The sequence below is a fragment of the Janthinobacterium sp. BCJ23 genome, assembly GCF_059617945.1.
In genome coordinates this window covers 343,569-400,164 of the sequence record NZ_JCAQAW010000001.1, presented here as the reverse complement: position 1 = coordinate 400,164, position 56,596 = coordinate 343,569, and the positions used below count along the sequence as shown (strand labels likewise).

Annotated in this window: 50 protein-coding genes (1 of these 50 running past the window's edge); 30 read left to right on the top strand and 20 right to left on the bottom strand. The window is 63.0% G+C overall.

Going from position 1 to position 56,596, the window contains the following annotated elements:
- Window positions 1-86: 86 nt before the first annotated feature.
- From AC54AG_RS01765 to AC54AG_RS01750, 4 genes are all read right to left on the bottom strand, one after another.
- Window positions 87-743, bottom strand: a complete 657-nt coding sequence (locus AC54AG_RS01765; protein WP_034754161.1) for an energy transducer TonB — start codon at window positions 741-743, stop codon at window positions 87-89.
- 539 nt (window positions 744-1,282) lie between these two features.
- Window positions 1,283-2,884, bottom strand: coding sequence for a SpoVR family protein (locus tag AC54AG_RS01760; protein WP_046686270.1), 1,602 nt, complete (start codon window positions 2,882-2,884; stop codon window positions 1,283-1,285).
- Window positions 2,884-4,152: a YeaH/YhbH family protein gene (locus AC54AG_RS01755; RefSeq protein WP_070289103.1), complete on the bottom strand. Its 1,269-nt coding sequence runs from the start codon at window positions 4,150-4,152 to the stop codon at window positions 2,884-2,886. Before AC54AG_RS01755 ends, AC54AG_RS01760 begins: the two co-directional genes overlap by 1 nt.
- 72 nt (window positions 4,153-4,224) lie before the next feature.
- Complete coding sequence (locus AC54AG_RS01750; RefSeq protein ID WP_034754154.1) at window positions 4,225-6,147, bottom strand: PrkA family serine protein kinase; 1,923 nt, start codon at window positions 6,145-6,147, stop codon at window positions 4,225-4,227.
- Between the two features lie 579 nt (window positions 6,148-6,726).
- Between AC54AG_RS01750 and AC54AG_RS01745 the strand changes: the two genes are divergently transcribed.
- Both AC54AG_RS01745 and AC54AG_RS01740 read left to right on the top strand, forming a co-directional pair.
- On the top strand, window positions 6,727-7,758 hold the full coding sequence (locus AC54AG_RS01745) for an adenosine deaminase (RefSeq protein ID WP_034754153.1): 1,032 nt from the start codon (window positions 6,727-6,729) through the stop codon (window positions 7,756-7,758).
- A gap of 36 nt (window positions 7,759-7,794) precedes the next feature.
- Window positions 7,795-10,326 carry an ABC transporter permease gene (locus AC54AG_RS01740; RefSeq protein ID WP_496629352.1) on the top strand — a complete coding sequence of 844 codons (2,532 nt, stop codon included), beginning with the start codon at window positions 7,795-7,797 and terminating at the stop codon, window positions 10,324-10,326.
- 2 nt (window positions 10,327-10,328) lie between these two features.
- Here the strand turns inward: AC54AG_RS01740 and AC54AG_RS01735 are convergent, their stop codons facing one another.
- Together AC54AG_RS01735 and AC54AG_RS01730 are read right to left on the bottom strand one after the other, a co-directional pair.
- Window positions 10,329-11,336 carry a response regulator gene (locus AC54AG_RS01735; RefSeq protein WP_496629351.1) on the bottom strand — a complete coding sequence of 336 codons (1,008 nt, stop codon included), beginning with the start codon at window positions 11,334-11,336 and terminating at the stop codon, window positions 10,329-10,331.
- Between the two features lie 3 nt (window positions 11,337-11,339).
- Entirely contained in the window at window positions 11,340-12,659 is a 1,320-nt protein-coding gene (locus tag AC54AG_RS01730; protein ID WP_496629350.1) for a sensor histidine kinase, read from the bottom strand.
- A 163-nt stretch (window positions 12,660-12,822) separates the two neighbouring features.
- On the opposite strand from AC54AG_RS01730, the gene cqsA reads away from it, so the two are divergent.
- Window positions 12,823-14,067 carry an alpha-hydroxyketone-type quorum-sensing autoinducer synthase gene (gene cqsA / locus AC54AG_RS01725; protein WP_496629349.1) on the top strand — a complete coding sequence of 415 codons (1,245 nt, stop codon included), beginning with the start codon at window positions 12,823-12,825 and terminating at the stop codon, window positions 14,065-14,067.
- Window positions 14,068-14,070: 3 nt separating this feature from the next.
- On the opposite strand, the gene AC54AG_RS01720 is transcribed toward cqsA, so the two are convergent.
- From AC54AG_RS01720 to AC54AG_RS01710, 3 genes are read right to left on the bottom strand one after another with little or no spacing between them, the layout of a single operon-like run.
- A complete protein-coding gene (locus AC54AG_RS01720) occupies window positions 14,071-14,538 on the bottom strand; it encodes a MarR family winged helix-turn-helix transcriptional regulator (RefSeq protein WP_070303599.1) in 468 nt (155 codons plus the stop codon).
- A 57-nt stretch (window positions 14,539-14,595) separates the two neighbouring features.
- Window positions 14,596-14,943, bottom strand: a complete 348-nt coding sequence (locus AC54AG_RS01715) for a GIY-YIG nuclease family protein (protein ID WP_496629348.1) — start codon at window positions 14,941-14,943, stop codon at window positions 14,596-14,598.
- 12 nt (window positions 14,944-14,955) lie between these two features.
- Entirely contained in the window at window positions 14,956-16,224 is a 1,269-nt protein-coding gene (locus AC54AG_RS01710; RefSeq protein ID WP_496629347.1) for an MFS transporter, read from the bottom strand.
- A 131-nt stretch (window positions 16,225-16,355) separates the two neighbouring features.
- Between AC54AG_RS01710 and AC54AG_RS01705 the strand changes: the two genes are divergently transcribed.
- Together AC54AG_RS01705 and AC54AG_RS01700 are read left to right on the top strand one after the other, a co-directional pair.
- The gene (locus AC54AG_RS01705) at window positions 16,356-16,751 is read left to right on the top strand and encodes a group II truncated hemoglobin (RefSeq protein WP_034754244.1); all 396 of its coding nucleotides are present in this window, start codon (window positions 16,356-16,358) and stop codon (window positions 16,749-16,751) included.
- 4 nt (window positions 16,752-16,755) lie between these two features.
- Window positions 16,756-18,117, top strand: coding sequence for a DNA recombination protein RmuC (locus AC54AG_RS01700; RefSeq protein ID WP_496629346.1), 1,362 nt, complete (start codon window positions 16,756-16,758; stop codon window positions 18,115-18,117).
- Between the two features lie 27 nt (window positions 18,118-18,144).
- On the opposite strand, the gene AC54AG_RS01695 is transcribed toward AC54AG_RS01700, so the two are convergent.
- The 6 genes from AC54AG_RS01695 to AC54AG_RS01670 form a co-directional block, all read right to left on the bottom strand.
- Entirely contained in the window at window positions 18,145-18,936 is a 792-nt protein-coding gene (locus tag AC54AG_RS01695) for a hypothetical protein (protein ID WP_496629345.1), read from the bottom strand.
- Between the two features lie 57 nt (window positions 18,937-18,993).
- Window positions 18,994-19,914 (bottom strand): MHFG family PEP-CTERM protein, encoded by a 921-nt coding sequence (locus tag AC54AG_RS01690; RefSeq protein WP_496629344.1) that lies wholly within the window; start codon window positions 19,912-19,914, stop codon window positions 18,994-18,996.
- Between the two features lie 260 nt (window positions 19,915-20,174).
- On the bottom strand, window positions 20,175-22,022 hold the full coding sequence (gene moeA / locus AC54AG_RS01685; RefSeq protein WP_496629343.1) for a molybdopterin molybdotransferase MoeA: 1,848 nt from the start codon (window positions 22,020-22,022) through the stop codon (window positions 20,175-20,177).
- 62 nt (window positions 22,023-22,084) lie between these two features.
- Window positions 22,085-23,206: a GTP 3',8-cyclase MoaA gene (gene moaA / locus AC54AG_RS01680; protein ID WP_496629342.1), complete on the bottom strand. Its 1,122-nt coding sequence runs from the start codon at window positions 23,204-23,206 to the stop codon at window positions 22,085-22,087.
- Between the two features lie 29 nt (window positions 23,207-23,235).
- Window positions 23,236-24,573, bottom strand: a complete 1,338-nt coding sequence (gene chrA, locus AC54AG_RS01675; RefSeq protein WP_496629341.1) for a chromate efflux transporter — start codon at window positions 24,571-24,573, stop codon at window positions 23,236-23,238.
- Between the two features lie 91 nt (window positions 24,574-24,664).
- Window positions 24,665-27,805 carry an Rne/Rng family ribonuclease gene (locus AC54AG_RS01670; protein WP_496629340.1) on the bottom strand — a complete coding sequence of 1,047 codons (3,141 nt, stop codon included), beginning with the start codon at window positions 27,803-27,805 and terminating at the stop codon, window positions 24,665-24,667.
- A gap of 696 nt (window positions 27,806-28,501) precedes the next feature.
- Here AC54AG_RS01670 and AC54AG_RS01665 point away from each other — a divergent pair.
- The 4 genes from AC54AG_RS01665 to AC54AG_RS01650 all read left to right on the top strand — a co-directional run bounded on the left by AC54AG_RS01665 (window position 28,502) and on the right by AC54AG_RS01650 (window position 31,663).
- Window positions 28,502-29,497, top strand: a complete 996-nt coding sequence (locus tag AC54AG_RS01665) for an RluA family pseudouridine synthase (RefSeq protein WP_496629339.1) — start codon at window positions 28,502-28,504, stop codon at window positions 29,495-29,497.
- A 90-nt stretch (window positions 29,498-29,587) separates the two neighbouring features.
- Complete coding sequence (locus AC54AG_RS01660; protein ID WP_034754241.1) at window positions 29,588-30,247, top strand: HAD-IIIA family hydrolase; 660 nt, start codon at window positions 29,588-29,590, stop codon at window positions 30,245-30,247.
- Window positions 30,244-30,621, top strand: coding sequence for a Rieske (2Fe-2S) protein (locus tag AC54AG_RS01655; protein ID WP_175560532.1), 378 nt, complete (start codon window positions 30,244-30,246; stop codon window positions 30,619-30,621). Before AC54AG_RS01660 ends, AC54AG_RS01655 begins: the two co-directional genes overlap by 4 nt.
- 40 nt (window positions 30,622-30,661) lie before the next feature.
- Window positions 30,662-31,663, top strand: a complete 1,002-nt coding sequence (locus tag AC54AG_RS01650) for a S49 family peptidase (protein WP_496629338.1) — start codon at window positions 30,662-30,664, stop codon at window positions 31,661-31,663.
- A gap of 380 nt (window positions 31,664-32,043) precedes the next feature.
- On the opposite strand, the gene AC54AG_RS01645 is transcribed toward AC54AG_RS01650, so the two are convergent.
- Window positions 32,044-32,427, bottom strand: coding sequence for a hypothetical protein (locus AC54AG_RS01645; protein ID WP_051991492.1), 384 nt, complete (start codon window positions 32,425-32,427; stop codon window positions 32,044-32,046).
- A gap of 256 nt (window positions 32,428-32,683) precedes the next feature.
- Between AC54AG_RS01645 and AC54AG_RS01640 the strand changes: the two genes are divergently transcribed.
- The 11 genes from AC54AG_RS01640 (at window position 32,684) to AC54AG_RS01590 (ending at window position 44,199) form a co-directional block, all read left to right on the top strand.
- Window positions 32,684-33,394, top strand: coding sequence for a pseudouridine synthase (locus tag AC54AG_RS01640; RefSeq protein WP_034754110.1), 711 nt, complete (start codon window positions 32,684-32,686; stop codon window positions 33,392-33,394).
- Window positions 33,395-33,482: 88 nt separating this feature from the next.
- Window positions 33,483-34,481, top strand: a complete 999-nt coding sequence (locus tag AC54AG_RS01635; protein ID WP_496629337.1) for a fumarylacetoacetate hydrolase family protein — start codon at window positions 33,483-33,485, stop codon at window positions 34,479-34,481.
- 259 nt (window positions 34,482-34,740) lie between these two features.
- Entirely contained in the window at window positions 34,741-35,934 is a 1,194-nt protein-coding gene (flhB, locus tag AC54AG_RS01630) for a flagellar biosynthesis protein FlhB (RefSeq protein WP_034754106.1), read from the top strand.
- Window positions 35,931-38,027, top strand: a complete 2,097-nt coding sequence (gene flhA, locus AC54AG_RS01625; RefSeq protein ID WP_070303618.1) for a flagellar biosynthesis protein FlhA — start codon at window positions 35,931-35,933, stop codon at window positions 38,025-38,027. The genes flhB and flhA overlap by 4 nt, the downstream gene beginning before the upstream one ends.
- 305 nt (window positions 38,028-38,332) lie before the next feature.
- A complete protein-coding gene (flhF, locus tag AC54AG_RS01620; protein ID WP_034754102.1) occupies window positions 38,333-39,661 on the top strand; it encodes a flagellar biosynthesis GTPase FlhF in 1,329 nt (442 codons plus the stop codon).
- Window positions 39,654-40,517, top strand: a complete 864-nt coding sequence (locus tag AC54AG_RS01615; protein ID WP_034754231.1) for a MinD/ParA family ATP-binding protein — start codon at window positions 39,654-39,656, stop codon at window positions 40,515-40,517. Before flhF ends, AC54AG_RS01615 begins: the two co-directional genes overlap by 8 nt.
- Before the next feature lie 45 nt (window positions 40,518-40,562).
- Complete coding sequence (locus AC54AG_RS01610) at window positions 40,563-41,294, top strand: RNA polymerase sigma factor FliA (RefSeq protein ID WP_010400804.1); 732 nt, start codon at window positions 40,563-40,565, stop codon at window positions 41,292-41,294.
- Window positions 41,276-42,022, top strand: coding sequence for a flagellar motor protein (locus AC54AG_RS01605; protein ID WP_034754098.1), 747 nt, complete (start codon window positions 41,276-41,278; stop codon window positions 42,020-42,022). Before AC54AG_RS01610 ends, AC54AG_RS01605 begins: the two co-directional genes overlap by 19 nt.
- A 5-nt stretch (window positions 42,023-42,027) precedes the next feature.
- Complete coding sequence (gene motD, locus AC54AG_RS01600) at window positions 42,028-42,822, top strand: flagellar motor protein MotD (protein ID WP_072455728.1); 795 nt, start codon at window positions 42,028-42,030, stop codon at window positions 42,820-42,822.
- 64 nt (window positions 42,823-42,886) lie between these two features.
- Window positions 42,887-43,249, top strand: a complete 363-nt coding sequence (locus tag AC54AG_RS01595) for a translation initiation factor Sui1 (RefSeq protein WP_034754096.1) — start codon at window positions 42,887-42,889, stop codon at window positions 43,247-43,249.
- Between the two features lie 83 nt (window positions 43,250-43,332).
- Complete coding sequence (locus tag AC54AG_RS01590) at window positions 43,333-44,199, top strand: hypothetical protein (protein ID WP_496629336.1); 867 nt, start codon at window positions 43,333-43,335, stop codon at window positions 44,197-44,199.
- Between the two features lie 118 nt (window positions 44,200-44,317).
- On the opposite strand, the gene AC54AG_RS01585 is transcribed toward AC54AG_RS01590, so the two are convergent.
- From AC54AG_RS01585 to flgA, 4 genes are all read right to left on the bottom strand, one after another.
- A complete protein-coding gene (locus AC54AG_RS01585) occupies window positions 44,318-44,881 on the bottom strand; it encodes an FxDxF family PEP-CTERM protein (protein ID WP_072455392.1) in 564 nt (187 codons plus the stop codon).
- A 400-nt stretch (window positions 44,882-45,281) separates the two neighbouring features.
- Complete coding sequence (locus AC54AG_RS01580) at window positions 45,282-45,749, bottom strand: flagella synthesis protein FlgN (RefSeq protein WP_070303619.1); 468 nt, start codon at window positions 45,747-45,749, stop codon at window positions 45,282-45,284.
- A gap of 8 nt (window positions 45,750-45,757) precedes the next feature.
- Window positions 45,758-46,066, bottom strand: coding sequence for a flagellar biosynthesis anti-sigma factor FlgM (gene flgM, locus AC54AG_RS01575; RefSeq protein ID WP_034787161.1), 309 nt, complete (start codon window positions 46,064-46,066; stop codon window positions 45,758-45,760).
- Between the two features lie 111 nt (window positions 46,067-46,177).
- Window positions 46,178-46,873, bottom strand: a complete 696-nt coding sequence (gene flgA / locus AC54AG_RS01570; protein ID WP_496629335.1) for a flagellar basal body P-ring formation chaperone FlgA — start codon at window positions 46,871-46,873, stop codon at window positions 46,178-46,180.
- A gap of 191 nt (window positions 46,874-47,064) precedes the next feature.
- On the opposite strand from flgA, the gene flgB reads away from it, so the two are divergent.
- The 10 genes from flgB to flgK form a co-directional block, all read left to right on the top strand.
- The gene (gene flgB / locus AC54AG_RS01565; protein WP_034754084.1) at window positions 47,065-47,517 is read left to right on the top strand and encodes a flagellar basal body rod protein FlgB; all 453 of its coding nucleotides are present in this window, start codon (window positions 47,065-47,067) and stop codon (window positions 47,515-47,517) included.
- 2 nt (window positions 47,518-47,519) lie between these two features.
- Window positions 47,520-47,921, top strand: coding sequence for a flagellar basal body rod protein FlgC (flgC, locus tag AC54AG_RS01560; RefSeq protein ID WP_034754081.1), 402 nt, complete (start codon window positions 47,520-47,522; stop codon window positions 47,919-47,921).
- A 15-nt stretch (window positions 47,922-47,936) separates the two neighbouring features.
- Window positions 47,937-48,635: a flagellar hook assembly protein FlgD gene (locus tag AC54AG_RS01555; protein WP_331778435.1), complete on the top strand. Its 699-nt coding sequence runs from the start codon at window positions 47,937-47,939 to the stop codon at window positions 48,633-48,635.
- 54 nt (window positions 48,636-48,689) lie between these two features.
- Window positions 48,690-50,237 (top strand): flagellar hook protein FlgE, encoded by a 1,548-nt coding sequence (locus AC54AG_RS01550; protein ID WP_034754076.1) that lies wholly within the window; start codon window positions 48,690-48,692, stop codon window positions 50,235-50,237.
- 58 nt (window positions 50,238-50,295) lie between these two features.
- Complete coding sequence (locus AC54AG_RS01545) at window positions 50,296-51,039, top strand: flagellar basal body rod protein FlgF (RefSeq protein ID WP_034787153.1); 744 nt, start codon at window positions 50,296-50,298, stop codon at window positions 51,037-51,039.
- 72 nt (window positions 51,040-51,111) lie between these two features.
- The gene (gene flgG / locus AC54AG_RS01540) at window positions 51,112-51,894 is read left to right on the top strand and encodes a flagellar basal-body rod protein FlgG (RefSeq protein ID WP_034754070.1); all 783 of its coding nucleotides are present in this window, start codon (window positions 51,112-51,114) and stop codon (window positions 51,892-51,894) included.
- Window positions 51,895-51,944: 50 nt separating this feature from the next.
- Entirely contained in the window at window positions 51,945-52,595 is a 651-nt protein-coding gene (locus tag AC54AG_RS01535) for a flagellar basal body L-ring protein FlgH (RefSeq protein WP_070303622.1), read from the top strand.
- A 2-nt stretch (window positions 52,596-52,597) separates the two neighbouring features.
- Entirely contained in the window at window positions 52,598-53,713 is a 1,116-nt protein-coding gene (locus AC54AG_RS01530; RefSeq protein WP_034754065.1) for a flagellar basal body P-ring protein FlgI, read from the top strand.
- 10 nt (window positions 53,714-53,723) lie between these two features.
- Window positions 53,724-54,650: a flagellar assembly peptidoglycan hydrolase FlgJ gene (flgJ, locus tag AC54AG_RS01525; RefSeq protein WP_496629334.1), complete on the top strand. Its 927-nt coding sequence runs from the start codon at window positions 53,724-53,726 to the stop codon at window positions 54,648-54,650.
- Window positions 54,651-54,738: 88 nt separating this feature from the next.
- On the top strand, window positions 54,739-56,596 hold the 5' portion of the coding sequence (gene flgK, locus AC54AG_RS01520) for a flagellar hook-associated protein FlgK (RefSeq protein ID WP_051991489.1). The gene runs 110 nt beyond the window's last position; only the first 1,858 of its 1,968 coding nucleotides appear in the window; the start codon lies at window positions 54,739-54,741; its stop codon lies beyond the right edge, outside the window.

The following is a 56,596-nucleotide window of genomic DNA, read 5'->3' as shown; positions in this document are numbered from 1 at the left end:
GCTTCCTCCAAAATTAAAAATAACAGATCGCTGAACGTAATGACAACGAAATCATAGTGTGAGACAGGGGATAACTGTCTCGGGTTTTAATCCAGCGACCAAACGTATTGCATTTGCTGCCAGCCTTGTTCCGGCTTGCCGTCAACTGTTGCCGGCTTAAATGTACAGCGGCTGATACCTTGCACCGCGGCTTTGTCCAGGTCTCTGAAGCCGCTGGACTTCACGATCTTCGAATCAGCGACCTTGCCGTCTACACCGATCAGGAACGACAGTGTCACCACACCGGTTTCCTCATTGCGCTGCGACGACTTTGGATAAGCCGGCTTTTCGCAGACACTGAAGTCAACCACGGCCGGTGTACGCACCGATTTGGCTGGTCCAGGAGTTGGCGCAGGCTGTGCAGGCGGTGCTGGCGGTGCCAATACATTCGTGGCTGGCTTCACAGCAGTCGTATTTGCAATCACGTTTTGCTGTGGTGGCGGCTGCTGCACGTTCACCTCGACTGGCGGAATGAATGGCGGCGGTGGCGCTTTCATTTCTGGCGGCGGTGGTGGCGGTGGAAGATCCTTCGGTGGAGGCGGTTTGACTTCCTCGATAATCTTGGTTTCAACCGGTTCCATCATTTTGGTGACCAACCGCTTGCCCAAGCCCGTCACGATCCCGTAAGCCGCGAGAACGTGCAGCAGGACAACGATAGTGATGCCTGTGTAGTTCTTGGGACTTTTCTCGTTCGAAAAATTCATGCCTGCTTTCTCCAAATACCATCTCTTGTCTTGCAACTGAACCCCAAAATGACGACACAAAGCTCCAGCCGTATCCGGGACGTCGCCGAATTATACATACGAATTCTTTATTTTACACAGATTTTTAACGCCTAAAACCGGTTAAATTTTCGGCGCTTTTGCGCCCTGAAAACGTACTTGCTTATGTCATCTTTGCACGCTTTCGGACAGAAAAAAAGGCGGTCTTATCGGTTTTTTACAGCCGTTTTGGGCTACCACTGCTAAGTTCTCCGATGTGCCCATATGGCGGAATTATATTTCGTGATATTCAATATGGAAACTGCTAAATTTGGAGGAAAATCTTTCCTTTTGGAAATGTTTTACCTCGGAACCAGACCACTTAGCGGCACGCGCGCACCAAACGGGTGCGGAAGCCACTTCACCCAGGTCAAAAAAGGCGGTCCTGGCGGCCCATTTGAGGCCGCCAGGCCATACTGAATTCCTATGTAGGCATAGGAAACGCTTATATTCTTGCCATTGATTATTATCAACAAATCATTTCATGGCCGGACAACGGGGTCGTCGCGCCGGTTGCGTTTTTCCCGTCGGCAATTCAGGGTGCCCAGGACGACGCCCTGCGGGTCGACCGTATCGAGGTGCACATCGAAGCCCCACAGCCGCGCAACGTGCTTGAGCACCTCGGCCGCCTGCTGGTTCAGCGGGCGGCGCTGGAATTGCGTGTGGCGCAGGGTCAATGCACGGTCGTCGCGCGTATTGACGGACCAGACCTGGATGTTCGGCTCGCGGTTGCCCAGGTTGTACTGCTCGGCCAGCTGCTGGCGCACGTAGCGGTAGCCGGCATCGTCGTGGATGGCGGAAATGGCCAGCTTTTCATTCTTGTCGTCGTCGAGCACGGCAAAGAAATGGAATTCGCGGATCAGCCGCGGCGACAGATACTGGGCGATGAAGCTTTCATCCTTGAAATTGCGCATGGCAAAGTCCAGGCTCTTGCGCCAGTCGCTGCCGGCCATGTCGGGAAACCAGGCGCGGTCTTCGTCCGTCGGGTGCTCGCAGATGCGGCGGATGTCGCTCATCATGGCAAAACCCAGCGCATACGGGTTGATGCCGCTGTAATAGGGGCTGTCGATGGGCGGCTGGTAGACCACGTTGGTATGGCTTTTGAGGAATTCCATCATGAAGCCGTCGCCCACCACGCCTTCGTCGTAGAGCTGGTTCAATATCGTGTAATGCCAGAAGGTGGCCCAGCCTTCGTTCATGACCTGGGTTTGGCGCTGCGGATAGAAATACTGGGAAATCTTGCGCACGATGCGCACCATCTCGCGCTGCCACGGTTCCAGCAGCGGCGCATACTTCTCGATGAAGTACAGCAGGTTTTCCTCGGGTTCGGGCGGAAAGCGGGGGGCGGCCTTGCGCTGGTCGTCCTCGTCCTCGTCTTCGTCGCGCCGGGGCAGGGTGCGCCACAGCTGGTTGATCTGCGACTGCACATAGGCTTCGCGCTCTTTCTGGCGCGCATATTCCTTCGCCATCGACAGTTTCGCCGGGCGCTTGTAGCGGTCCACGCCATAGTTCTGGATGGCGTGGCACGAATCGAGCAGCAGTTCCACGGCATCGACGCCATGGCGCTGTTCGCATTCGGCGATGTAATTCTTGGCAAACACCATATAGTCGATGATGGCGTCCGCATCCGTCCAGGCGCGGAACAGGTAATTGCCCTTGAAGAAGGAGTTATGCCCGTAGGCCGCATGCGCGATCACCAGCGACTGCATGGTCAGGCTGTTTTCCTCCATTAAATAGGCGATGCACGGATTCGAGTTGATGACGATCTCGTAGGCCAGGCCCATCTGGCCCCGCTTGTAGCTTTTCTCGGTGGACAGAAAATGCTTGCCGAACGACCAATGGTTGTACGAGACGGGCATGCCCACCGACGTGTAGGCATCCATCATCTGTTCGGCCGTGATGATTTCCAGCTGGTTCGGATAGGTGTCGAGGCCAAATTGTTTCGCCACCCGGCGGATTTCCTCGTGGATTTGCTCGATCAGCTCGAACGTCCATTCCGACTGCTCGGGCAGGGCGTTCGGGTGGCGCAGGCGCACGAACGGTTCGCCCGGAGTATTGCTGGCGCGGTCAAAGGCTGCACTCATCATTTCACCTGTTTCTTGAACAGTTCGCGGAAGACCGGATAGATATCGGCCGGCGTGACGATCTTTTGCATGGCGAAATGGGCGTGGTGGTCGAGCACGCCCGCATATTGCTCCCACAGGTTTTGCTGCGGGCCGTCGGTGATCTCGACATAGGTGTAGTACTGCACCTTGGGCATGATGGTATTGATCAGCAACTGGCGGCACAGCATGGAATCGTTGTCCCAGTTGTCGCCGTCCGATGCCTGCGCTACATAGCTGTTCCATTGCCCGGCGCCATAGCGTTCGTCGATGATGGTGTTGAGCAAGTGCAGCGCGGACGACACGACGGTGCCGCCCGACTCGCGCGAATTGAAGAATTCATGCTCGTCCACTTCGGCCGCCGCCGTATGGTGGCGGATGAAGACCACCTCGATCTTGTCGTAGACGCGCTTGAGGAAAAGATATAACAGGATGAAGAAGCGCTTGGCCGTGTCCTTGCGCGACTCGTCCATGGAGCCGGAGACGTCCATGATGCAGAACATGACGGCTTGCGTCATCGGCTTGGGCACCTTGATGCGGTTGCTGTAGCGCAAGTCGAACGGGTCGATGAAGGGAATGGCCAGCAATCGCGTGTGCAGGTGGTGGATCAGGCGGCGCAGTTCCGTGACGAGCGGGTCGCTGTCGGGCGCCCCTTCGTGCAGCAGGGCCGCCAGGTCTTCCTCGGCCTGCGCCAGCTGCTTGCGGGCGCCGCCGCCGACGGCGATGCGCCGGCCCAGCGCGCCGCGCAAGGAGCGCAGCACGTGGATGTTCGATGGCGTGCCCGACATATTGTAGCCGGCGCGCTGGTTCTTGAATTCCGTGGTGGCCGTCAGCTGGGTTTTCACCATGTGCGGCAATTCCAGGTCCTCGAAGAAATAATTCATGAATTCTTCGCGCGACAATTCGAAGATGAAATCGTCTTCCGTCGTCTCGTCGCTATTGCCCGCCTTGCCCCGCCCGCCGCCACCGCCGCCTTTCGGCCGGGCGATCTGGTCGCCTTTCAGGTATTCCTTGTTGCCGGGATTGACCACTTCCCATACGCCGCCATGCGCGTGGCCAAACGACGGTTCGCCCACGTCCTTGACGGGGATGCTGACCTTCTCGCCATTCTCGACGTCCGTGATCGAGCGCCCCTTGATGGCGCGCCCCACGGCATCCTTGATCTGGCCCTTGTAACGCCGCAGGAAACGCTCGCGGTTGACGGCGGATTTATTCTTGCTTTGCAAGCGCCTGTCGATGAGATATGTCAAAGGGTGCCTCCTTGCCTCTCGTCTTGCGCGCCCCGCCGGTCGTCAGGCGGGAGCGCGCCTCCGCTGTCCGCGCTATGACGACTTGCGTACGCGCAAGTACCATTCGCATAACAGGCGTACCTGCTTGGCCGTATAGCCTTTTTCCACCATGCGGGCCACGAAGTCGGCGTGCTTGTTGGCATCGTCGGCGCTGGCCTTGGCATTGAAGGAAATCACGGGCAGCAATTCCTCCGTATTCGAAAACATTTTCTTTTCTATCACGGTGCGGAACTTTTCATAACTGGTCCAGGCGGGATTCTTGCCGCCGTTCGAAGCCCGCGCGCGCAAGCCGAAGTTGACGATTTCGTTGCGGAAATCCTTCGGATTGGAAATGCCCGCCGGCTTCTCGATCTTTTCCAGTTCATTGTTCAGCGACTCGCGGTCAAAACTTTCGCCCGTGTCCGGATCGCGGTATTCCTGGTCCTGTATCCAGAAATCGGCGAACGTCACGTAGCGGTCGAAAATATTTTGTCCGTATTCCGAATAGCTTTCCAGGTAGGCCGTCTGGATCTCCTTGCCGATGAATTCCACATAGCGCTGCGCCAGGTGCTCTTTAATATACGAGAAGTAGCGCTGCTCGAGTTCCGGCGCGAACTGCTCGCGCTCGACCTGCTGTTCCAGTACATATAATAGATGCACGGGATTGGCGGCCACTTCGGAATTGTCAAAGTTGAACACCTTAGACAGGATCTTGAAGGCAAAGCGCGTCGACAGGCCGTTCATGCCCTCGTCCACGCCCGCGTAATCGACGTATTCGTGCATGGACTTGGCTTTCGGGTCCGTATCCTTGAGGTTTTCGCCATCGTAGACGAGCATCTTCGAAAAGATGCTCGAGTTTTCCGGATCCTTCAGGCGCGACAGGATGGCGAACTGCGCCATCATGCGCAGGGTGCCGGGCGCACACGGCGCCTTGACCAGCGAGGAATTGGCCACCAGCTTGTCGTAGATCTTGATTTCATCGGATACGCGCAGGCAATACGGCACCTTGACTATATAGATACGGTCAAGAAACGCCTCGTTGTTGCGGTTGTTCTTGAACGTCTTCCATTCCGACTCGTTCGAGTGGGCGAGGATGATGCCGTCAAACGGAATCGCGCCGAAGCCTTCCGTGCCCTTGTAGTTGCCTTCCTGCGTGGCCGTCAGCAAGGGGTGCAAGACCTTGATCGGCGCCTTGAACATTTCCACGAATTCCATCAAGCCCTGGTTGGCCAGGCACAGGCCGCCCGAATAGCTGTAGGCGTCCGGGTCGTCCTGTGCATAGTCTTCCAGCTTGCGGATGTCGACCTTGCCCACCAGCGAGGAAATATCCTGATTGTTCTCGTCGCCCGGCTCCGTTTTCGAGATGGCGATCTGTTTCAGCACGGAAGGATAGCGCTTGACGACGCGGAACTGGTTGATATCGCCATTGTATTCATGCAGGCGTTTCACGGCCCACGGGCTGGGGATGTTGCGCAGGTAGCGGCGTGGGATGCCGTAATCCTCTTCCAGGATGGTGCCGTCCTCTTCCTCGTTGAACAGGCCCAGCGGCGATTCGTTGACGGGCGAGCCTTTCAGGCAATAGAAGGGCACGTGTTCCATCAGCGACTTGAGTTTTTCCGCGATGGACGACTTGCCGCCGCCGACAGGCCCCAGCAAGTACAGGATCTGCTTGCGTTCTTCCAGGCCTTGCGCCGCGTGGCGGAAATACGAGACGACTTGCTCGATCACTTCCTCGGTGCCGTAGAACTCGCGGAAGGCGGGATAGATCTTGATCACCTTGTTGGCGAAGATGCGCGACAAGCGCGTGTCGTTGCGCGTGTCGACCAGCTGCGGCTCGCCGATGGCGGCCAGCATGCGTTCGGGCGCGCTGGCATACGTCAGCTTGTCCTTCTTGCACAGGGCCAGGTATTCGGTGAGCGACATTTCCTCTTCGCGGGTGCGCTCGTAGCGTGCTGCATAGTTATCAAAAATGGTCATGTCAATGTCCTTTAATGTAAACCTGAACTGCCAGTCACCATGGCCGCCCGCCTGGCACTCGCCTGGGCTTGCCGTCTGAATTTTTTCTGTACCCCGTACCGATTTTTATTGTTGTTTCAAGCCCGGCTGTCTTTGCGAGTCCGGATTGCCCGGACCAAAAAACTGGCGCTTGATGCCGTGTGCTGACGTGGCCAGCTGGCTTATTTTTTCACTGTTGATAGCGCTTGTTGCACTTACCTTTACCCCATGAAATTAATTATTGCTCTAAAGGATCAGGAAGTCAAAAGATATGTCAGCATATCCTTAATACTTGTTTGTAAATTGTTGATTTAATTGGATAAATCATCAAATTTTTCCTCAATTTCAATGAACCTTTGTAGGCCTTTTAAACCATCATACGACAATTCGCCAGCGCGTGCCGATGCCGGCCGTGGCGCTGCCGCAGCCGGCGCCATGGCGGCCGGTCGCCGGTGAGGCTGGCCATCTTGCGCTAAGATGCCTGCATGTCTGATGGCCCTGCGCGCCGCGCGTGCGCGTGCGCGAGCCAGCATTTTTATCGTCACCCTATAAGGAACACCCATGATGAACCCCCAATTGCGCGCGATCGTCCGCGGCATGCCGAAGGCCGAACTGCATATCCATATCGAAGGCTCGCTGGAGCCGGAACTGATTTTCGCACTGGCAGCGCGTAATGGCGTGCCGCTTGGCTATGAATCCGTGGAACACTTGCGCAGCGCCTATGCTTTTACGGATTTGCAGTCTTTTCTCGACATTTATTACGCTGGCGCAAGCGTGCTCTTGAAAGAGCAGGATTTCTACGACATGACGCAAGCCTACCTGCAGCGCGCCGAGGCCGATAACGTCTTGCACACGGAAATCTTTTTCGATCCGCAAACCCACACGGCGCGCGGCGTGGCCATGGCCGACGTGATCAACGGCATCCACCGCGCCTGCCAGGACAGCCCCGTCAGCGCGGCCCTGATCCTGTGCTTCCTGCGCCACCTGAGCGAGGAAGAGGCGTTCGAGACCCTGGAAGACGCCTTGCCGCACCGCGACAAATTCATCGGCATCGGCCTCGACTCGTCGGAAGTGGGCAACCCGCCCGAGAAATTCTCGCGTGTGTTCGCCCGTTGCCGCGAGCTGGGCTTGCACCTGGTGGCCCACGCGGGCGAGGAAGGTCCGCCAGCCTACATCCGCACGGCGCTCGACGACTTGCAGGTCGAACGCATCGACCATGGCGTGCGCTGCCTGGAAGACGCGGAACTGACGGCCCGTTTGGCGCGCGAACAGATCGCCCTGACCGTCTGCCCGCTGTCGAACACCAAGCTGCGCGTGTTCGACCAGATGCATGACCATAACCTGGTGCAACTGCTCGACGCCGGCCTGCTGGTGACGGTGAACTCGGACGATCCCGCGTATTTCGGCGGCTACATGAACGACAATTTCGACGCCATCTTCGACGCGCTGCCACTGGGCCTGTCCCACGCGCATCGCCTGGCGCGCAACGGTTTCATCGCCGCCTTCCTGCCGCAGGCACAGAAAGACGCCTTCCTCGCCACCGTCGATGCGTATTTCGCCCAGCACGCGGCTGCCCACGGCATCGCGCAATAACGCATCACAACCAATTCGCATAAAGACCCGCCGCCCATGTTCCGCCTCTCCCTGAAAATGACCGGCCGCGACTGGCGCGCCGGGCAACTGCGTTTCCTGCTCGTCGCGCTGATCGTCGCCGTGGCGGCCCTGTCGGCCGTCGGCTTCTTCGTCGACCGCCTGCGCGCGGGTTTGAACCGCGACGCGCACCAGCTGCTGGGGGCCGATCTCGTCATCAACGCCGACCAGCCCGTCAATGCGGCGTGGCGCGCCGAGGCGCAACAGCGCGGCTTCATCCTGGCCGACACGGTGACGTTTCCCAGCATGGCGCAGGCGGGCGAGGGCGAGCAGTCGCTGTCGCAGCTGGCGTCCATCAAGGCCGTCTCGCCCGGCTACCCGCAGCGGGGCAAGCTGAAAATCACGACCACACTGAGCGAAGCGCAGGATGCCGTGGGACGGCCCACGGACCAGGTGCCGGCGCCCGGCACCCTGTGGGTCGATGCGGCGATCCTGTCCAGCCTGAACGCCAAGCTGGGCGATACCCTGACCCTCGGTGACAAGGCATTTACCGTCACGCAACTGATCGCCAGCGAACCGGACCGCGGCGCCTCCTTCTTGAACTTCGCGCCCCGCGTGATGCTGCCCCTGGGCGACCTGGCCGCCACGGCGCTGGTGCAGAACGGCTCGCGCGTGTCGTACCGGCTGCTGCTGTCGGCGCCACCGGCCAAGGCCGCCGAGCTTGCGCAGTATCAAGCCAGGCTGGAAAGCCAGATCAAGACGCAGGCCATCAAGGGCGTGCGCATCGAATCGCTGGAATCGGGCAGCCCGCAGATGCAGTCGACCCTGGACCGCGCCGACCGTTTCCTGTCCCTCGTCGGCTTGCTGTCGGCCATGCTGGCGGCTGTCGCCGTGGCCATGGCCGCGCGCCGCTTCATGCTGCGCCACCTGGACGCGTGCGCCATGCTGCGCTGCCTGGGATTGACGCAAAACCAGGTCACGACCATGTACGTGATCGAATTCCTGTTCGTCGGCCTGGCCGGCAGCGTCGTCGGCGTGATAGTCGGTTTCGGCGGCCACCTGGTGCTGCTGGAGTTATTGGGAAAACTGGTACAGAACGACTTGCCGCCCGTGTCCATGCTGCCCGCGCTGCAAGGCGTGGCCACCGGCATGCTGCTCTTGCTGGGTTTTGCCCTGCCGCCGATTTTGCAGTTGCGCAATGTCCCGCATAACCGCGTGATCCGCCGCGAGCAGGAGCCGCCGCAGGCGCTGGCCGTGGCCACGTATGGCCTGGGCATCGCCGCCTTCGTCGTGCTGCTGTTGTGGCAGGCGGGCGACGTGAAACTGGCGCTGCTGACGGCGGCCGGCTTCCTCGGCGGCTTCGCCCTGTTCGCGCTGGCCGGCTGGCTGGGCATCAAGTCGCTGAAAACCCTGCGCGGCGTTTTCAACCACCAGGGCTGGCGCTTTGCCGTCACGTCCTTGCAGCGCCGCCCGGGCGCCACCGTCATCCAGGTGGTCTCGCTGGCCCTGGGCTTGATGGCCTTGCTGCTGCTGACGGTGGTGCGCGGTGACCTGATGGTGGCCTGGCGTAATGCCACGCCGCCGGACGCGCCGAACCGTTTCATGATCAATATCCTGCCCGAACAGAAAGAGCCGATCGCCGCGCGCCTGTCGCAAGCGGGCGTGGCCAATGCGCCTTTGTATCCGATGATACGCGGGCGCCTGGTGGCCGTGAACGGCAACGCCATCACGGAAAGCACCTACGAAGACGACCGCGCCAAGGGCCTGGCCGACCGCGAATTCAACTTGTCGACGATGTCCACCATGCAGGAAGAAAACAAGCTGGTGGCCGGCAAGTGGTTCGCCAATGCGCCCGGCGCGCCTGCCGAAGCGTCGGTGGAAGAGGGCATCGCCAAGACCCTGAAGCTGAAACTGGGCGACAAGCTGCGCTTCGACATCGCCGGCCAGCCCGTGGAGGCGGCCATCACGAGTTTGCGCAAGCTGGAATGGGGCTCGATGCGCGTCAATTTCTTCGTCATCATCAACCCTGCCGCCATGGCGGACACGCCGCAGACGTGGATCACGGCGTTTCACCTGCCGCCCGCGCAGGCGGACCTGGGGAATGCTCTGCTGCGCGACTACCCGAACCTGACGGTGGTCGACGTGGGCGGCGTGCTCAAACAGATTCAGGGCGTGCTGGACCAGGTGGTCACGGCCGTTGAATTCCTCTTCGCCTTCACCCTGGCCTCGGGCTTGCTGGTGCTGTATGCGGCCCTGATGGGTTCGCAGGATGAGCGCACGCGCGAAGCGGGCTTGCTGCGCGCCTTGGGCGCCACGCGGCGCCAGCTGGCGCAGGCGCAGCTGATCGAGTTCTCGCTCGTCGGCGCGCTGGCCGGCTTGCTGGCCGCATCGGGCGCGGCCGCCATGGGCTGGGCCCTGGCCACGTACCAGTTCAAGTTCGCCTGGAGCTTCGCGCCCGGTGTGTGGGCGTTCGGCCTGCTGGCCGGCGCCCTGTGCGCGATCGCCGGCGGCTGGCTGGGCTTGCGCAATGTGCTCAAACATCCGCCGCTGCAGACCCTGCGCGAAGGCTAGTCCTAAGCGCTGACGCTGTCGCCCGCGCCCGCGCGCAAAAATTGCGAGTAGGACATGACTGCTTGCCCCAGCTGGTGCGCCGGCACGTCGAACAGGGCCCAGAAATACGTCACGCGACCCAGGCAGATGGTGGGCGCGGCGCAGTAGCGGAACCAGTTTTCTCCGATCTGCGCCGCGTACATGCCGTCGCTGTCGGCGTCGGAGAAATACGGGATCACGCGCATTTCCAGCAGCGCCAGCAGCAATGACTCGGGCGCGTCGCTGTCGCGCGCCATTTCGTACTGCGTGTGCAGGCTGCGTTCCGTCTCGATGATCATCAGCTTGGCGTGGCCGTCGCGCGTGAAGAACAGGATGCCGCTGGGATTGGGAAAAATATAGTATTCGACAAAGCCATGGCGCTGGCACAGCTCGTGCACGACGGCGGCCAGCGCCTCGTCTTGCAGGAAAGTGTAATCGTGCAGCATCAGCAAATCGCGCACGGTCTCCGATTGCTGCAGGAAGAATTCGCGCTGCAAGGCCACGATTTCCTGTTCCAGGATGTCGAGCGCATCGTCGTCGCTTTTCTTGATGTAGCGGTCGATCAAGCCCCGGTTGAAGGCCGTCACGGCCACTTTTTCATCGGCCGCGCCCGTAAATAAAATCTTCTTGCACGGCAGATCGCGCACGGCCTCGCAAAATTCCAGGCCATTCATCTGCGGCATCGAATAATCGACCACCAGCACGGAGGGCACGGCAAAGCGCTGCGCCTGGCCGCTGATGCGCCAGATGCGTTCGATATCGAGCGCCACGTTGCATTGGTCGGGCGGCAGGTTTTGCGTGTCGAAGTTCACGTGCAGCGGCGTTTCGCCCGGTTGCGCACTCTGGCGCAGCCAGTGCAGGGCGCTGCTGGTGTCGTGAAAAGTCTTGCGCGCCAGGCCAGGATCGAGCTGGAACGCCAGGCTTTTCAGGAAGGAATCGCTGTCGTCGATCAGTACGGTCAGGGTCGGATGGGTGTAGACGGGCAGTTGCATGCGTCACCTCGCGCGGTGGATGGATGGAAAACGGTTGTGCGTGGGCACGGGCAGGGGCTGGGGAAATTCCAGTACGAAGATGGCGTAGGCGCCTTCGCGCGCGACGCAGCGGATGCGCGCTTGCCAGGCTTGCATGATTTGTCGGCACAGGGCCAGGCCGATGCCGCTGCCGTTGTGCGAGGGATAGGAATAGAAGCGGTCGAAGATCAGCGGCAGGCGGCTGGTGGCGATGCCGCAGCCCGTGTCGATGAACAGCAGGCGCGGCACGGGATGGGCGCCATCGATGATGATGCGCACGCGGCCCTTGCCCGCGCGGTGGATGCTTTTCAAGGCATTGCGCAGCAGGTTGAGCAGGATCACCACGCACAGTTCCGACTGGCCGGGAAACGTGAAATCGGCGCGCACGTCGATCTTGACGATGTCGCGCTGGGCCGTGCTGGTAAACGGATAGCGGCGCAGCACGGCCGCCACGCTGTCGTGCATGGCCACCGCTTCATTCGCTTCGAGCTTGCGGTTGACGGCGCTGGCACTGAGCAGGAACAGATCGATCATGTGGTGCATATGGCGCACTTCGAACTGGATGCGCGCCAGCGCTTCCAGGCTGGCCGCGTCGGGTGGCTGGTCTTGCAGGTTTTGCTGTAGCCCGCGCTGCAGCCCGCGCACGTTCGCCTCGACGCTGACGAGCGGCGTGCGCAATTCGTGTGCCACGCTGCCCAGGCCTGCCGCCAGCCCGGCCAGTTTCTCTTGCGCACCCACATTGCGCCCCACCTTGACCACGGACAGTACGGCAATCGTGAACCAGTGCACGGGCAAATGCTGCAAGACGTCGCCGTTGAGCAGGAAGGCGGGATCGCCGGCCACGGCAAACGCCAGGCAGGCCAGCAGGGTGCCGCTCAGGTAGGCGAGTATGGCGATGCGCGTATCGAAGTGAAACAGCACGACCAACGCTACCAGCAGCGAATGCGCCCACATGGTCGAGGCATGGTTCATCAGGAACATGTATGTGAAGAAAAACGGCAATTCGAAGGTCAGCCCCAGGAACAGGTAGACGCTGAACCAGGTATTGCTGAAGCGGTCGGGCCATAGCGCGGGCAGGAACAGCAGCGCCGCCACGATGCGCAGCAGCGACGATTCATATTCCTGCGGAAAAAAATAATGCCATAGCGCGTAGTACAGGGGCATGCCCAGCGCACCGATGAGCGCCAGCTTACGCACCTGTGCGCGCCGCACAGGCGTGTGTTCGATGGCGTCGTGGAAATGCAGGAAAGGCTGGAGCAGCTTGCCTTGCCATCGTTTTCCGGAAGGGGACTGCGCATGCTTCATGATCAGGGGGCGCGTTCGTTGAGGCGTGTCAATGCAACATGATCGGCGGGTTCCCTCTGTATCAGCAGGATATCGGCATAACTGTTGAGCTGTATCAAACTCTTGCCCGATGGCTCGCGCATGTTGGATGCGGTAGTTCCCTCGCAACCAATCAGGAGTTCCTATGTTAAACGCCATTTCCCCCCTGTCGTCCCGCGCCATCCACGCCGAACAACGGATGCCCGCCTTCGTGCGTGTGCGCATGGATGAACATTACGTCGAGCGCATCGAGAAGCTGCTTGGCGGCCAGCATTTGCACGAATGGCAAGCCATGCCGGCCAGTGCGGTCATGCTGGCAGGTAATGATTACCTGAACATCGCCGGCGAGGCGGCGCTGCTGGCGGCCCAGGCGCGCGTCTTGCAGGGCGGCGGCGCCATGCTGATGTCGTCCGTCTTCCTGCAGGAAGGCAGCCGCCAGCACCGGCTGGAACAAAAATTCGCGGACTATCTGGGCAGCGAAGCGTGCGTGCTGGCGCAGTCGGGCTGGGCCGCCAACGTGGGCTTGCTGCAAAGCCTGGCCGGACCCGGCATCCCCGTGTACCTCGACATGCAGGCCCATGCTTCGCTGTGGGAGGGCGTGCAATCGGCGCAAGCCGTGCCTGTTGCTTTTTTGCACAACGATGGCACCCACCTGCAGCGCCAGATCGACAAGCATGGCCCCGGCATCATCATCGTCGATGCGCTGTACAGTACGAATGGCAGCGTGGCGCCGCTGCTGGAGATGGTGGAAATCGCCGAGCGCAGCGGCAGCATGCTGATCGTCGACGAGTCGCACTCGCTGGGCACGCACGGCCCGCAGGGCGCGGGGCTGGTGGTGGAGCTGGGGCTGGCCGAACGCGTGCATTTCCGCACGGCGTCGCTGGCCAAGGCGTTTGCGGGCCGGGCCGGGCTGATTACCTGTTCGGCCCGTTTCAAGGGGTATTTTTTGTCCGCCTCGCGGCCCGCCATCTTCAGCTCCTGCCTGCTCGAACACGAGCTGGCGTGGTTCGATGCGGCGCTCGACTTCATCCGCGCCGCCGATGGCCGCCGCGCCGCGCTGCACCGCCACAGCGTGCAGTTGCGCCAGGGGCTGATGGATCTGGGCTACAACGTCAGCGACGGCACCGAGCAGATCATCGCGCTGGAAGCGGGCAGCGAACCCGATACCCTGATCCTGCGCAAGGCGCTGGAACGGCATGGCATCTACGGCGCCGTCTTCTGCGCGCCGGCCACGCCGAAAAACCGCTCGCTGGTGCGCCTGACCCTGAATGCGGGCTTGCGCGAGGACGAGTGCGCCAGGGTGCTGGCCACCTGCGCCGCCATCCGCGACGAGACGGGCATGGCGCGCTGGCCATCGACGCGGCGCCTGCGCAAGCTGGCGCTGGTGTAGACCTCAGACTTGGCCGGGCTGGTTGCCGGCGATGCCGTTCAATAGCAGGGACAGGGGCGCCAGCTGTTCCGCGCTGGCATTACCCAGCAATTCCTGGCCCAGCGCCTGCGCCGTCGTATTCGCGTGCGCCAGCAATGCCAGTCCTGCGGCCGTGATGGCGGCGTAGCCGACGCGGGCATCGCGCGCATCGGCCTGGCGCGCCACCAGACCGATTTTTTCCAGCGGCATCAGCGAACGCGTGATGCCGGACGCCGTCAGCGCCAGGCGCTCGGCCAGGTCGATGCGGCGCAGGCGTCCGCCGGGTGCCCGCTGCAAGTGGTACAGCAATTGATAATCGCCAAAGCTCAAGCCATGCAGATTGCCCAGGGTGCTGTCGAAGCGGCGCACGAGCATGGCCTGGGCGCGCGCCAGGCGCAGGCAAAAGTCCAGCGCGCTGCCGCCGTCCGGCGGCGGGGGAGTGAGATCGGTCATGGCATCCTTTTCATTTGCTGCGCAGTGCGTGAGTGCACAAGTGTAAAGCATGGCCGCTCAATAGCGTGATTGCCCCTGTTCCAGCAGCTGCGCCTGGTGCAGCGCCAGCAGGGCGTCCAGTTCTGCATCCGCATCGAAACCGGGATCGGCCGATGGCTTGACGGTGTCGATGATGTCGAAGCGGAAAGCCGCCTCGCCGTCGCGCCGCCAGTCCGCCTGCAGGCGCGCATTGCGGTGCGAGCCCAGCGCGAGTTCGAAGCGGTGGCGGTTCAGCGCGCCGGGCGCATTGCGGCTGCGTTCGAGCAGGGTGCGGCCGCTGGGCAGGTGGCGCAGCGCGATGATGCCCAGTGCGGGTGCTTGTTGCCGGTAAGCTGCTTTCAAGGCAGCTTGCTGTGTTTTATCCATGGTGCGGTTTCCTCAAGCTTGGGTGATGTAATCGGTGGCCGCGATGCGCGCAATATCCGTGAGCAGGGCGGCGGCGATGGCGGCGGCCAGCAGCAGGGTGCCGCCGGCGCAGAACAGTTCGCCCACGCTCAGGTGGCGCAGCAGCGCGCCCGTGGCCGCCGCGGACAGCGGCGCCAGTCCCAGGAAGATGCCCATGAACAGCGCCATCGCCCGGCCCAGCATGGCGGGCGCCACGCGCCGCTGTATCCAGGTAAAGATGGTCACCTGCACATAGCCGCCCAGCAATCCCGTGACGGCCAGCAAGGCCGCGCCCTGCCAGGCTGTATCGATTTGCCCCAGCGCCATCAGCAGCAGGCCCACGACCGCATCGACGGCGAGCAGGGTGGCGCCGAAGCGGCGGCGCAGCCAGGCGCCGCTCAGGCTGGACGCCAGCATGCCGGCCAGGGTACCGGCGCCGTGCGCGCCCATCAGCAAACCGAGCGCCGGGGCGCCGTGCAGGCGCTCGCTGGCCAGTACTGGCAGAGCCACTTGCAGCGGACCCATGACGAAGAACGCCACCACCGCCCAGTAGGCATAGCAGCTGCGCAAGGCCATGTCGCGCCACACCATGCACAGGCCCGCCGCCATGTCGCGCCACATGCCTTGCGCCGCTGTGGCCGCTGCCAGTGGCCGCAGGCTGACTTGCCGCAAGGTCCAGGCCGAGAACAGAAACGTCAGCGCATCGATGGCAAAGGCGGCGGCCAGCGCCGCCATGCCGGTTTGCTGCCCGCCATCGTGGGCGCCGAGTACGAGCGCCGCCAGCAGCGGGCCGGCCAGCAAGGACAACTGGCGCGCGCCCATCTGCAGGCTGTTGGCCGTTTGCAGCACTTGCGGCAGCACGGCTTGCGGCAGGATGGCGGTGCCGGCGGGAATGCCGAAGGCGGAGGCGACGCCCAGCGCCAGCGCGGCCGCATACGCAAGCGCCACACTGGCCAGGTCCAGCATCAGCAGGCCGGACAGCGCCAGCAGGATGGCGGCGTTTGCATATTTGCTCAGCAGCAGCACGCGCCGGGGCGAGTAACGGTCGGCGATGGTGCCGCCGAACAAGATGAGCACGGCGCGCGGCGCGCCCATCAGGGCCACGGCGATGCCCAGGCTCAGGCTATCGTTTGTCAGGCTCAGCACCAGCCAAGGCAGGGCCAGCATGCTGAACTGGTCACCGAGCATCGACACGAGGCCGCCGCCGAGCAGCCAGCGGAAGTTGATATTGCGTAGCAAAGGAGCTTGGGTGGTGGTTGACATGCTGTTTTGTCCCGGGTTTAAAATTGCATAGTATTTGATAAAAGCTTGATTGGTCAAGTATATTGCCATTTATTGTGGCAGAGGGTGCTGGCGCCGCATGGGCCGCCAGCGCTTGCGCTATCATGGCGGCCATGACTGATACCACTGCCCCCACCCTGTACGAGACCATCGGCGGCGCCCCCGTGCTGCGCGAAATGGTCGACCGTTTTTATGACTTGATGGAGCTCGAGCCCGAGTTTGCCGGCATCCGCGTCATGCATCCGCCATCGACGGACGGTTCGCGCGACAAGCTGTATTTTTTCCTGACGGGCTGGATGGGCGGACCGGATTTGTATATCGAGAAATTCGGCCACCCGCGCCTGCGCGCCCGTCACTTGCCGTATGCCATCGGCACCAGTGAGCGCGACCAATGGCTGCGCGCCATGGCCTGGGCCATGGAAGACACGGGTATCGAAGAGTCCTTGCGCGTGCGCCTGATGGAATCGTTCTATCAGACGGCCGACTGGATGCGCAACAAACCTGACTGATCCCATGAGCCCAATCGAGTTCTACAGCCTGCTGGGCGCCGCCATCGTCGCCATCATCCTGTTGCTATTGATCTTGCTGCGCCCGCGTGGCGCGGCTGGCGATGGCGCCACCACCCTGGCCCTGGTGCAGCAGCACCAGCAGCAAAGCCTGGAGCGCATCGACCGGGTCGAGCGCGAAGTGCGGCTGCAGCTGCAGGCCTCGGCACAGGCCACGCGGCAAGACCTGGCGGCGGGCCTGGCGCAATTCCAGGCGGCGACCCTGCAACAGCTCGACAGCCTGCGCACGCAGATGCAGGCGCAGGGCAAAGTCGGACGCGAAGAACAGGCGCAAAGCCTGGCGCGCTTTGCCGAGAGTACCAATCAAACTCTGGCGCAACTGACGGAATCGAATGCCCAGCGCATGCTGGAAGTGCGTGCCACGTTGGAAAACAAGATCCGCGACTTGCAGGCCGACAATGGCGCGCGTCTGGAAGAGATGCGCAAGACGGTCGACGAGAAACTGCACGCGACCCTGGAAACGCGCCTGTCCGCCTCGTTCCAGCAAGTGTCGGAGCGGCTGGAAAAAGTCCATCAGGGCTTGGGCGAGATGCAGCAGCTGGCGCTGGGCGTGGGCGATTTGAAGCGGGTGCTCACCAACGTCAAGACGCGGGGAACGTGGGGCGAAGTGCAGCTGGAAATGCTGCTGGAGCAGGTACTCACTGTCGACCAGTACGCGAAGAATGTGGAAACCTTGCCGGGCAGCGGCGCGCGCGTGGAATTCGCCTTGAAACTGCCGGGCATGGTCGACGGCGGGCCGCCCGTGTGGATGCCGATTGACGCGAAATTCCCCAAGGAACAATACGAGCGTCTGGTCGAGGCGGCCGAGCGGGCCGATGCCGACGGCGTGGCCCTGGCCGGACGCGAACTGGAGCGGGCCGTGCGGGGCGAAGCGAAAACCATCGCCGAGAAATACCTGGCGCCGCCGCTGACCACCGACTTTGCCATCCTGTTCCTGCCTACCGAGGGGCTGTATGCGGAAGTGCTGCGCCGCCCGGGACTGGCCGACGAATTGCAGCGCGTGCACCGGGTCAGCATCGCCGGGCCATCGACTCTGACTGCCTTGCTCAACAGCTTGCAGATGGGTTTCCGCACCCTGGCGCTGGAAAAGCGCTCGTCCGAAGTGTGGCAGGTGCTGGGCGCCGTCAAGACGGAATTCGGCAAGTTCGGCGAGGTGCTGTCGCAAACCCGGCTGACCCTGGAAAAGGCGGCGAAGAATATCGAAAGCGCGGAAGTGCGCAGCCGGCAGATGGCGCGCAAATTGAAATCGGTGGAAGCCTTGCCGGGCGAGGCAGCCGCCTTGCTGCTGGGTAAGGCGGATGCCGAATAGCGCCGCTTCGTTCGCCGCAGCGGCCGGCTAAGTCTGCTGGTCTTGCTGTTCTTGCGCCATCTGATGGTTGACTAGTTCAGCGGTGATGCTGCCTGGCGCATCGAGTTCGCGCTGTGCCAGTGTGCGCATGGCGTCATTCGCCAGGCCGGCAAGCAAGGCAGCGCCCAGTGCGTCCGCCTCGGCGCTTTGCCCTTGTCCACGCAGTATGGCAGCGGAGATCCGCACGTCTTTTGCCAGATTCATCAACTCCGCCGCCAGGCGCGGCGGCGTGCCCGGCGCAGGAAACAGGGGCAGGCTGGCGGACAGGGCATTGACCATATCGAGGTGCTCCAGCGGGGCGCGGTGATAGCGGTCCGCGAGCGCGAAATTGCCCGCCTCGACAACAGCTGGCAGGGCTTGCCAAGCGTATTGGCGCGCCAGTTCGGGGGCGCTGGCGTCCAGCTGGGCGAACAGGTCGGCGGTGGAGCGGGCATCGCCCAGCGTGTCGTTCATCTCGGCGATGAGAGAGAAGCGCGACCTGCGGCCAAACGTGCTGCCTGCCTGTGGCGCGCGGCTGTCGTGGTGGCCGAAATCATGCTGGCCCGACAGCAGCAACTGGATTTGCGCATCACGCTCCGCCTGCAGGGCGGCGTACGCTGGCGCGTATGCCTCGGCCAAAAACTTCCACTCCAGCATGACAATGAAATAGCTCGACCTTGCCGGATTCAGGGTTTGCCCGGCCTCGGCGAACAGCTGTTGCAGCAGCGGCAGCGCTTCCGCGTGCCGGCCTTCGTTGCGCAGTGCAACGAGACGTGTCGAACGGCTATCGATGTCGGGCATGGCGGTCCTTGTCTGGAATGCACCATAGTAACAAGTCCGCATACGGCTGGCTACGCCTCAAGCGGCATGCTTGCTGGCAAGGCGTTTTCTGGCGCCGAAGGCTGTCAGCGCCAGTCCCGCCAGCAGCATGGCCCAGGTTTGCGGTTCCGGCACGGCCGGCAAGACGGTCGGCACGGTCGGTGGCAAGGTAGGGATGATCACGGTGGGCGGCACGATGATGCTGCTGCCCTGGTCCGGCGGCCGGCCGCTGCCGCCACCACCACCACCACCTCCGCCGCCCATGCCGGCCGGCGACGTGATGCCGCCGACGGTACGCACATAATCGAAGGGTAGGAAAGGAATGCTGGCCACCTCGGGCGGCATGGCGCCGCCCGTGAAGGAACCGCCGCGCAAGGCGTCGGGGTTGTCGATCAGTGGTACGCCTGCCGCTGCCGGGGCGGCGGGCGCGGCGGCAACGGGTGCCGCACCGCCGGGAGCGGCACCGGCCGCTGGCGGCGCTGATGCGGGCGCTTGCGTGATACGGCTGACGTTGCGGCAGATCGTCGGCACCAGGATGCACTGGCCCTGCACGCAATACACGAGTCCCCGTTCCTGCATCTGCTCGTTCCAGCCCGCGCGCGTGACGTTGCGGCAAACGCGACCCGGGCCGAAATGCATGTCGCTGATGCGCGCGTTGTAATTGCCCTTGCCGCGGATGGCGTCGCGGCTGATCACGACGATCTCATCGTACTGGCGCGCACGCATGCGCTCCTTCAATTGTTCGCGTACGGGCGGCGCGATATCCGTATAGCGGTCCACGGCCGCCACCACGTCACCCATGAACGGGTCGACGCCGGGACGATTCCAGTTGCAGTTATCGAGCACATCGGCGCGCGCGATGCCTTTCGCGCTGGCAGGCAAGGGCGCCAGGGACAAGGTGGCAAGCATGCAGGCCGTACCCAGCAAGCTGGCTCCCGCGATCCATGAGCTGTGTCTCATTGTTGTTCCTCGTGAAAACAATATCAAAATTGAACTTTTTTGTATGAGTTCGAATGTTATCACCGAAGAAACTTCAATATCAACTAATAAATAAAATTATTGCAATTAGTGTTGTGTTTATTGATTTGTTTTAAGGGGAAATGATTGATATTTTTATCTCGATAGGCGAACATCGGCCGCGCAGGGGAATTGATTGCAATGGGGAAATGCAAACGGCCCGCGCAGGGCGGGCCGTTCAGGAGACGGGAAGGGGGAGCTGCTTAGATCAGCCCATGGAACAGCACGACGTCGACGAGGTCGCCGGCCGCCACGTGGCCTTGCGCTTCATGCAGCACGATCATGCAATTGGCTTGCGTCATCGAACGCAGGATGCCCGAGCCTTGCGCACCCGTCACGCGCACGTGCTGGCGCCCGTCCGCGTCGCGTTCGACGATACCGCGCTGGTATTCCGTGCGGCCCCGTTTCTTGCGGATGGGCGTTTGCGCCGCCACTTGCAGCAGCGGCAGGGTGGACGTGTCCGCATCGGCGCCCATCAGGCGCAGCAGGGTGGGGCGGGCGAGGAAATAAAACGCCGCCATCACGGCCACGGGGTTGCCGGGCAGCCCCAGCAGCAGGGCTGTGTCGCCCTCGCTGGCAATCCGGCCAAAGGCCATGGGGCGGCCCGGGCGCATGTTGATTTGCCAGAAGGCCACGTCACCGAGGCGGGCGAGGATCTCGCGCGTAAAATCGGCCGCGCCGCTGGACACGCCGCCCGAGGTGACGATGACGTCGGCCTTGGCGCAGGCGCCGCGCAGGGCAGCTTCCAGCGCTTGTGGATTGTCCTTGACGATGCCCATGTCGAGCACTTCGCAGCCCAAACGGGTCAGCATGCCCAGCAGGGTGTAGCGGTTGCTGTCGTAGATGCAGCCCGCGTCGAGCGGTTCGCCGATCGAGCGCAATTCGTCGCCCGTGGAAAAGAAGGCCACGCGCAGGCGCCGGCGCACGGGCACTGTGGCGATGCCCAGCGAGGCCAGCAGCCCCAGTTCGGCCGGTCCGAGTAGTTTGCCCTGCAGCAGCGCAGGCTGGCCTTGCATCAAGTCTTCGCCCTTGAAACGACGGTTGTCGCCGGGGCGGATGCAGTCCGGCGCCATGGTGATGCTGTGCTCGCTGGCGTGCCGCACCAGTTCCTGCGGCACCACGCTGTCGCAGCCGTCCGGCATGACGGCGCCCGTCATGATGCGTGCGCATTGCCCGCGCCCGACGTTGACCGTGCCGGGACGTCCGGCCAGGATGGTATCGACCACTGCCAGGGTCACGGGTGCGTCGCCACCGAGGTCTGCCCCATGCAGGGCATAGCCATCCATGGCGGAATTGTCGTGCGCGGGCACGCTGATGGGCGAGATGATGTCGGCCGCCAGGATGCGCTCGAACGCTTGCGGCAGCGCCAGTTCCTCGATCTCGGCGACGGGCGCGACGGTGTCGGCCAGGATGGCTTGCGCCATCGGCACGGACAAGCCCTGCGCCTGCAGGGCGGCCAGCTCGTCTGGCGTATTGATGTTGCCGAACGCGCTATTGTTCTCGAAGAGTACTTCGGCCAGCTTCAAGGGGCCGTGCCAGGTGCGCATGCGGCGTTCTCCGCTGCGCAGATAAGAGTCTAACTGGGGCAATGCCGATGTCTTGACGAGACAGAAGACGGGGTGCGGACGGCGCACGGTCGATCCCGTCGCTGCATCGATTTCCTCGGTGACAGCGATGGCCAGGTCGGCATTGTTCTCGATCAAACCGGCCGCCAGGCGCGCTGCCAGGTCGGGCGGCAGCAGGGGTGAATCGCACGGCACGGTCAGCAGGTAGGGCGTGCCGGCGTGCCGCATGCCGCTGTGCAGGCCGGCCAGGGGACCCAGCTGGCCCGGCAGTGCGTCCGGCCACACGGGCAGGCCGAAGCTTGTGTAATCGCCGGCATCCGCGTGGACACTGATGGCCAGCTGGCCCACTTGCGGCGCCAGGCGCTGCAGCACGTGGCGGGCCAGGGGCTGGCCATGCAGGTGCAACATACCCTTGTCGCGCTGGCCCATGCGCGTGCCGAGGCCGCCGGCCAGGATCAGGCCGGTAATGTCGTGTTTGTTGATCATGTCAGATAGGGAAATTGGTGCATGCGCCATGGTAGCAGCGCGGGGCGTGCGCCGCCCCGGATTCAGCCGCCGATGTACGACATTTCCACTTTCTTTTTACCGTGCTCAAGTGCACCGCCCGTCAAATCCGTCTGGCTGGTGCGCAATTGCGAATAGCGGTCGCCGCGGCCGCGCCACAGCTGCGCCACGGCCGAGGATATTTCAGCATCGCTGCGGCCGCCGCGCAGCAGGCTGCGCAGGTCGTGGCCGCTGCTGGCAAACAGGCACGTGTACAGCTTGCCCTCGGTCGAGAGGCGGGCACGGCTGCAGTCGGCGCAGAACGCTTGCGTGACGCTGGAAATGAGGCCGATTTCACCGCTGCCATCCGCATAGCGCCAGCGCGCCGCCGTCTCGCCCGTGTAGTTCGGGTTAATCGGCCGCAAGGGCATGTGCGCGCTGATGCGGCGCACGACTTCAGCCGAAGGGATGACTTCCTGCAAGTTCCAGCCATTCGACGCGCCCACGTCCATGTATTCGATGAAACGCAGGATATACGGCGTGCCCTTGAAGTGGCGCGCCATGGGCACGATTTCCTGCTCGTTCATGCCGGCCTTGACGACCATATTGATCTTGATGGGTCCCAGGCCCGCCGCGTGCGCCGCATCGATGCCGTGCAGCACGTCGGCGACAGCGAAATCGACGTCGTTCATGCGCTTGAAGGTAGCGTCGTCGAGCGAGTCGAGCGACACGGTCACGCGGTTCAGGCCTGCATCCTTGAGCGCCTGCGCTTTTCTGGCCAGCAAGGAACCGTTGGTGGTCAGGGTCAGGTCCAGCGGCTGGCCCGACGGCGTGCGCAGTGCGGCCAGCATGGCGATGAGCTTTTCGATATTCTTGCGCAGCAGCGGCTCGCCGCCCGTCAGGCGGATCTTTTCCACGCCGTGTTCAACGAACAGGCGCGCGATGCGCGTGATTTCCTCGAACGACAGCAAATCCGTGTGCGGCAGATACACGTGGTTCTTGTCGAACACGTCCTTCGGCATGCAATACACGCAACGGAAATTGCAGCGGTCGGTAATCGAGATGCGCAAGTCGTGCAGGGGCCGGCCCAGGCTGTCGGCCACGTTGCCGCTGGGACTTTCCAGCCGTGCGGGGATCGCCGGTGCCCCATTGCGGGCTTCGGCGAGGTAGATAATCTTGTCAGCCATGAAAGGTCATGCCACTTACGTAAAATCGGTCAAGGCAGATACGATAGCACGAGGCCGAAGATGGCACAGGCGAGCAGCAATTTGATGGTGCCCACTTGAAACCGGATCAGCGCCACGCCGGCCGCCAGCGCGATGGCAATCGCCAGCCAGTCCCAGTGCGGCAGCGGGCTTGTTTGCCAGAAGACATGGTGGCCAAAGAACAGGGCCAGGCTGGCGATGACGCCGACCACGGCTGCCGAGATGGCCGTCAGGGGCGCGCTCAGGCGCAGATTGCCGCGCGACGCTTCCACGAGGGGCGCGCCGGCCAGGATGAAGATGAACGAGGGCAGGAAAGTAAACCAGCTGGCGACGAGCGCGCCGCACACGCCTGCCAGCCACAGCTGCTCACCTGTCACGGCATGGCTCCAGCCGCCGACAAAACCGATGAAGGCGACGATCATGATCAGGGGGCCGGGCGTCGTTTCGCCCAGCGCCAGGCCATCCATCATTTGCGCGCTGGTGATCCAATGGTAGTGGTCGGCGGCGCCCTGCACCAGGTAGGGCAGCACGGCATACGCGCCGCCGAACGTGAGCAGGGCCGCCTTGCTGAAAAACACGCCCATCTGCGCCAGCGGCTGGTCCGCGCCGCCCGCCAGCGCCAGGCCCAGCCAGACGAAGAAGGCCAGCGCCAGGCCCATGGCGGCCGTGCCAAGCAGGCGCGACCAGCGGAAGCGCGCGTGGTCCGGCGTCGGCGTGTCGTCATCGATCAGGGCTGCGCCGTAGCGGGCCGCGCCGCCATGCGACGCGCCGTTGGCATGAAAGTGGTCCGGCAGCCAGCGCCCGCCCGCCATGCCGAGCAAGGCGGCGGCGAGCACGATCAGCGGAAATGGCAGCTGTAGCGCGGCGATGGCGACAAATGCGGCCGCCGCGATGGCGATCAGGGCGGGGCTGCGCAAGGTGCGCCGGCCCAGGCGCCACGCGGCCGCCAGCACGATGGCGACGACGGCCGGCTTGATGCCGTACAGGACGCCGGCGATGGCGCCCACGTGGCCATACGCCATGTACAGCCAGGACAGGGCGATCAGCACCAGCAGCGAGGGCAGCAAAAACAGCAGGCCCGCCACCAGGGCGCCGCGCGTGCGATGCATCAGCCAGCCGATGTAGATGGCCAGCTGGGTCGCTTCCGGCCCCGGCAGCAGCATGCAGTAATTGAGCGCGTGCAGGAAACGCTGCTCGGAAATCCAGCGCCGCTTTTCCACCAGCTCCGCATGCATCATGGCGATTTGCCCGGCCGGGCCGCCAAAGCTGACGCAGCCCAGCTTGAGCCAGTACCAGAAGGCGCTGCGCAGGCTGACGGGGGCGGGAGGCAGGTTGGCGTTCTCGTGCATGGCGGGTGGATGGCAGCAAAAAAGTGGACATAAAAAAGGGGAAGCCTGAGCTTCCCCTTTTATCATTGGCGGCTGGGCGAACCCGGCGCGCTTATGGACGTTGCGTGTTGACCTGGATCAACGGCTCATCCGATTGCGGCGGCAATGGCTTGCGTTCGCGTGGCTTGCGGACCGGAGCGACTGCCTTGGCGGCCGCTTCCTGCGCCAGGCGCAGTTTTTCCGGATCGGTGGCAGCCAGGGTCAGACCGGCCGAACCGAGCACCGCGCTCAAGTCCAGCGGCGCGGCAGGAGCAGGAGCAGGAGCAGGAGCAACGACAGGCGCTGGCGCTGGTGCCGGAGCAGGCACGGGAGCCGCTTCGGCAACCACCGGGGCCGCTTCCACCACGGCTGGTGCCGCTTCGGCGACTGGCGCCGCTGCTGGAACTTCCTCCGCCACGGCGGCGGTTTCCACGGCAGCTGCCGTTTCCACGACTGGCGCCGCTTCGACGATGACTTCCGCCGGAGCCGGCGTCGGTGCTGGTTCCGCTTTCTCGGCAAAGCTGTACTCGGCAGCTGGTGCTGGTTCGGCAGCGGCTGGTTCAGCTTGCGCTGCAGCAACGGCGGCTTCGACAGGGGCTGGCGGCACGATCACTTCAGCGGCTGGTGCGGCTTCTTCAACCTTGACCACTTCCACCACTTCGACCACTTCCACGACTTCAGCCACGACGGCAGGAGCGGCATCCAATGCAGCTTCCACTGGTGCGGTAACGGCGACGACAGCGGCGGCGGCCACGACGGCGACTGGAGCGGCATCCGCTGCAGCTTCCGGCGCCGGAGCGACCGTAAAGCTGATCACTGGTGCGTCCTGGCCTTCGTTGTCACCGTTTGCCGATTCGATCAGCTCGCCCGTTTCGCGATCGCGGCGGTTGCGGTTGCGGCCGCCACGACGACGGCGGCGGCGCGGTTCTTCGCCTTCCACGTCATTTTCCGTCTCTTCGCCTTCAGGGCCGGCATTTGCCGACGCTTTCAGCAGGTTTGCCGGTGCGGCGTCGGATTCAGGACCGTTTGACGGCACGACGACATTGACTGCGCTGGCGGTGGCGCCAACCAGTGCCAGCTCTTCAGCTTTCACTTCAGCAACAACAGCCTTGTCGGCGCGTGGTTCGCGTGCTTCGCGTGGCTGGCGTGGCGGACGCTCGGCGCGCTCTGGACGTTCCGTGCGTTCCGGACGCTCGGCGCGTTCAGGGCGTTCACCGCGTTCGCGTGGTGCTGCTGCCGTATCGCCGTTCTCGCGCGCTTCACGCGGTTCGCGTGGTGGACGCGGTGGACGTGGCGGACGGGCCGCTTTTTCCAGTGCTTCCGCTTCTTTCGCTGCATCGTCCTGGGCTGGACGGCCCTGGCCCGGTTCGCGTTCTTCGCGGCCAGGCTTGCCGTTGCGGCCACGGCCACGCGGGCCACGGCTGTTGCGGTCGCCACGGTCGGCGCCGGCCGGCTTGGCTGGTACGACAGGAGCAGGTGCGGGCGCCACCGGTGCCGGAGCGCCGGTGAAGAAGCTGATGATCTTGGCGATCAGGCCCTGTGGTGCGGCGGGCGCGGCCACTGGAGCCGGTTTCGCTTCGACGGGCTTGCGCTCGACCAGCGGTGCCGGCTGGTCAGGGGTAATCGTCTTGACGACGGCTTCCTGGCGCGGCTTGGCTTCTTCCTTCTGGCGCTTGCTGTACGCCATGTCGGTTTCAGCGCTTTCCGCCAGGTTGTAGCTGGCCTGGCTGTCTTCCAGACGCGGGTCGTCGTGCTTGATGCGTTCCAGCTTGTAATGCGGCGTTTCCAGATGCTTGTTCGGGATCAGGATCACGGCGATGCGGTGGCGGTTCTCGATCTTCAATACTTCGCCGCGCTTTTCGTTGAGCAGGAAGGCGCCCACGTCCACGGGCACTTGCACGTGGATGGTGGCCGAGTTTTCCTTCATCGCCTCTTCCTGGATGATGCGCAGCACCTGCAGGGCGGACGATTCCGTATCGCGGATGTGGCCGGTGCCGGAGCAGCGCGGGCACGTCACGTGCGAACCTTCGGACAGCGAAGGACGCAGGCGCTGACGCGACAGTTCCATCAGGCCGAAGCGCGAAATCTTGCCCATTTGTACACGGGCACGGTCATGGTGCAGCGCATCTTTCAGACGCTGTTCCACTTCGCGCTGGTTTTTCGCCACTTCCATGTCGATGAAGTCGATGACGATCAAGCCGCCCAAGTCGCGCAGACGCAGCTGGCGGGCCACTTCTTCGGCCGCTTCGCAGTTGGTGTTGAAGGCGGTCGTCTCGATGTCCGAGCCGCGCGTGGCGCGGGCCGAGTTGACGTCGACAGAGACCAGCGCTTCGGTATGGTCGATAACGATGGCGCCGCCCGATGGCAGCGGCACGGTGCGGCTGTACGCCGTTTCGATCTGGTGTTCGATCTGGAAGCGCGAAAACAGCGGCACGTCGTCGCTGTAGCGTTTTACGCGGTGCACCATGTCGGGCATCACGTGGCTCATGAACTGGTGCGCCTGGTCGTAGATCTCGTCGGTGTCGATCAGGATCTCGCCGATGTCGGGCTGGAAGTAGTCGCGGATGGCGCGGATGACGAGCGACGATTCCTGGTAGATCAGGAAAGCACCGTTGGCCGACTTGCCGGCGCCTTCGATGGCGCGCCACAGTTGCATCAGGTAATTCAAGTCCCACTGCAGTTCATCGACGTTGCGGCCGATGCCTGCCGTGCGGGCAATCACGGACATGCCAGCTGGCAAGTCCAGTTTGTCCATGGTTTCGCGCAATTCCTGGCGCTCTTCACCTTCCACGCGGCGCGATACGCCACCGCCACGCGGGTTGTTCGGCATCAGGACCAGGTAACGGCCGGCCAGCGAGACGAACGAGGTCAGGGCGGCGCCCTTGTTGCCGCGCTCTTCCTTCTCCACCTGCACCATGATTTCCTGGCCTTCGCGCAGCGCTTCCTTGACGGAAGCGTTACGGACGTCGACGCCTTCGCGGAAATACGTGCGGGCAACTTCCTTGAAAGGCAGGAAGCCGTGGCGGTCTTCGCCATAGCTGACGAAGCACGCTTCGAGCGATGGCTCGATGCGCGTGATCACGCCCTTGTAGATGTTGGATTTGCGCTGTTCGCGCCCGGCTGTCTCGATATCGATGTCGATCAGTTTTTGTCCGTCGACAATCGCTACGCGCAGTTCTTCTTGCTGCGTGGCATTAAACAACATGCGTTTCATTTTTATAACTCCGCGACCCGTAGGCCATCTCAAAGCCGCTTCCGGGGAAGCGGCGAAGTACAGGGATATATGCGAGAACGGGAGTGCTGGCGGGGGAAATGCCCAGGCGTGCGGAGCAACAACGCGTACGAGGTATACGTTACGGCCGCAACAGGCGCGGTGAGGTCGATCGTCATGCCGAGTGCACAGGACACTTGCAACTCATCTGAAACAGCCCGGATGAGAATGAACTGCATCGGGGGCAGAGAATGCAAGTGGTCAGCAAATTCAGAGCCAAAATCGTTAGCCGGCTCATTACAGGGATCGCGATGGCGAGGCTTGGCCTCAGCCTATCATCGACAACCCTCAGTATTTGGCCACATACGGGGTTTGGCGAAAACGGCAAGCGTTATCAACTTCATCAACCCGCGAGCCCGACTCGATAAGTCGCGCTAACGGGTACTTATCCTTATAATCCCACACTCACTTCAGCATCTCCACGCGTTATCCGATTACAACTACGGTGCAACCTTGATTCGCGCAGGGATGGTGCATATACATTTTTTTCCACCGAATTTGCAATTTGGCGAGGCCGGTGGAGACGCCCCTGTGTAAAATGTGCTTTTATTCTTACACTCGCAGCAGCCAGGGCCGCAGCAAAAACAATTATATATTCAAAATGAAGGACTTAGAGAGATTTCTGGGAAGACATAGTAAATGAAGAGTCAAAATGATGTTGTTCCCCCTTCAACACCCCCGGTTCAGCCGCAAGCCCAATTCGTAACGATCGCCGAGGAAGAAGCAGGCCAGCGCATCGACAACTACTTATTAAGAGTGTGCAAGGGAGTGCCTAAAAGCCACATCTACCGGATCTTGCGATCGGGAGAAGTGCGGGTCAATAAAGGCCGTATCGATCAGCTGTACCGTCTCGCCGCTGGCGACGTGGTGCGCATTCCACCCGTGCGCGTGGCCGAAAAGGCCGCTACGGGCGCGCCGGCCGCCGAATTCAAGATCATCTTCGAAGATGCGCAGCTGCTCGTCATCGACAAGCCGGCCGGCGTGGCCGTGCATGGCGGCTCGGGCGTGTCGTTCGGCGTGATCGAGCAATTGCGCGCTTCGCGCCCCGACGCCAAGTTTTTGGAACTGGTGCACCGCCTGGACCGCGACACGTCCGGCCTGCTGTTGCTGGCAAAGAAACGCACGGCGCTGACCAACCTGCACGAGCAGATGCGCGCCGGCGTCACCGACAAGCGCTACCTGGTGCTGGTAGCCGGCGACTGGAAGAATGCGCGCCAGCATATCAAGTTGCCGCTGCATAAATATACGACGGCCGAAGGCGAGCGCCGGGTGGCCGTGCAGGCCGATGGCCTGGCGTCGCACACGGTGTTTTCACTGTTGCATAAATATCACAACTTCGCCTTGCTGGAAGCGGAATTGAAGACGGGACGCACGCACCAGATCCGCGTACACCTGTCTTCATCCGGTTTCCCCATCGCCGGCGACGATAAATATGGCGACTTTGCCCTCAACCGTGCCCTGTTGAAGGCCGACAGCACGCGCGGCGCCCTGAAACGCATGTTCCTGCACGCGCACCAGATCACGTTTACGCATCCGGAAACGGGCAAGACGATGACCCTGAACGCACCGCTGGCTGCCGAATGCGAGCGTTTCTTGGTAAGCTTGGGCAAACCATTGGCCGTTGCCGCACGATAAGTATGCAGCGCGTGCGCGCGACACTACTCATAAGGTAGTCAGTCGCCATCATTCATTCTCAAGGAGCCGGCGGCTATGCTGTCGGGAAACATGGCAAGAAAGCAATTTGATCTGATCGTCTTCGATTGGGACGGTACCCTGATAGACAGTACCTCGACCATCGTCAAGTGCATCCAGGCATCGGCCAAAGACCTCGGCTTGCCCATTCCCACCGAGTTGCTCGCTTCGCACGTGATCGGCCTGGGCTTGCAGGAAGCCATGCAGCTGGTGATGCCCGACGTGGAGCCGAAATACCATGCGCGCATGGCCGAGCGCTACCGCTATCACTACCTGTCGCGCGACCATGAGCTGACCTTGTTTCCCGGCGTACATGAGATGCTGCAGGAACTGTCGCAGCAGGCGTACTTCCTGGCGGTGGCCACGGGCAAGAGCCGTGTCGGCCTGAACCGCTCCCTGAATGCCGTCAAGCTGCTGTCCCTGTTCGATGCGACGCGCTGCGCCGATGAAACGTTTTCCAAGCCCCATCCGGCCATGCTGCAGGAACTGACGCGCGAATTGGGACAGGATATGCGCCGTACCGTGATGATCGGCGACACCAGCCATGATTTATTGATGGCAAGCAATGCAGGCGCGGCAGGTATTGCCGTAGAGTATGGAGCGCATCCGGTGGCGCAGTTGCAAGCTTGCAATCCCCTGTATTCGGCCGCCACCGTGGCCGACCTGCATCAATGGCTGAGCGAGCACGCATGATGACTGATGTTGCGGAAGTGTTGATTTGTGCGGCCGATGCCGTGGCCGATGGTGGCAAGGGCGTGCGCTTTCCCGTCGCTGCCGGCGGCGAAGCCACCACGGGCTTTGTCGTGCGCCATGGCGGCAAGGCGTATGGCTACCTGAACCGCTGTGCCCACGTGCCGATCGAACTGGACTGGGCCGAAGGCGAGTTTTTCGAGTCCAGCGGCTTGTACCTGATGTGTTCGACGCATGGCGCCATCTATGTGCCGGAAAGCGGCTTGTGCGCGGGCGGCCCCTGCAAGGGAGGGCGCCTGCGTCCGATCGCCGTGGCCGAACGCGATGGCCAGCTGTACTGGCAACCCGACGAGTATGTCCAGCCGCTGCCGGCCTGAGGCCGGGGCAGGCTTTATTGCAATTTAAACAAAGTTAATCATGAGCGATAACACGAATGACAAGCTGGACAGTAGTGCGCCAGCCGCCGGCCACGGCGTCCCTGCGGGGAACTGGGAGCGCGACGTGCTGGAAAAGCTGGTATTTGCCACTTTGCAAGAACAACGCGCGCACCGCCGCTGGAGCATCTTTTTCAAGGTCTTCGGCCTGCTGATCGTGCTGTTCGCCCTGTGGGTGTTTTATGACTACAACACGGCCGACGACAGCGAAACCCTGGGCCGCCACACGGCCCTGATCGACATCAACGGCGCCATCGAGTCCGAAGGCAGCGGCTCGGCCGCCGTCGTCATCCCCGCGCTGGACAAGGCGTTTTCCGATAGCGGCTCCGTGGCCGTGGTGCTGCATATTAATAGTCCGGGCGGCAGTCCCGTGCAGGCCGGCATGATCGTCGACGAGATGCAGCGCCTGCGCAAGGGCTATCCGGACAAGCCTTTATATGTGGTGGTCGATGAAATGTGCGCTTCGGGCGGCTATTACATCGCGGCCGCCGCCGACCGCATCTACGTCAACAAGGCCAGCGTGGTCGGCTCCATCGGCGTGCTGATGGATGGCTTCGGCTTTACGGGCGTGATGGAAAAGGTCGGCGTCGAGCGCCGTTTGCTGACGGCGGGCGAGAACAAGGGCTTCATGGACCCGTTCAGCCCCCTGACGGAAAAGCACAAGGCGTATGCGCAAGGCATGCTCAATGAAATCCACCAGCAGTTCATCGAGGTGGTGCGGGCGGGACGGGGCAAGCGCCTGAAGGAAACGGCCGATACCTTCTCCGGTTTGTACTGGACGGGCGCGAAAGCCGTGGAAATGGGCCTGGCCGACGATTTTGGCACGGTCGACAGCGTGGCGCGCGACGTCGTCAAGGCGGAAGACATCGTCGACTACACGCAGCATGAAGGCTTGCCGGAACGGGTGCTGAAAAAGTTTGGCGCCGCCATGGGCGCGGGCGCCATGAAAGCGACCGTGCAGCAGTCACAACCGGCGTTGCGCTGAGGACATCACTCTTGGCTGGCAGGCAAGCCAATCGAGAATGATTTTCAATAAGGTGGTAAATTGGCTTGAAAATGGAGCTGCTTGGGCTATAGTGAAAGCGTAGTTCTTTTCAAGGAGGGGCGATATATCAACTATGTTGTCAGTACTAACTTGATTGGCAGGTCATGGAACTACTCACCGCATCGCAGATGTGGTTTTGAGTGAATTTACATTCCTCACTAAAGTCCCGATGGGGCTTGGGAACGGCGGCGCAATGCCGCCGTTTCCTTTTGTGCGTCGTTCGTGCCGGACGGGTGAGTGTTGCTCGATGTTGTAGCTGGGCGTGCTGGCAAGGCAGGCATGCGAGGGCGGGGCATGGCCGGTGGTCGGATGGGGGGCGCTCAGACGGCGCAGCCGTTGCAGTGCGCGGGCAGGGCGGCTGCCTGCCGGGCCGGCGCTACGCCGGTACTGGCGCCGGAACTGATCTCGGGCACTGTGTCCACCATGGCGGGCGCCGTCACGTTGTCGGTTTCCGCGTTTGCGTCCGCATCCGCGTGGGCAAAACCGCCGAGTTCCAGCCAGCACATGAAATGGCATTGCGCCTCGGCATGCCAATGCGTCTGGCTCGCTGGCGATGGCGTTGCGTCCGCATCCTGCGGCGCCGGGGCGCTGCTCCAGCGCGCCACGCCGAGTCTGACCTTGTGCATGGCCGCCTGTTCCGTAGCGATGCGCAGGCGCATGTCGGCGATGCTGCCTTGTAAGGCGATGGTATCGGTATGCTTCATACAATGTCCTTGTGAATCGTTGCTTGGTTATTATTCCTAAAGCTCGTTAGGCGGATTCCTAACGAAGTTTCAGTCTATCAATGCGATATTCCGAGCGCTTGATATTGCTCAAAGGAATTGGCCATTTATATCGAAATCTCACCTTGTACTTCAGCTCATCTGTGCATGCGCAAGGCTGGTGCGCCCTCGGCGGCCTGGCGCAGGCCGCGCGCGCGGCCGCTTCACGCTGCCAGCCGCTTCTGGTAAAGTCACGCCCATGAGTAAATTATCCCTAGACCGCATCCTGCAATCGCAGGGTTTTGGCACCCGTAAATATTGCCGTTCCCTCATCGAAGATGGCGATGTCGTCATCGATGGCGTCACCCAGACCAATTACCGCACCACCGTCGAGACCGAAGGCCTGGTGCTGCACGTGTTCGAAGAAGAGTGGGTCTACCGCGCGCACCTGTACCTGGCGCTGAATAAGCCCGCCAACTTCGAATGCTCGCGCAAGCCCAGCCATCATCCTGGCGTGCTGACCCTGCTGCCGGAGCAGTTCACCTGGCGCGAAGTCCAGCCCGTCGGCCGGCTCGACCACGATACAACCGGCATGCTGCTGATGTCGGACGATGGGCCGTTTATCCATGCACAATCGTCGCCGAAGCGCCACGTTCCCAAGATTTACCAGGCTACCACGCAAGAGCCCGTGACCGATGAACTGGTGGCCCTGCTGCTGGCAGGCGTGCAATTGCACGACGAGCCGGCCCCGCTGGCGGCCCTCGTCTGCGTCAAGCGCGGCGAACACCAGCTGGAAATCGTGCTCGAGCAAGGCAAGTACCACCAGGTCAAGCGCATGCTGGCCGCCGCCGGCAACCATTGCAGTGCGCTGCACCGTTCCGCCATCGGCAGCCTGACCCTGGAATCGCTGGGCATCGCCGAAGGCGAGTGGTGTTACCTGACTCCCGAGCAGATCGCGCTGCTGGCGTAAATCCCTCCAGACCGTCAAAGCCGGGGATGTCCCGGCTTTTTGGCGTCTTTAGCCCCCTATTGCCTGCATTTGACGAAATTTCCCGCACATGAAATTAGCTACCCTGAACGATGGCACGCGCGATGGCCAGCTCGCTGTCGTCTCGCGCGACCTGAAAACGGCCCACCTGGCTGATGGCATCGCCTCGACCATGCAAGCGGCGCTCGACGACTGGAGTTTCATCGCGCCCCAGCTGGACTTGCTGTACCAGACCATCAATAGCGGCCGCGGCCATCGCGCCTTCGAGTTCGACCCGGCCAACTGCATGGCGCCCTTGCCGCGCAGCAGCCTGCGCGTGGCGGGCGCGTCCTACCTGCAGCAGATCGAGCGCGCCTGCAAGGCGGCGGGAATTGAGGCACCCGCCAATCTGCGCGATGCGCCAAGGATGTACCAGGGCGCCAGCGACGATTTCCTCGGCGCCCACGATGCCATCACCCTGGCGCACGAGCAGTGGGGCATCGATTACGAGGCCGGCATCGCCGCCATCACGGACGACGTGGCCATGGGCTCGACGCCGGATCAGGCCCACCTGAACATCAAGCTGTTGATGCTGGTCAACGACATTACCCTGCGCAACTTGGCGCCCGACGAACAGGCCGGCGGCTACGGCTTCCTGCAAGCGAAGCCGGCCATGGCTTGCTCGCCTGTCGCCATCACGCCCGACGAACTCGGTGACGCGTGGCGCGGCGGCAAGGTGCATTACGCCTTGCGCTGCAGCCTGAACGGCAAGTTGACGGGCCAGCCCCAGGCGGGCGCCGACATGGCGTTCAATTACCCGCAATTGCTGGCCCATCTGTGCCAGACGCGCAATGCGCGCGCCGGCAGCGTGGTCAGTGCGGGCGGCGTCGCCAACAAGGAAGTCAAGAAGGGATTTTCCAGTATCGTTGAGCGACGTAACCAGGAGATGATCGCCGATGGCGTCGCCAGCACGCCGTATCTGCTGTTTGGTGATGTTGTTCGCCTGGAAATGCTGGGTGACGACGGCAAGTCCTTGTTTGGCGCGATCGAACAGACGGTGAAGCAGGCGGAAGCGCGGAAAAATCGTTAGTGACCCGAGAAAATGGCCATGACTGCGTTGCAGTCCCTCGCCGTACTACTCGTACTGTCTTCGGGGCTGCGCCTTGTCCTGACCATTTTTCGGCCCCCTCTGAAATGGGCGCCTGCGGCGCCTTTAATATAGGCAAGGGAAAAGGAGGGCAATTGCCCCCCTTTTCCCTTGATGGCGTTGTGTTGATTGAACCGATAATGCTCCATGCCCAGTCCGTATTGCGCCTAGCCAGGCCGCAGGACTTCACCGGAGTTGATTGATGTCGGAAGACAGCGACGCAGAAAAGACCGAAGCCGCGTCACCGAAGCGCCTCGAGCAGGCGCGTGAGGAAGGCGACGTTCCGCGATCGCGTGAAGTGGCCACGTTTACGGTGTTGATGGCGTCCGGCTGCTGCCTGTGGTTTGCCGGCGACGCCATCGTGCGGCGGCTGACGGCTGTCATGGTTTCCGGGCTGACGCTGGACCGGGAGCAGATACTCAATCCCGACGCGATGATGTTGCGCATCGGCTATGACGTGGGCTCGGTCTTGCTGACCTGCCTGCCGTACGCCGCAGCCATCATGCTTGTCGCCCTGGCCTCGCCCGTGCTGGTGGGCGGCTGGCTGTTCAGCTCCAAGGCGTTTACTCCCAATTTTGGCAAGCTCAACCCGATTCGTGGCCTGGGCAATATGTTTTCAAAGAATGCGCTGGTGGAGCTGCTCAAGGCCATTGCCAAGACCCTCGTCGTTGGCGTCGTCGCCTGGATGGTGATGCAGCATCAAAAGGACGCCGTGCTGGGCCTGTCGGTGGAATCCTTGCGCGCCGGTTCGGCCCATCTGATCAGCCTGCTGATCACGGCCTTTTTGCTGATCGTCGGCGCCCTGGGCCTGATCGCCGCCATCGACGGTCCGTACCAGATGTGGCACTACGCTAACAAGATGAAAATGACCTTGCAGGAAGTCAAGCAAGAGTCGAAGGAGTCGGACGGCAATCCGCAGATCAAGGCGAAGATACGCCAGATGCAGCATGAAATGTCGCGCCGCCGCATGATGGCCGACGTGCCGACGGCCGACGTGGTGGTAACCAATCCTACGCACTACGCCGTGGCCTTGAAGTATGGCGAGAATTCGCGCGGCGCACCGCAGGTGGTGGCCAAGGGCATCGACGAAGTGGCGGCGAAGATCCGCGAACTGGCCGGCGAACACAAGGTCGCCATCCTGGAAGCGCCGGCCCTGGCGCGCGCGCTGTACAAGCACACGGACATCGGCGACGAGATTCCCGAGGCGCTGTACGGCGCCGTGGCCGAAGTGCTGGCCTACGTGTTCCAGCTGCGCAGCTACGGCAGCGGCCACGGCGAGCGCCCCGACAAGCCGAAAAAACTCGATGTCCCGCCCGAGCTCGACCCGCTCGACCCCGCATCGCAGACCAAACCCGCAGCAGACGCGGCAGACAAGAATAAAGGAAGCACACCATGAACGGCCTGACCATGCCAGCCTGGCTCAGCGGATTGAAAGGCAACGCCAGCAAAGGCCTTGCCGCGCCGATCATCATCATCATGCTGCTGGCGATGATGGTGCTGCCGCTGCCCGCCTTCATCCTCGACATCTTCTTCAGCTTCAATATCGCACTGTCCATCATCGTGCTGCTGACGGCGCTGTACACGGTCAAGCCGCTCGACTTCATGGCGTTCCCGACCATTTTGCTCGTGTCGACCATGCTGCGCCTGTCGCTGAACGTGGCGTCCACGCGCGTGGTGCTGACGGAAGGCCATACGGGTGCCGACGCGGCCGGTAAAGTGATTGAAGCGTTCGGTCACTTCCTGATCGGCGGCAACTTCACGGTCGGTATCGTGGTCTTCATTATTTTGACGATCATTAACTTTACCGTCGTGACCAAGGGTGCGGGCCGTATCGCCGAGGTGGGCGCCCGCTTCGCGCTGGACGCCATGCCTGGTAAACAGATGGCCATCGATGCCGACCTGAACGCCGGCCTGATCGGCGAAGACGAAGCGCGCCGCCGCCGCACGGAAGTGGCGCAGGAAGCGGAATTCTATGGCGCCATGGACGGTGCCAGCAAATACGTGCGCGGCGACGCCATCGCCGGCATCATGGTGACCGTCATCAATATCGTCGGCGGCTTGCTGGTGGGCTTGCTGCAGCATGACATGGGCTTTGCCGACGCACTCAAGAACTACACCTTGCTGGCCATCGGTGACGGCCTGGTGGCGCAGATTCCTTCGCTGATCATTTCCACGGCGGCCGGTATCGTTGTCTCGCGCGTGGCCAGCGAACAGGACATCGGCACCCAGCTGGTGGGCCAGCTGTTTGCGAAACCGCAAGTGCTGTATATTACCGCCGGCATCATCGGCGGCATGGGCTTGATCCCCGGCATGCCGAACATGGTCTTCATCCTGCTGGCCTCGCTGCTGGCCGGCTCCGCCTATTTGATCAGCAAGAAGCGCACGCAGGAAAAAGAAGCGGCCGAGAAACCGGCCGAAGCGCCGCAGGCGACCGTGGCGCCCGAGCAGGAAGAAGCCAGCTGGCAAGACATCATGCCCGTCGACACCCTGGGCCTGGAAGTCGGCTACCGCCTGATTCCCCTGGTCGACAAGACGCAGGGCGGCGAGTTGCTCAAGCGTATCAAGGGCATCCGCAAGAAATTCGCCCAGGAAGTGGGCTTCCTGGCGCCGCCCGTGCATATCCGCGACAACCTGGAATTGAAGCCGTCCGCCTACCGCATCACCTTGAAGGGCGTGGAAGTGGGCGTGGGCGAAGCGTTCAACGGCCAGTTCCTGGCGATTAACCCCGGCATGGCCAGCGGCACCTTGCCGGGCCTGGCCACGAGCGACCCCGCGTTCGGCTTGCCGGCTACCTGGATCGACGCCAGCCTGCGCGACCAGGCCCAATCGATGGGCTACACGGTCGTCGATGCGGGCACCGTAGTGGCCACGCACTTGAACCATTTGATCACCTCGCATGCGTCGGAGCTGCTGGGCCGCGCGGAAGTGCAGTCGCTGCTCGACCACCTGGGCAAGGATGCGCCGCGCCTGGTGGAAGACTTGGTGCCGAAGATGCTGTCGCTGTCGGCCCTGCAAAAAGTACTGCAGAACCTGCTGGCCGAAGGCGTGCACATCCGCGACATGCGCACCATCATCGAAACCCTGGCCGAGTACACGGTCAGCACGCAAGACCCGAACGAGCTGACGGCGCTGGTGCGCGTCTCCTTGGGTCGCGCCATCGTGCAGCAACTGTTCCCCGGCGCGGCCGAGCTGTCCGTGATGACGCTCGACAGCCGCCTGGAACGCCTGCTGATGCAAGCGATGGGCAATGGCGGCGACGGGGCCGGCATCGAGCCGGGCCTGGCCGACACCATCGCCCACCAGGCGGGCCTGGCTGCCCAGCAGCAGGAAGCGCTGGGCCTGACGCCGGTGCTGCTGGTGCCGGCGCCGCTGCGCGCCCTGCTGTCGCGCTTCCTGCGCCGCGCCTTGCCGCAACTCAAAGTACTGTCGCATGCGGAAGTGCCGGAAACCAAGACGATCCGCGTCACGGCGCTGGTGGGCGCGCAGTAGTTATCTTCATTAGCATCGGGGTCAGACCCCCGCTAGCGTTAGCGCGGAGCTTTGCGTTAGCGTCAGTGGGGGTCTGACCCCAGCAGTTGCTTTTGGTCAAAAAAAACATCAATTTCCTCCCGGCAAACTGAATAACGGGTACTTTCCCGTCCTGTTCCTTCGATCGTTTCCTGCAAGCATCGCTAATAATGGAAACTGTCCGAGTGATCTGTGTCCATGTGGAAGACAGCACTCAAGCAACAGGAGTCGATGATGGTCACACAGTTCAGCCAATATTGCGCCACCCCCGCCTTGGGAGGCCGGTCATGAATGTGAAGAAATTTACGGGCGCCTCGTCGCGCGATGCGCTGCGCAAGGTGCGCGAAGCGCTGGGCCCCGATGCCGTGATCCTGTCGAACCGCCAGGCCGATGGCGTGGTGGAAATCCTCGCGCTGGCCAATGACGATGCCGCTTCGCTGGCGTCGCCGCCGGCCGCGTCCGAAATGGCCCAGCCCCGTCCCCAGTTGCAGACCCAGTTCGCCACGCCGCAGCGTCCGGCCGCCCCGGCCCAGCGCCCGGCTGCGCCCCGTCCTGCCGCGCCGCGCCAGGCTGCCTCCGAGCCAGTGGACATGGCCCGCATGCAGCAGATGATGGCCAGCGCGCTGGCGCACGTCAAAGAGAACGCCGCCGCCGAGATGAGCGGCATGATGAATGAAATCCGCGCCATGCGCGGCATGATGGAAACCCAGCTGGCGGAAATTTCGTGGGGCTCGACGCAGCAGCGCGAGCCGCAAAAAGCCGTCGTGCTGCGCGAAATGCTGGCCGCCGGCTTTTCCGCCAGCCTGGCGCGCTATCTGATCGACAAGCTGCCCGCCGGCCTCGACGGTGCGCAAAGCATGCGCTGGATCAAGACCGTCCTCAGCCGCAACCTGAACACGGTGGCCAATGAAGACGCCATGCTGGAGCAGGGCGGCGTGTTTGCCCTGGTGGGCCCGACCGGTGTCGGCAAGACCACCAGCACGGCCAAGCTGGCGGCCCGCTGCGTGATGCGCCACGGCCCGGAAAAGCTGGCCCTGATCACCACCGATGCCTATCGTATCGGCGCGCATGAGCAACTGCGCATCTACGGCAAGATCCTCGGCGTGATGGTGCATTCCGTGAAGGATGAAGCGGACTTGCGCATCGCCTTGAAAGAATTGAAGAACAAGCACACGGTGCTGATCGATACGGTGGGCGTGAGCCAGCGCGACCAGATGGTGACGGAACAGGTGGCCATGCTGTCGGGCGCCGGCGCGGACGTGAAGCGTTTGCTGTGCCTGAACTCCACGGCGACCCAGGAAACCCTCAACGAAGTGGTGCGCGCCTATCAGGGCAGCGGCCTGGCCGGCTGCATCATGACCAAGCTCGATGAAGCGGCGTCGATCGGCAACGTGCTCGACGTGGTGATCCGCCAGAAGCTGAACCTGTTCTATGTGTCGAACGGCCAGCGCGTGCCGGAAGACCTGTACCTGGCCGACCGTGGCTACCTGATCGACCGTGCCTTCAAGCTCAAGCGCGACTCGGCGGCCACGCAGTTTTCCGATGCCGAACTGCCGCTCCTGATGGCACAGGCGGCCGCCCGCAACAATGAAGCGCGCGGGGTGCATCTTGGCTAATTTTGATTTCGACCAGGCTGAAGGCTTGCGCCGCATGCTGGCCGGCCCGCAGCCGCGCGTCATGACGTTCCTCTCGGCCACGCCGCAGGACGACAAGGGCGCCATGCTGGTCAACCTGGGTGCTTCGCTCGTCTATGGCGGCAATGACGTGCTGCTGCTCGACGCCAGCGGCGGCAGCGATGGCGTGGCCGCGCGCCTGGGACTGGCGCACGGCGCCAGCCTGCGCGACGTGGCGCGCCAGCAGTGCGGCTTGAACCAGGTCATCCACCAGGTGCCGCAAGGCTTTGGCGTGGCGAGCCTGGGCGCGCGCAACCATTTGATGGACAGCATGGACTATGCGGGCGAGGAGGAATTGCGCCGCCTGGGCAAGACTTTCGACGTGCTGGCGCGCCGGAGCGGCATCGTGCTGGTCGACGGCGTCGTGGCAGACGAGGGCGCCTGTTTCCCCGTGCCCTTGATGGCGTCGTCCGATATCGTCGTGCAAGTGTCGACCAGCGCCACCTCGATCAAGGCGGCGTACTGCCTGATCAAGCGCCTGAGCCAGGAACTGGGACGCCGTCCGTTCGGCATTCTCGTCACCGGCGCTTCCGAATCCGAAGCAAAAGTGGTATACGATAATATGGCACAGGCGGCGAGCCGTTACCTGGCCGTGAAGCTGACGTCGATGGGTTCGGTGCCTGCCGATGAGTATCTGCACCGCGCGGCGCGCCTGGGCCGCAGCGTGGTCGATGCGTTTCCGCTGGCCGGCGCCTCGGTGGCGTTTCGCGGACTGGCCGAGCGGCTGGCCCGTTCGGCGGCGCCCGTGCTCGGCGGCACCTTGTACCAGACGGGGAGCCCGCACCAGTTCAGCGCCTGAAGCCAACCGTAGCACCAGATAAGATGAGAAAACAATAAGCAGCCTATGTACACGGTCAAAGGGAAATCGAACAAGGACTATTTGCTGACGGAGCACATTCCGCTGGTGAAGCGTCTGGCGCACCATATGAAGGCGAAATTGCCGCCTTCGGTCGAGGTCGATGACCTGATCCAGGCCGGCATGATCGGCCTGCTCGATGCCATCAGCCGCTATGAAGAGACGCATGGCGCGCAGTTCGAGACGTATGCCGTGCTGCGCATCCGCGGCGCCATGCTCGACGAATTGCGCACCAGCGACTGGCTGCCGCGCAGCATGCGCCAGAACATGCGCAAGATCGAAGAGGCGATGAGCACCTTGCAGCAGCGCCTCGGCCATCCACCGACAGAGTCGGAAGTGGCGAAACTGCTCAAGATGTCGCTGGCCGACTACCAGGAAATGCTGGGCGACGGCGGCGGCCACCAGCTCGTGTACTACGAAGACTTTCATGACCCGGACGGCAATGACAGCTTCCTCGACCGCCATTGCGTGGACGAGGACAGCGACCCCTTGCGTTCCCTGCTCGATACCGATTTCCGGCAATCCGTGATCGATGCCATCGACGCGCTGCCACCACGCGAGAAAATACTCATGGGCCTGTATTACGAAGAAGAGCTGAACCTGAAGGAGATCGGCGCGGTGATGGGCGTATCCGAATCGCGCGTCTCGCAGCTGCATACCCAGGCCGTCGCGCGCCTGCGCGCAACCTTGAGGGAGCAGGCGTGGACTGGTCCAGCGTAATCGGGCTGGCGCTGGCGCTGGCTGGCCTGTTGGTCGGCCAGGCACTGGAAGGCGGCAAGATGGCCTCCCTGCTGCAGCCGGCCGCCTTTGCCATCGTGGTCATCGGCACTTTCGGCGCCGTGCTGCTGCAAACGCGGCTGCGCACTTTCGTGCGCGGCCTGGAAATGCTGCGCTGGGTCTTCCTGCCGCCAGCCGACACGCGCGCCGCGCTGGCGCGCGATATCGGGCAATGGAGCTTGACGGCGCGCCGCGACGGCCCGCTGGCGCTCGAGCGCCTGATGGAAAACACGGCCGACCGCTTCAACGCCAAGGGCTTGCGGATGATCGTGGACGGCATCGCGCCGGACAAGCTGCGCCAGCTGCTCGACGTGGAAATCTCCGCCTACGAAATGGCGGAGCGCCAGGCCGTCAAGGTGTGGGAGTCGGCGGCCGGCTATTCGCCCACCATCGGTATTCTGGGCGCCGTGCTGGGCCTGATCCACGTGATGGAAAACCTCACCGACCCAAGTAAATTAGGCAGCGGCATCGCCGTGGCGTTTGTCTCGACCATCTACGGCGTGGGCCTGGCCAACCTGCTGTTCCTGCCGGTGGCGAATAAACTCAAGGCCATCGTTTCGCGCCGCGTGCTGCAGTACGAAATCACGGCCGCCGTGCTGTACGACATCGCCACGGGCGACCACACGCGCATCATCGAAGAGCGCGTTTCCAGCCTGCTGCACGAGCACTGACCATGATGCGGCGCGCGCGCAGGAAGTATGACGAGGAACCGGACAACCAGGACCGCTGGCTGATCTCGTACGCCGACTTCATCACCCTGCTGTTCGCGTTCTTTGTCGTCATGTACGCCATTTCGCAAGTCAACGAAGGCAAGTACCGCGTCTTCCAGAACGCCATCGGCCAGGCCTTCAGCCTGGAAAAGGGCGCGCCGCCCATCATCATGGAAGCGCCGCAAGCGATCCCGCTGCCGAACCCTGCTCTGAAACGCCGCACGGAAGCCATCCGCCGCGAGCGTGAACACATGACGCGCCTGGCGCAGGACTTGACGTCGACCCTGGCGCCGCTGGTCAAGGAAGGCAAGGTGCGGGTCACGCAAACGAGCCGCGGCGTGAGCGTGGAAATCAATGCCAGCGTGCTGTTCGACCCGGGCGCGGCGCGCCTGACGGCTGAGTCGGACCAGGCCCTGCGCGCCGTCGCCGTGCTGCTCAAGGACGATACGCACGACGTGCAGGTGGAAGGGCATACGGACGTGCAGCCGATCAGCAATTCCAACTTTGCCTCGAACTGGGAATTGTCGGCCGCGCGCGCCAGCGCCGTGGTGCGCCTGTTCATTGCCAGCGGCGTCAAGGCGTCGCGCCTGACGGCCGTCGGTCACGCCGACAATATCCCCGTGGCGCCCAATGAAACGGCGGAAGGGCGCGCGCGCAACCGCCGGGTCGCCGTGACGATCCTCTCGGGCATCCCGGAAACGGTGACGGAAGTGCCGACAGCGCCCGTGGCGCCGGCACCGGCACCTGCTCCGGCCAACTGACGGTCGTCAACTGCGGGCCGCCGCTTGGTACAATCGCGGCCTTCTTTCTTTTTATTTCTCCATCATGAAAAGCAGCTCCCAGGGCGGTCTCGTCTATTCCACCGAAACGGGCCGCATGTGTCCGGCCTGCCGCCAGCCGCTGGCGCAATGCGCGTGCAAGGCGCAAGCCAAGGCGGCGCCGGCGGGCGACGGCGTGGTGCGCGTGTCGCGCCAGACCAAGGGCCGCGGCGGCAAGAGCGTCACCGTGGTCAAGGGCTTGCCGCTGGACGCCATCGCGCTGGCCCTGCTGGGCAAGCAGCTGCGCACGCAGTGCGGCTCGGGCGGCACGGTCAAGGATGGCGTGATCGAAGTGCAGGGCGACCATGTCGACACCATTCTTGCCGCGCTGACCAGGCTGGGCCACCAGCCGAAAAAGGCTGGCGGCTAGCCGGGGCGCGTGCGAGCGGAGGCGTGCGGCCCGCTGCCGTGCGCCTGTGGTAACGTGCATTTCCTTTTTATGCATTACCTCATATGAATAACAAACTGACCGGTATCGCCATCGCCGCTGCCATCGCGGCAGTGCTGGCGGTCGTGTACTGGCCCGCGCCCGATGGCGGCGCACCGGACACTGCCGCCACTGCCGCCACTGCCGCCGCCAGCGCGCCGCCGGGGCGCAGCCTGGCATCGTATTTGAATATCGATGCCACCCCGGCCGCCGATGCCGCGCCCGTTGTCGTGTCCCTGGCGCAGCGGCTCGAGCGCCTGGCCTCCAGCGGCAAGCCGGAAGACGCGTATGCGGCCTACAACCTGATCGACGACTGCATCGTTTTCCAGCGCGAAAGCCGCTTGCCGGGGATGGAATTCGAGCTGGGACGCGAGATGACGGCGGAAGAAAAAGCAGCCCAGCAGCAGTTGTGCGCGGGCATGACGCAGCGCCAGCGCGAGGATCGCCTCGGCTACCTGGCCACTGCCGCGCAAGGCGGCGTGCCGGGCGCGGCCACCCTGTTCCTGTCGGAAGGCCCGTTCGGCGACCGCAGCGCGCTGCGCAACCGTCCCGACGATCCGCTGGTGCAGGCCTGGAAGCGGCAAGCGATCGCCCAGCTGACGGCACAGGCGGACGCGGCGGAACTGACCAGCGTGTCGACCCTGATGATGGCTTACCTGCGCGATGGCGACGTGGTGCAGAAGGACGCGCCGCAAGCGTATGGCTACCTGCTGGCCCTGCGCATGGTCTACAACGACATCCTCACGCCAGGCACGACGAACCCTTACCAGGATGAATACTGGCACTGGCTGCAAAACGAGCTGACGCCGGAACAGCAGGCCGCCGCCCTCAGCAAGGCGAATGGCATCGCCGCGAAATTCCGCCAGCATACGGGCCGGCCCGCGCACGGTTGAGTGCGTAGGCCTGCCCCTGCCTGGGCTGGCCCGTGCAGAGGCCAGCCCGTGCGTGGAACCGCTGCGCCTGCCCCGTGTCTGCCAGCTACGGCAGTGCTTGCAGGCGCCCCGATGCCGATCAGGCAGCCATCTTGCGGCGCCGTATGCTATACCCGATCAGGCCCAGTCCCGCCAGCAGCATGCCATAGGTTTCCGGTTCCGGTACGGCCGTGGTGATGGAAATGTCCAGCACGGAATCACGCACGCCGATGCCGCTTGCCACCAAGGTGTAGGTGCCAGGTCCCAGCAGGCCGTCGAAGGTCGAATGGGCAAACGCGCCCAGCACGCCGGTGAAGGTATCCGATTGCACCAGGTTATTGCTGGAGTCGAACAGGTCAATGTTGACGCCAGTCAGGCGGGGACCGAAGTCGTTGGCGCCCGTGACCAGCCAGGCCGCGTTGCCCGTGAACGACTGCACGCCGGCGCCGACCGTAAACGTGGTCGTTTGCAGCAGCGAGCCGCGCTCCGTCGTGAAGGTGTCGACGAACAAGGTGTCTTGCGCCAGCAGCGGCGTGGCCACCACGGCGGTCGATACGAGGTGGTTATAGAACACGGCTTGCGTTTCGGCCTGCGCGACCGGCGCCAGCAGGGTGCAGCCGAGCAGCAGCGCCGCGCCAGCCTTGCTTACTGAGAGAGAGTTCATATCATGCTCCTGTGTACTTGCGATTGAGGTGGTGTGCGTCGTGGCGCAGCGCAAAAGCGCAGGCTGGGGCGTGAAATGGATCAGCTATGCCTGCGGGAACGAAGTTCGTGTCGGCGAGGAAAGTCCCACCTGGAGATGTACGGCGTACGCCAGGGATTAGCATATAGTCATCACCTGTCTCAAGTTTGAGCATGCTCAAACGTGCGGCGTCAAAAAGGGCTTGTGTTGTTTCTGCGTGCGGTGTTGTGGGGGGAATGCGGACGCGCTGGCACCGCCGCAGTCTCCCTGGAGGGAGCGACACGGCGATGATGTTCTCGATGGCAGCCGTATGGGTGCCGCTGCTCGGGACGGCGTCAGGCGTGCAGCAATGGCTTCTTGCTGGGGTGAAACGGGAAGACGCTTAGCCGATGACGACGCGCCGGCTGGCCGGGTTCGACATCGGTTGGCCACTGGGGCCGTAGAAATTGCCGCTTTGGGCCGTGGGGCGCATGGCGTTCAGGGCGCCTTGCGTGTGCAGCATGTGTTTGTTGACCAGCAGGCTGTTCAGCCGGTTCTGTTCCTTCGCTTCGCGCGTCGTCTCGAGCAGGGCTTTCCACAGGGGCGCCGCCTCGGCTTCGCTGGCGCTGACCAGCCAGTCTTCCATGCCCGCTTCGGCGGCGGTAAAACCTGCTGCCGCCAGCGCCTGGTGGCGTTGCGCCGCCAATTGGCTCAATTGTCCTACGAGTGCCGTCTTGCGCACCGTGAGCTCCGTGATTGCATCGATGTCAGCGGCAACCAGATGCCGCTGTTCTTCTTTCATCAATGCCAGCAATGTGGTCATGAGCTGTTGCTCGTCGCGCAGGCTGGAAAACGGAGTCACTGATTGCATGAGGGAACCTATCTATTTCGTGAGTGCAGCAAGTCCTTGACTGTGTCGAGGAGACCGTCCGCCACTTTTTCAGAGTTGACCTGGAACTGGCCGTCGGCGATCGCCAGCTTGATGCGTTCGACTTTTTTCGTGTCGAACACGGCGCCGCTGCCGGCAGTTGCACTGGCCGCTAATGCCTGTCCTTGTGGCGACAGGCGTACATTGTCCGACGTCGTCGGTGTTGCCTGGGCTTTCTCGGCATTCCGGGCGCCGGAGGTACTCGCGGGCGCCACCGGCAGGCCGGGATTGCTTTTAATGGTGTTATCGGTAATTTTCACAGCGTGATCCTCGTCTGGTCGAAGTCAAAAAACTCCGGGATATGTGTCATTATCGGCACCTTCTTCCGAAACTTTAGTGCGCCAGACCACAATATCGCTGTCCATCCGGGTTTAAAAGGCGACCTCCACCAAGCCGCCCGGGCGCGCCACGCCGCTGATCTGCTGCCCGCTCTGCGTGCGCACCTGCACCGTCTGGCCATCGCCTGCGCTGCCGATGGCGCGTCCTTCTGATGCCACCTGGAAACCGTTGCCACTGGAAACGACACGCACCAGCTGGCCCTGCATCACCACCGGCTTGCGGCGCAGGGTGTCGAGGCGCATCGGCGTGCCTGGTGGCAAGGAAATATTCGTGCTCGCCCCTACTACCTGGGCCATGTCCGTGGCGATACCTGCCGGCAATGCGGCCAGGTCGCCCTGCATCGTCACCAGCTGGCTGGCGTCGATGGCTTGTCCTTGCGCCAGCGGCACGGCGCTGGCCACGTAGTCGCCCACGACGGCCACGTTCGCCTGCAAATAGATAGTCCAGCTGGAGGGCGCCGTGCAGCGTACGCCGACGGTGGTCTTGCCCCAGGCGCGCGCGCCTGGTGCCATGAACGCTTGCGGCGCGGGGCAGGCGGCCAGGTTCAGGCGCGGATCGACGGCGCCGACGGTGATGGTCACCTTGCCCGGCAAGCCATTGCTTTGCACTTGCAGGAATTGTTCCACGCTGTTGCGCAGCGCTTCCGGCGTTTGCCGGCCGGCGTTTTGCGCCTGGGCCAGCAGTGGCAGGGCGGCAAGAGCGAAGAGGAAAGCAAGCGGTGTTTTCATGGTGGTAGGCCTCTGGAATACTGCCATGATAGTGGGCGAGGCCCTGTTCGAAGCGCCGATTAAGGGGTAAAAGTACGGTCTGATCCGGCGATGGTCTTGCTGGTGGGCACCGTACTATGTTTCCTGTCATCACTATACCGCCATCCTTCCGCCATCTCGGGCGCCAGTGGCAGATCTTTCCGGAGCCTGACATGATAGGGAAACTCGACGATTACATGCGCTTCAACGAGACGGCGCTGAGCCTGCGCTCGACGCGCCAGGAATTGCTCGCCTCGAATATCGCCAATGCCGACACGCCCAACTACAAGGCGCGCGATGTCGATTTCGCCGCCGCCCTGAAGGGCGCGATGGCGCGCAAGGATGGCGTGCCGCCGGCCCTGAAGGGCACGGCGCCACAGCATATGCCGGGCAAGGGCGTGGCTGCCGCAGCGGGCGCGGCCGGCGGCGGCAAGGTCGAGACCCTGGCCGACGGCACGCCGCTGCTGTACCGCGCGCCTGCCCAGGGCGCCGTCGATGGCAACACGGTCGACATGGACCTCGAGCGCAATGCCTTTGCCGACAACGCCATCCGCTACGAGGCGGCCGTGACGTTCCTCAACTCGCAGATCAAGGGCATGCTGACGGCCATCCAGGGAGGACAATAATCATGTCGCTATTTAATATCTTCAATGTTTCCGGTTCAGCCATGAGCGCCCAGGCGCAGCGCTTGAACACGGTGGCCAGCAACCTGGCCAATGCCGACAGCGCCACCAGCGCCACGGGCGAAGCCTACCGCGCCAAGCAGGTGGTGTTCGAAGCCGTGCCGATGGCCAACGGCGCCACGGCCGTCAAGGTGCAGAAGGTGATCGAAGACCCGTCGCCGATGAAGCTGGTCTACGACCCGAAGAACCCGCTGGCCGATGAAAAGGGCTACGTCACCATGCCCAACGTGAATACGGTCGACGAGATGGTCAACATGCTGTCGGCTTCGCGTTCGTACCAGACCAACGTGGAAACCATGAACGCGGCCAAGTCGCTGCTCCTGAAAACCCTCACCATCGGCCAATAAGGCTGACTGACCATTATGGCAACCATCGATACCAGCACCGCCACCGTCACCGACCTGATGGCGACAATGAATCCGAAGAAGAACTCGGCCGCGAAAGGCAGCGTCGAGGAAGAAACGAACAAATTCCTGACCCTGCTGGTGACCCAGCTGCAAAACCAGGATCCGATGAACCCGCTGGACAATGCACAGCTGACGAGCCAGCTCGCCCAGCTGTCCACGGTGACGGGCGTCAACAAGCTCAATACCACCCTGGAAACGCTCAAGACCAGCTACCAGCAAGCCGAATCGATGCAGGCGGCCAATATCATCGGCCATGGCGTGTTGACGGCAGGCAAGAACATCAACTTGACCAAGAGCGCGGCCCTGCTGGGCGTGGACCTGGCGACGCCGGCCGACAAGGTCAAGGTCATCATCTACAACAGTACGGGCAAGGAAGTCCATTCCATCGACCTGGGCCCGCAGGACGCGGGTACCTTGCCGCTGGGCTGGAACGGCTCCACGGCCGAGCTCGACAAGGATGGCAAGAACATCGTGCTGCCTGACGGCGCCTACACGTTTTCGGTGGAAGCCACGCGCGGCGGCGCCAAGCTGACCGACGCGGCGGCGCTGATGTTCGGCTCGGTTGCCAGCGTGTCGACGGGCGCGGGTGGCGTGAAATTGAACGTGCCAGGCGTGGGCAGCATCACCATGGCCGATGTGAAGCAGATTTTGTAAGCCGCTCATTTGTAGCGTAGACCCTCTACCCCTAATTTATACCAGGAGAACACAATGTCTTTCCAACAAGGCCTGAGCGGCTTGAACGGCGCCGCCAAATCGCTGGACGTCATCGGCAACAACATCGCCAACTCGGCCACCGTGGGTTTCAAGCAATCGCAGGCGCAGTTCGCCGACATCTATGCCAACTCGCTGTATGGCGTGGGCGGCAACCAGCCCGGTATCGGCGTATCCGTGTCGCAAGTGGCGCAGCTGTTCAACCAGGGTAACCTGGAGAGCTCGTCCAATCCGCTCGACATCGCCATCAATGGCGGCGGTTTCTTTCGCACCAGCGTGAACGGCGCCATCCAGTATTCGCGCAACGGCCAGTTCCAGGTCGACAAGAGCGGCTTCATCATCAATGCGCAGAAAGCCCAGCTGACCGGCTATCCGGCCGATGCGAACGGCAAGATCCTGGCCGGCGCCACCGTGCCGCTGCAGATCGACCCGTCCGACATGGCGCCGCAGGCGACCACCAAGGTCGATACCCAGGTCAACCTCGATTCCAACTCGGCCATGCCGACCGTGGTGCCGTTCAGCGTGGGCGAGCAAAAATCGTGGACCAAGCAATTCCCCGTGCCCGTCTTCGATTCACTGGGCAATGCGCACACCATGTCCAATTTCTACGTCAAGACGGGCACCAATACGTGGGATGTCTACACGGCCACTGACGGCAAGGAAATCACCAGCGCGAAAGTAGCGTCCGCGGCGCAGACCGATGCCGCCTCGCTGGCTGCGCGCGCCGCCTACCAGGCCGCCGTCACGGCCGTGCCGCTGGTACCGGCCAATATCACGGCCGCCGCCGTCGCCTACGGCAATGCGGCCGGCGCCGCCGTGCGCACCGCCGCCGCCGCGGCCGGCGCCAGCCCCGCTCAGCTGGCCGCCATCAGCGCCACCTTTGGCAGCGCCGTGCCCAATGGCGTCAATTCCAGCCTGACGCCAGACCAGATCGACACCAATATTTCCTCGGTGACGGAGGTGCCCGCCGTGAAGTCGGCTTCGCTGGTGTTCAACAGCGTCGGCAGCCTGGACAAGGCCGCCATGCTGGGCCTGACGCCGCCGCAAACCTTGCCGGTGACGGTGAACCTGCCCGTTTTCCCCGCCACGGGCGCGAACGCGAACCTGGCGATCAAGGTCGACTTCACCAATTCCACCCAGCTCAGCTCGTCCACCAGCGAAAAGCGCACCGTGGCCGATGGCTATGCGGCCGGCCAGCTGAGCCGTTTCGTCGTCGGTTCCGATGGCGTGATCCAGGGCCAGTACAACAATGGCAAGACGCGCGACCTGGGCCAGGTGGTGCTGACCAACTTTTCCAATCCGAATGGCCTCGAACCGCTGGGTAACAATGCGTGGGCGGAAAGCTCGACCTCGGGCAGCCCCATGACGGGCGAGCCGAGCTCGGGCAACCTGGGCGACTTGCGCGCCTCGGCCGTGGAAGTGTCGAACGTGGACTTGACGGCGGAACTGGTCAACATGATCACGGCCCAGCGCGCCTACCAGGCGAATGCGCAAACCATCAAGACGCAGGATTCCGTTTTACAGACCCTCGTCAACCTGCGTTAAGAGTAAGGGGAGCCGTCCTCGGACGGCTCCCCGCTTTCGTTTTGCACGGAGAAAACACATGGACCGTCTCATCTACACCGCCGGCTCGGGCGCCAAGCATATCCTCGACAAGCAGGCGACTACGGCGAACAACCTGGCGAACGCCACCAGCACGGGTTTCCGTGCCCAGCTCGACTCGTTCCGCGCCGTGCCCGTGGTGGCCGACGGCATGATGCCGACGCGCGCCTTTGTCGTCGATTCGACGGTCGGTTCCGATTTCACGCAAGGGCCGATGCAGCACACGGGCCGCGCGCTCGACGTGGCCGTGGAAAACGGCGGCTGGATCGCCGTGCAGTCGGCCGACGGTTCCGAAGCCTACACGCGCAACGGCGCCTTGAAGCTCAATGAAAACGGCATGCTGCAAACGCAGTCGGGCCTGATGGTGCAGGGCGATACGGGCCCCATGGCCATTCCGCCCGGCGTGACGGTGGCCATCGCCAGCGACGGCACGGTGGGCACGATTTCCACGGACGTGCCGCCAGGCCCGTCGACGGTGCTGGGACGCATCAAGCTGGTCAACCCGCCCGAGCAGCAACTGGTGCGCGGCGACGACGGCCTGTTCCGCCTCAAGGATGGCACGGTGGCGCAGGCCGACCAGGCCGTCAAGCTGACCACCGGTGCGCTCGAGGGCAGCAATGTCAGCCCCGTCGACTCCATGGTCAGCATGATCGCCCTGGCGCGCCAGTTCGAAACGCAAATGAGCTTGTTGAAGAATGCCGAGAATAACGCGGCGAAAGCCACCCAGATCCTCGCTTTGAATTGATGGGGGCCACCGCATAATGGTCACATAGAAATAGTCTACAGAGCTGACTAGCGCTGTTATTGGAGAAAAATCATGATTCGTTCCCTTTGGATTGCCAAAACCGGCCTGGAAGCGCAGCAGACGCAGATGGACGTGATCGCCAATAACCTGGCCAACGTCAGCACCACGGGCTTCAAGAAGTCGCGCGCCGTGTTTGAAGACTTGCTGTATCAAAATGTGCGCCAGCCGGGCGCGCAATCGTCGCAGCAAACCCAGCTGCCATCGGGCTTGCAGATCGGCACGGGCGTACGCACCGTGGCCACCGAACGCATCCATACGCAGGGCAATCCCCAGGCATCGGGCAATTCGCGCGACGTGATGGTCAACGGCACGGGCTTTTTCCAGGTGCTGATGCCGGACGGCGCTACCGCCTACACGCGCGACGGCTCATTCCAGACGGACGCCAACGGCCAGCTCGTCACCTCCGAAGGTTTCGTCATCCAGCCCGCCATCACCGTGCCGACCAATGCGCTGAGCCTGACCGTGGCGCGCGACGGCACCGTGTCCGTCACCTTGCCCGACACCGTGGCGCCATCGCAGATCGGCTCGCTGCAACTGACCACCTTCGTCAATCCGGCCGGCCTGGAATCGAAGGGCGAAAACCTGTACATGGAAACGGGCGCCTCGGGCGTGGCGCAAACCAACACCCCGGGCACCAACGGTGCCGGCGTGCTGATGCAGGGCTATATCGAGACGTCGAACGTCAACGTGGCCGAGGAAATGGTCAACATGATCCAGACGCAGCGCGCCTACGAGATCAACAGCAAGGCCATCACCACATCCGATCAAATGCTGCAGAAATTGTCGCAACTTTAATTTTCATAGTCGTCATGCCATCCGCCGCCGGATGGCAGCGGAGGTTCGCCATGCAATACCCCATCATCGCTTTGTTCTCCGCAGTCCTGCTGTCCGGCTGCGCCATCACGCCTACGTCCATCGTGCAATATCCGACCACCACGCGCGCGCCGATGCCGGAACCCGTGGTCGCCAACAATGGCTCCATCTACCAGCCGTCGACCTACCGCCCCGCCTTCGAAGACCGCCGCGCGCGCCACGTGGGCGACACCATGACGATCGCCATCACCGAGCGCACGAATGCCGTCAAGGCGGGCGCCAGTTCCGGCAACAAGTCGGGCAGCGTGGGCTTCAGCACGCCGGGCATGCTGCAGGGCCGCCTGGGCGGCACCGTCTCGGCGAGTGGCGCGACGAAATTTGCCGATGGCGACAACCAGTCCGCCAGCAACACGTTTTCCGGCGTGATCGGCGTGACGGTGATTGAAGTGCTGCCGAACGGCAACCTGATCGTCGCTGGCGAAAAACAGATCGCCATGAACAAGGGCACGGAATTCATCCGCTTCTCGGGCATGGTCAATCCGGACACCATCGGCACGGGCAACGTCGTGCCGTCGACCCAGGTGGCCGACGCGCGCGTCGAATACCGCACCAACAGCCAGATCGACCGCGCTGAAATGGCCTCGATGGCGTCGCGCTTCTTCCTCAGCCTGCTGCCGTTCTGATCATGGCAACGATTACTTTCCCCCGCTTTTTAGTCATCTGCGGCCTGGCTGCTTCCCTGCTGGCGCCCGTGGCGCAGGCCGAGCGTATCAAGGACCTGGCCAGCATCGCCGGCGTGCGCCAGAATCAGCTGATGGGCTATGGCCTCGTCGTCGGCCTCGACGGCAGCGGCGACCAGACCACGCAAACCCCATTTACCATCCAGAGCGTGGCGGCGATGTTGCAGCAGCAAGGTATCAACTTGCCGCAAGGCACGAGCTTGCAATTGAAAAACGTGGCCGCCGTAATGGTGACGACGGCCTTGCCCGCGTTTGCCCAGCCGGGCCAGCTGCTCGACGTGACGGTGTCGTCGATGGGCAATGCGAAAAGCTTGCGCGGCGGCACCTTGCTGATGACCCCATTGAAGGGCGCCGATGGCCAGGTGTACGGCATGGCGCAGGGCAATGTGCTGGTGGGCGGCGTGGGCGCGCAGGCGGCCGGCAGCTCCGTTGTCATCAACCACCTGAGCGTGGGACGCATCTCGGGCGGCGCGACCGTCGAGCGCACCGTGCCTTCGGCGCTGGGCGCCAACAATACGATCCGCCTGGAATTGAACGCCACCGATTTCGCCACCGCCAGCCGCGTGGTCGATGCCATCAACAGCCGCTACGGCGCTGGCACGGCCGCCGCGCTCGATGGCCGCGTGATCCAGGTGCAGTCGCCGGGCGGCAGCGACCAGCGCGTGTCCTTCCTGGGCCAGCTGGAAAGCATCGAAGTCAATCCGGCCCGCCTGGCGGCCAAGGTCATCATGAATGCGCGCACCGGTTCCGTCGTGATGAACCAGTCCGTGACCCTGGAAACGTGCGCCATTTCGCACGGCAACCTGTCCGTCACCATCAATGTCGAGCCGCAGGTGAGCCAGCCGGCTCCCTTGTCGGGCGGGCGCACGGTAGTCACGCAGACGGCGCAGATCGATATCAAGAAGGAACCGGGCAAGGTCATGCTGGTCAAGGGCGGCGCCTCGCTGTCCGAGGTGGTGAAAGCCTTGAACGCCATCGGCGCCTCGCCGCAAGACTTGCTGGCCATCCTGCAGGCGATGAAGGCGGCCGGTTCGCTGCGCGCCGAACTTGAAATCATTTGATGGACACGCCATGATCAGCCAAACCGACCTCAGCAATACCGCCGCCTATGACGTCAAGGGCATGGATGGCTTGCGCCAGTCCGCCAAGGCGAAGGACCCCGCCGCCCTGAAAGAGGCGGCCACGCAATTCGAAGCCATGTTCATCAACATGATGATGAAAAGCATGCGCGAAGCGACGCCGCAGGACGGCATCATGGATAGCCAGCAAAGCAAGATGTACACCTCGATGCTGGACCAGCAGACGAGCCAGAACCTGGCCAAGCGCGGCACGGGCCTGGCGGACGTGCTGATCCGCCAGTTGTCGTCGTCGAACCAGGCACTGGCCGCCGATGGCACTGAAGCGCCGTCGCCCCGTTCGTCGAGCATGGCGCAGGCGCTGGCCGCCTTCCGCCAGCAGCAGGGCGCACTCACCGAGGGCGCGAGCGGCGCCACCGGCACCGGCAAGACCCTGAGCGACAAGGCCAACGCCACGCAGGCGCCGCACGTGCGCGCCTTCCAGGAAAAGCTGGGCGTGCATGCGGAAGAAGCGAGCCGCGCCACCGGCATCCCGGCCAAGTTCATGCTGGGCCAGGCGGCGCTGGAAACGGGCTGGGGCAAGCGCGAAATCATCGCCCGCGACGGCAGCAGCAGCCACAACCTGTTCGGCATCAAGGCGTCCAGCGACTGGAAGGGCAAGGTCACGGAAGCCGTCACCACGGAATATGTGAATGGCAAGGCGCAGCGCAAGGTGGAGAAATTCCGCGCCTACGACAGCTATGCGGACAGCTTCAAGGATTATGCGCAGTTGATTACCAACAACAAGCGCTACGAAAAAGTACTGGCCAGCGCGGGCGACGCCAGTACGTTCGCCCACGGCTTGCAAAAGGCCGGCTACGCGACGGACCCGAATTACGCTGCCAAATTGACAAAAATTATCAAGAATTCGCTGGTCGGCTAGCAACCCGCCGTGCTCCCGTGCAGGCCGCGCGCTTCAAGTTTTCGCCGCGGCTGCCGTAAATACATTTGACGGTAACCAATAAGACACCATGACTTCGAATCTACTCAGCATCGGTAAGAGCGGTTTGCTTGCAGCGCAGGTGGGCCTGTCGACGACCGGGCATAACATCACCAATGCCAACGTGGCCGGCTACAACCGCCAGGTGGTGCTGCAGCAGACTTCGCAGTCCAACTATGCTGGCTATGGCTTCGTTGGCACGGGCACGGAAGTGTCGCAGATCAAGCGCCAGTACGACAGCTTCATGGCCACCCAGGTCAATGCCGCGCAAAGCGCGACCAGCTCACTCGACGCCTATTACACGCAGATCAGCCAGATCGATAACTTGCTGGCCGATCCCACGGCGGGCCTGTCGCCCGCCATGCAGGATTTCTTCAAGGGCGTGCAGGATTTCAGCGCCAATCCTTCGTCGGTGGCGTCGCGCCAGGCGCTGCTGTCGAGCGCCGGCTCGCTCGCTTCGCGTTTCCAGGGGCTGAGCGCGCGCCTGACGGAGATCGGCGACGGCGTCAATTCGCAGATCACGTCGAATGTGACGGTCATCAATACCTACGCCAAGCAGCTCGCCGAGTTGAACAAGTCGATTTCCCAGTTGTCGGTCGACGCCAGCAACCAGCCTAACGATCTGCTCGACCAGCGCGACCAGCTGATCACGGAATTGAACAAATACGTGAAGGCGACGGTGCAGCCCGCTGCCAACAATACCGTCACCATTTCCATCGGCGCGGGGCAGCCCCTGGTGGTGGCCGACCGCAGCTTCGAGCTGGCGGCCACGCCTTCGCGCACGGACCCGAACCGCATCGAGGTGGGCTATGTCACGGGCAATACCGTGACCGTGCTGCCGGACAACTCCCTGACCGGCGGCTCGCTGGGCGGCTTGCTGGAATTTCGTAGCGGCACCCTGGACAATGTCCAGAACTCGCTGGGCAAGGTGGCCATCGCGCTGGCCAGCACCTTCAACGACCAGCACAAGCTGGGCCAGGACTTGAATGGCGCCATGGGCGGCGATTTTTTCAAGATCCCCGATCCCGTGATCGGCGCGGACCGCGGCAACAACACCAGCAGCACCACCGTGCTATCGGCCAAGGTCAGCGACCCGACCAAGCTGACGGCCAGCGATTACAGCCTGAAATATGACGGCAGCAACTATGTGGTGACGCGCGAGTCCGACGGCGCGCACACCATCATCAATCCGTATCCGCAAACGGGGCCGCAAACCATCGACGGCGTCGATTTCTCGATCTCGGGCACGGCCGCCCAGGGCGACAACTACGTCATCCGGCCGACGGCGAATGGCGCGGCCGGTCTGAACGTGCTGATCACCGACCGCAACAAGATCGCCGCCGCCGCGCCGATCGCCACGTCGGCGCCCGTGGCCAATACGGGCTCGGGCAAACTCAGCGCCGGTTCCGTCGACAAGGCCTACCTGACCCCTGGCAATGCCCTGACGGGTCCCGTGACCTTGACGTATGACAAGGCGACCACCTCGCTGACGGGTTTCCCTGCGGGCCAGGCGGTGACGGTCAAGGGTTTGAACGGCGCCACCACGACGTATCCGGCCGGCACGGCGAACATCCCGTATACGGAAGGCGACAACTTCAGCTTTGGCGGCATCAATGTCAGCATGACGGGCGCGCCGGCGCAGGGCGACACCTTTACCATCAAGCCCAATACGGGCGGCGTGGGCGACAACCGTAACGCCGCGCTGCTGGCGGGCTTGCAGACGAAGAACATCCTCGATGGCGGCAATGCCACGTTCCAGGGTTCGTATGCGCAAACCGTCAGCTTCGTGGGCAACAAGACGCGCGAAGTGCAGGTCAGCGGCCTGGCCAGTCTGGCCTTGCTGCAGCAGGTTAGCACCCAGCAGCAGGCTGTCTCCGGCGTCAACCTCG

What these genes read in the sequence shown, in the direction of transcription:
- AC54AG_RS01765 (WP_034754161.1), bottom strand. Translation starts at nt 743, where the DNA reads ATGAATTTTTCGAACGAGAAAAGTCCCAAGAACTACACAGGCATCACT.
- AC54AG_RS01760 (WP_046686270.1), bottom strand. Translation starts at nt 2,884, where the DNA reads ATGAGTGCAGCCTTTGACCGCGCCAGCAATACTCCGGGCGAACCGTTC.
- AC54AG_RS01750 (WP_034754154.1), bottom strand. Translation starts at nt 6,147, where the DNA reads ATGACCATTTTTGATAACTATGCAGCACGCTACGAGCGCACCCGCGAA.
- AC54AG_RS01745 (WP_034754153.1), top strand. Translation starts at nt 6,727, where the DNA reads ATGATGAACCCCCAATTGCGCGCGATCGTCCGCGGCATGCCGAAGGCC.
- AC54AG_RS01740 (WP_496629352.1), top strand. Translation starts at nt 7,795, where the DNA reads ATGTTCCGCCTCTCCCTGAAAATGACCGGCCGCGACTGGCGCGCCGGG.
- AC54AG_RS01735 (WP_496629351.1), bottom strand. Translation starts at nt 11,336, where the DNA reads ATGCAACTGCCCGTCTACACCCATCCGACCCTGACCGTACTGATCGAC.
- AC54AG_RS01730 (WP_496629350.1), bottom strand. Translation starts at nt 12,659, where the DNA reads ATGAAGCATGCGCAGTCCCCTTCCGGAAAACGATGGCAAGGCAAGCTG.
- cqsA (WP_496629349.1), top strand. Translation starts at nt 12,823, where the DNA reads ATGTTAAACGCCATTTCCCCCCTGTCGTCCCGCGCCATCCACGCCGAA.
- AC54AG_RS01720 (WP_070303599.1), bottom strand. Translation starts at nt 14,538, where the DNA reads ATGACCGATCTCACTCCCCCGCCGCCGGACGGCGGCAGCGCGCTGGAC.
- AC54AG_RS01715 (WP_496629348.1), bottom strand. Translation starts at nt 14,943, where the DNA reads ATGGATAAAACACAGCAAGCTGCCTTGAAAGCAGCTTACCGGCAACAA.
- AC54AG_RS01710 (WP_496629347.1), bottom strand. Translation starts at nt 16,224, where the DNA reads ATGTCAACCACCACCCAAGCTCCTTTGCTACGCAATATCAACTTCCGC.
- AC54AG_RS01705 (WP_034754244.1), top strand. Translation starts at nt 16,356, where the DNA reads ATGACTGATACCACTGCCCCCACCCTGTACGAGACCATCGGCGGCGCC.
- AC54AG_RS01700 (WP_496629346.1), top strand. Translation starts at nt 16,756, where the DNA reads ATGAGCCCAATCGAGTTCTACAGCCTGCTGGGCGCCGCCATCGTCGCC.
- AC54AG_RS01695 (WP_496629345.1), bottom strand. Translation starts at nt 18,936, where the DNA reads ATGCCCGACATCGATAGCCGTTCGACACGTCTCGTTGCACTGCGCAAC.
- AC54AG_RS01690 (WP_496629344.1), bottom strand. Translation starts at nt 19,914, where the DNA reads ATGAGACACAGCTCATGGATCGCGGGAGCCAGCTTGCTGGGTACGGCC.
- moeA (WP_496629343.1), bottom strand. Translation starts at nt 22,022, where the DNA reads ATGATCAACAAACACGACATTACCGGCCTGATCCTGGCCGGCGGCCTC.
- moaA (WP_496629342.1), bottom strand. Translation starts at nt 23,206, where the DNA reads ATGGCTGACAAGATTATCTACCTCGCCGAAGCCCGCAATGGGGCACCG.
- chrA (WP_496629341.1), bottom strand. Translation starts at nt 24,573, where the DNA reads ATGCACGAGAACGCCAACCTGCCTCCCGCCCCCGTCAGCCTGCGCAGC.
- AC54AG_RS01670 (WP_496629340.1), bottom strand. Translation starts at nt 27,805, where the DNA reads ATGAAACGCATGTTGTTTAATGCCACGCAGCAAGAAGAACTGCGCGTA.
- AC54AG_RS01665 (WP_496629339.1), top strand. Translation starts at nt 28,502, where the DNA reads ATGAAGAGTCAAAATGATGTTGTTCCCCCTTCAACACCCCCGGTTCAG.
- AC54AG_RS01660 (WP_034754241.1), top strand. Translation starts at nt 29,588, where the DNA reads ATGGCAAGAAAGCAATTTGATCTGATCGTCTTCGATTGGGACGGTACC.
- AC54AG_RS01655 (WP_175560532.1), top strand. Translation starts at nt 30,244, where the DNA reads ATGATGACTGATGTTGCGGAAGTGTTGATTTGTGCGGCCGATGCCGTG.
- AC54AG_RS01650 (WP_496629338.1), top strand. Translation starts at nt 30,662, where the DNA reads ATGAGCGATAACACGAATGACAAGCTGGACAGTAGTGCGCCAGCCGCC.
- AC54AG_RS01645 (WP_051991492.1), bottom strand. Translation starts at nt 32,427, where the DNA reads ATGAAGCATACCGATACCATCGCCTTACAAGGCAGCATCGCCGACATG.
- AC54AG_RS01640 (WP_034754110.1), top strand. Translation starts at nt 32,684, where the DNA reads ATGAGTAAATTATCCCTAGACCGCATCCTGCAATCGCAGGGTTTTGGC.
- AC54AG_RS01635 (WP_496629337.1), top strand. Translation starts at nt 33,483, where the DNA reads ATGAAATTAGCTACCCTGAACGATGGCACGCGCGATGGCCAGCTCGCT.
- flhB (WP_034754106.1), top strand. Translation starts at nt 34,741, where the DNA reads ATGTCGGAAGACAGCGACGCAGAAAAGACCGAAGCCGCGTCACCGAAG.
- flhA (WP_070303618.1), top strand. Translation starts at nt 35,931, where the DNA reads ATGAACGGCCTGACCATGCCAGCCTGGCTCAGCGGATTGAAAGGCAAC.
- flhF (WP_034754102.1), top strand. Translation starts at nt 38,333, where the DNA reads ATGAATGTGAAGAAATTTACGGGCGCCTCGTCGCGCGATGCGCTGCGC.
- AC54AG_RS01610 (WP_010400804.1), top strand. Translation starts at nt 40,563, where the DNA reads ATGTACACGGTCAAAGGGAAATCGAACAAGGACTATTTGCTGACGGAG.
- motD (WP_072455728.1), top strand. Translation starts at nt 42,028, where the DNA reads ATGCGGCGCGCGCGCAGGAAGTATGACGAGGAACCGGACAACCAGGAC.
- AC54AG_RS01595 (WP_034754096.1), top strand. Translation starts at nt 42,887, where the DNA reads ATGAAAAGCAGCTCCCAGGGCGGTCTCGTCTATTCCACCGAAACGGGC.
- AC54AG_RS01590 (WP_496629336.1), top strand. Translation starts at nt 43,333, where the DNA reads ATGAATAACAAACTGACCGGTATCGCCATCGCCGCTGCCATCGCGGCA.
- AC54AG_RS01585 (WP_072455392.1), bottom strand. Translation starts at nt 44,881, where the DNA reads ATGAACTCTCTCTCAGTAAGCAAGGCTGGCGCGGCGCTGCTGCTCGGC.
- AC54AG_RS01580 (WP_070303619.1), bottom strand. Translation starts at nt 45,749, where the DNA reads ATGCAATCAGTGACTCCGTTTTCCAGCCTGCGCGACGAGCAACAGCTC.
- flgA (WP_496629335.1), bottom strand. Translation starts at nt 46,873, where the DNA reads ATGAAAACACCGCTTGCTTTCCTCTTCGCTCTTGCCGCCCTGCCACTG.
- flgB (WP_034754084.1), top strand. Translation starts at nt 47,065, where the DNA reads ATGATAGGGAAACTCGACGATTACATGCGCTTCAACGAGACGGCGCTG.
- flgC (WP_034754081.1), top strand. Translation starts at nt 47,520, where the DNA reads ATGTCGCTATTTAATATCTTCAATGTTTCCGGTTCAGCCATGAGCGCC.
- AC54AG_RS01555 (WP_331778435.1), top strand. Translation starts at nt 47,937, where the DNA reads ATGGCAACCATCGATACCAGCACCGCCACCGTCACCGACCTGATGGCG.
- AC54AG_RS01550 (WP_034754076.1), top strand. Translation starts at nt 48,690, where the DNA reads ATGTCTTTCCAACAAGGCCTGAGCGGCTTGAACGGCGCCGCCAAATCG.
- AC54AG_RS01545 (WP_034787153.1), top strand. Translation starts at nt 50,296, where the DNA reads ATGGACCGTCTCATCTACACCGCCGGCTCGGGCGCCAAGCATATCCTC.
- flgG (WP_034754070.1), top strand. Translation starts at nt 51,112, where the DNA reads ATGATTCGTTCCCTTTGGATTGCCAAAACCGGCCTGGAAGCGCAGCAG.
- AC54AG_RS01535 (WP_070303622.1), top strand. Translation starts at nt 51,945, where the DNA reads ATGCAATACCCCATCATCGCTTTGTTCTCCGCAGTCCTGCTGTCCGGC.
- AC54AG_RS01530 (WP_034754065.1), top strand. Translation starts at nt 52,598, where the DNA reads ATGGCAACGATTACTTTCCCCCGCTTTTTAGTCATCTGCGGCCTGGCT.
- flgJ (WP_496629334.1), top strand. Translation starts at nt 53,724, where the DNA reads ATGATCAGCCAAACCGACCTCAGCAATACCGCCGCCTATGACGTCAAG.